This is a genomic window from Photobacterium satsumensis, from assembly GCF_050336935.1.
Classification (GTDB): Bacteria; Pseudomonadota; Gammaproteobacteria; order Enterobacterales; family Vibrionaceae; genus Photobacterium; species Photobacterium satsumensis.
This window is the reverse complement of the sequence record NZ_JAKJSK010000006.1, coordinates 2,535,960-2,593,630: the sequence shown is the minus strand read 5'-3', so window position 1 is coordinate 2,593,630 and position 57,671 is coordinate 2,535,960. Positions and strand designations below refer to the sequence as shown.

Sequence of the window (57,671 nt, the reverse complement as noted above, 5' to 3'; positions counted from 1 at the left end):
CCACTCCCCACTAGCTCGGTTACCGTATAAATATTCTTATATACAAACCCAGTGAGGCCTCGGGTTTTGTCTGGTGCTGAGCCACCCGACACCCCCATCGTGCGCCAGACAGATTGGTGCACCCCTTCAGCGATCCGTGTTGCACTTATTGTCGCTTGAGTCGCGAGTTGCCCGAGCCCTCTAAGATCGGAGGCATAAAAATGTTTAAATCGCTTTGTCGATGCTTGGGTAACCATTAAGAACTCCATTTCGCGTAGTTATAGGGGAGAGACGCGGGGGGATCAGCTCATGTGCACACAGCATAAGCCTCCAAGCTCATAGTGAGGGAATAATCTAGAAATGTGAACCTAGATAATTCAAATACCGCAATGTCCGGCCAAAAAGTTATTGTTCAGTCGTATTTGCCAACCTTTGTTTTGCTATCCCTTCTTTTGCTAACCCTTCTTTTGCTAACCAACGTAACGCTGTGTCAGTAAGCTGTTCAGTATAGGGGTTGATCTTCCAATGACCAGGACACCAGCCTTTCACAAAACGCTGGAAATCGGCCCAGGCTACGCAGTATAAAGGACGCCATTGGTGCTCAACGTCATCACCATCAATCTCAGGATGTAATTCAGATAACGTCTGCTTCAGCACTGAAAAATACTCATCAAGATAAATCTGTACCTTGGCCTTGGTATTGTCCTGACTCTCACTAAAATCCAGCACACTGCTAAGGAACAGGCTGACATCCTTCATGCCACAGCCACCACCGACATATTGGAAATCGACCGCGGCAACCGATATGGTCGATGCAGCCACATGACTCTCGGGTGTGAAACAGAAATTCGCCAGTTTGGCATCGCCATGGACCAAGGTTTGGTATTTACACCGAGCCAAGGTGACATCGATCTTCTCGGCGGCCGCTTTCAATCGCTGATCTTCAAGCCCAGACAGTTCATCCGGACGCGTTGCCAAGTGCCAGTATGTCCCTGTGGGCCATAATCCATGCGGGTTTATCATCTGGCCGTAAGACATGAACTGAGCATGGACCATATACTGGGCATGAAACTGGGCCAACCAGCGCAAGCAAGCCAAAATAGCCGGCTTCCCGACACATTTATGGACTTCGCTATATCCCAACGTGGTTAAATCTTCCAGCACCAACAAGATCTCATTTTGTTGCTGTTCTTCCATCAAGCACTTTGGCACCGGAGCCTGACATTGGTTGGCATAGTGTCGATACCAATTCACTTCAACTTGATAGGAATCCAACTTACGTTGGTGTGACCGCGACGTGTTCCAGCCCCTCGGATGAGCATGTGAAGAGGCTGTCGATTGAGGTAAAAGGATGTACTTAACGATAACTGAAGGGGTTTCACCTCCTTCAAGGTGCAACCGAACCAATTCACCATAGCCACTCCAAAGGCTTTGGATATGCTCAACGTTAGCGACACCTTCGACGCCAAGTGACTGAGCGACTTTATCAATGATATTTGATGGGATATTCATAATAAAAAACAGGTATATAGATCCTGGATACTAGTTCCTAGCTTTTGGGTTCTGGGTTCTGGGTTCTGGGTTCTGATTCTAGAGTACGTACAGCTTTTTTAAGCTCTTTAGCTCTTATTCTTTTCCCAGGAACTAGGGCCGGCTCTTCCTAGGACCTAGCATTTATTCCTACACTTTTTCCGTTCTTCAAAGTCGACAATGTTACCACGGCTGTCGACCTTCATCTCACAGCACTCATTAAACAGGCGATTAAGCTTCTCTCGGCTTTTCTGGACTTTTGATTTCAACGTTGAGTACTTCATTCCGTGCTTCTCAGCATAGTCTTTTTGCGATGTACCATTCAGTTCAATCGCACTGAGCAGTTGGGCATCTTCTTCAGGCAGTGCCTGGATGAACGGCATAATACAGTGAGAAAGCTGATGATGTATCGATTCTCCCCCCTCGGTATACCACAGCTCATCCTCCGTTACGCCCTTGCGGCGGGCACGTTTACGGTAGAAGTCGATAATGGTGTTATTAGCCAATTGAAACAGCCAAGACTTCAGCTTGTTCTTGTCTTTGACCGTGCTGATCTGCTGATAAGTCTTAATTAGAATATCCTGCAGCAAATCATCTACATCATCAGGGCATGAGACATTCGATTGCAAAAAGCGCCTCAGGCTTGTCTGGTATTGCTGCCATACATCTTCAATGCGGATCACGCTCTCTGGCAACGCATTCTCTGACATCGTTTTTCTCCAACACAACTTTTCTACATGGCAAAAAGGTTATGGGTATCCCCATAACCTTTAAAATTTTTAATTAAGATAATACTAAATTTTAGCCGCAACAACCGCTTGTGGCACACGCCGTACCGCTCTGCAACTCTAAACCTGTTTTCAAGTAGGTCTCAGATAGGTAAAAGTTGGTGAAGTGCAGCTCAAAGTCATCAGCTACGGAAGCTTCAACTAACCCAGACTCCATGATGGCCTGCTGCCACGCCTGTGTTTTCGGCAAAGCACACAAGAAATCATAGCCTGTATGCTGTTTAATAATATTTGCACGGTGAAGCAAAGGTAACCAAGCAATATCAACATTGCTGATCGCATCAGATTTAAAGTAGCGTGTATTACCCGACAACTGATTCTCTATTTTGGCGAAAGCCGTAACAAACTTTTCGTTACGCTGCTCGAAAGTTGCCTTATCTTTGCTGCTCATCGTGCCACACTGGCTCATGTAGTTCTTCGAACCCAAGTAACTCCAAGCTCGGTCAAGAGCACGCTGTTCGTTGCTCACTCCCTGCTCCAGAGCACCATATTGATCTTCAATGTACTCAATGATGGCATCAGACTCGAACAGTGGCGTACCTGACTCGGTAATTAGCAAAGGTACTTGACCATTTGGCGAAATATCCAAAAACCACTGAGGTTTATCCTTCAAGTTGATGTATTCGATCTCGTAGGGAATGTCACGGGCAGCCAAAGCTGCGGTAACACGCTGGACAAATGGACAGATCTTAAAACTGACAACTTTAAGCATTTCGAATTCTCTCTGATAGTTTGTATACCCGTAAGACGGACACCATCAGAAAAAGACGAAAAAAATTATAAAAATTTGGCAACCTCCTTTCCAAGCAGGCAAATCGCACAGTCTCAGCTTTACAGGCACCATTCAGCCGCTCTCAAGCTGCTCCAGCATAAAATCTCAGCATTATTAAATAATCTTTCAGCATATGAGCTCACTACCCGTTTGTCGCGCAGCCCTTAGCACTCCGTTTCTTAAATTCCTCGATGAACATGGGCGTGATCCTTCAGCTATGATGAAGCAATTGAGAATTAATAAACAGATGTTGGCTAACCCAGCCCTGTACCTCCCCTCACATCTCATCGCTCTGCTCATAGAATCTGTTGCTACGGCTACCTACCACAGCGATATTGGTTTCTACGCCGCCCAGTATATGGACGCAGGAATGCTTCACCCTGACTTACAGCGTCAATTAATTGAAGCCAATGATCTCACCAGCCTTCTTGATACCTTAATATCTCTTAGGCACCTACAAGGATCACATTTCCAAATATGGTTAGAACATGAAGGTAACGAGCTTCGCATTTGTCACTCAAGCGCATTAGCAATATCCAACCGAAGCTATGGCCATGCCAATGAGTTTACATCGTTCTTCATTATCAATCAGTTGAAACGATTACTGGGGAGCAATTGGCAACCAACCTACTTAGCTTTTCATCATAAGTGCCAACCCAAAGCAAAAATTGTAGGTCAAACGGAAGCCAAAAAAGTTATCTATGGAGCAAGGAAAAGCTATGTTCCAGTGTCCGTTGAGATTGGACAGCTCTCGCGAATCAAACACTATCGCAATGAGGTAAGGAATGGGGCCTTAACAAGAGTTACAGGGGTTATTGATACTTTCTGGGAACATGAAGACTTCAACATCGAATTTGTCGCCCATCTTTTCGGGGTTTCAGAAAGAACACTCCAACGTGTATTCTTGAATAACGACACTACATTTCGTGATTATATGAATAAAAAGAAAATCAATAAATCCATAAAGCTTCTAGAACAGGGATATAGTGTTCAACGTGTAGCAGAGTTGATGCAATATTCCGACTCTTCTAATTTTTCACGAGCAATGAAGAAATATATTAACGTGACACCGTCTAAATATGTTCAACAACTCGAACGTGGGATATTAATAAAAGGCCCTTACTAAAACAGTAAGGGCAAAGCCTAAGAGTACGATTTTGATTTTATAATTATTCAGATGAACTGATTTTTACAGGGGCAGTATGCAATGACTCATCAATGCTATCGTTCACCTCGAGCCACGTATCAATATCTGTATCAAAGATATGAGCATTCCCATTCACTGGGTTTTCGCCAGTCCAAAACTCAAGGGAGTTAAGGACTAAATAATCAGCCCCGACAGTAACAGCATACAAAGGTGACATTGCAATATTCAACCCGCCTCGAGCATAGCGGTTATCTACAGCTTTTACGTTATATTCCATTAACTTATTGGTTGCTACATTACTGCCTACACAGCCGCTTAACAGGACTGAAGTAAGACCTAGAACTACACATTGTTTCAATTTATTGATAGCCATATAACTTATAATAAAAAGTGAAATTTAGAAAAAAAGGATAATATTCACCTGAATTGTTTAGTCTAGGAAGAGTGGTAATAATTGTTATATAGACAGCAATCTTTATATTTATATAACATTTGTCGTGAAATGACCTGTACAACTAAAAAACCAGTTATCCTATGCTATATAAAGCTTGATAGTAGTTAGGGGTATAACTACTATCTACATGTTCTCACAATTTCATCTTGGTACGAAATAACTTGATATTACTACGGCTAACAGGGATCTCCGTGCTGCCTTGCTGCACATTAACAATATAAGTACTGTTCATTCCCGGTGTAATCTGAATGATTTTGCTGAGATTTAAACAATAGGAACGGTGGCAGCGGAAAAACAGATCTTCAGGTAATCGTAGCATCAACTCACTAATCGTATAGGGTGCAATATACTGGCTTTCTTTAGTGTAGACCTCTGTGATTTTTTCTTTCGCTACAGCATAATGAATATCATCAATATTGACAATGCAGATACGGTTTTGCTGCTGAAGAGGGATCGTTGCGGCTGACAACGTTGAAGGTACGCTTTGTACAGGGTCCTGTAGCAACACATGTCGTTCAAGCTTTTCCAATACTCGCTGCACACGATTGACATTGAGTGGCTTGAGCAAATAATCAACGGCTTCAATATCGAAGGCATCTAACGCGTGCTCTTTATACGCAGTGGTGAACACCATCTTGGGCGCTGTCTTCGTATTATGTAGGTTTTTAGCTAGCATCATGCCGTCAATAGATGGCACATTAATGTCTAAAAAAAGCACATCAACAATATGGCTTTGAAGGTATTTAAAGGCTTGTAGACCATCGTCAAATACCGCTACGACCTCGATATCACTATATTGAGAAATAAGATATTTAAGCTCTTCTTGAGCTAAATATTCGTCCTCAACAATTACCGCTTTCAACATACACTGCCCCTGTTTGACGGTTCATGACTTTAAAAGAGACTTCAACACCATCGCTTAAGTTTTGGATTTTGAGCCCCTGACCATAAATGAGCTTGATCCGCTGGTGGACATTGAGCAAACCAATCTTGTTTTTTTCCATAGCACCACTGTGCAGTTTCTCGATAATAGTTTGAGGGATTCCATCACCACTATCTTTAACACTGATCAAAACATGATCGCTTTGCTGTTTAACTCGTATTAAGACATGTCCTTGGCGGCTGAAAGGTTGAATTCCATGTTGTATCGCATTTTCGACTAATGGCTGAATCAGTAAGCAAGGAATTTGAATATGAACAGGGTCAATATCAAATTCTACCGAAAGCTTGTTACCAAAACGCGCTAACTCAATCGCTGTATAGTCTCGCACTTGTTGAAGCTCAGAATGCACATCAATGAAATCTTCATCACGTTCGAGATTGTAACGAAGAAAGTCCGCAAGGTTGGCTATCAACGAACGAGCTTTGTCAGGTTGAATACGAATCAACGTCGAGATGGCATTGAGCGCATTGAACAAAAAATGCGGGTTTATCTTACTTTGAAGCGCAGAGAACTCCGCTTTTTGCAGCATCATTTTTGTTTGTTCAGCACTAGAGGCTTCTATCTGAGTCGAGATCAGGACGGATAACCCCTGCGCCATCTCGATAAGCGGTTGTGATATCTGATTCTTTTTTCTAAAACAGATTTTGAGTGTACCGGTAATATAGTCACTTTCTTGTAGTGGAATAATCAAAGCTGAGCGAAAGTTCTCATATTCATAATCGTTGGCAACGATATTGGTCTTCTGAGTGAGGACTTTTTTTACCAGCGGGCCGCATGCAGTTTGGTGGCCATCATAGTGACCAAGAGTATCGCCATTAGCGTATGCAGAAATGAATTCCCGATCAGTAATAAAGACTGCATCAGCTTGCGTTTCGCGACGAATAATGTCGCAAATCTGAGCCAAACTGTCTGAGTTATTGCTTTTAAAAAAAGGTAAAGTTTGGTTGGCGATATCTAATGCCCGCTTTGCTTGTTGAGCGGCAAAGCGGTCTCGCTCGTTGTGTACATCTTGAATTCGTTTGATGATCAGACCGATGCTCGCTGCGCCTAACACCATAGGTAAACCAATATTCTTGACTATGGTAAGCGCTAACGTTTTGTCATCGGAAAGAAGATATATCAATGCCATCGTTAGCACTTCGCAAAACATCCCAGCGACAATCCCCCATCGAATGTAATGCTTTTTGTTGCCATAACGATATATCAGCGTGCCGCAGATCCCGGCAAAGGTACTGGTGATCAAGCAAGGTATGGAAGTTGGCCCATTAATATCAATCAAAAAACGATGAATACCAGAAATTATCCCAGCAGGTATACCGACCCAAGGGCCAAAGATAATGCCGCCAGAAATGATGGAGATGATGCGGACGTTGACCAAAGAGCCATCGACATTAACGCCGGTATAGGTGCTGAAAATCGCGAAGAAGATGAACAAGATCGAGACAAAAATGAGCTCGGTCGGTTTTCGCTCAGAGGCATCCTTATTCATGATGTCTTTGAATACACGCGCTTGTGTTAGCAGGAATAGTGCCGACAACATAAATGCGGCACGCTCTAACACATTGAATAACATCTGCAAGTGTTCAAGGAACAAGCTAGATACTCCCTTTAACCAAAAAGCCCCTATGATACTCATAAGGGCTAAATAATGAACTCAACTGTCAGTGAGTGACTAACACAACACAGGCTGAAGAGGTTGTGCTTTGCTCGGTAGTTTTACTGTGAGTGAGAACACGATGGAAATAACCACCAATGCCAGCATCACTGAGAAAGTTGCAGTAAAGCCACCAAATACAGAAGCGATAACTGAACCAACGAAGCTACCAATACCAAAGCCTAAATAAATGAAACCGTAGTTTTTGGTTAGGTTGTTTAAGCCAAAGAAATCACTAACCAAAGAAGGGTACACGGTAATTGTGCCACCAAAGCTAAAGGCAATACAGGCAATTGCCAAGTAAAAACTCGATTGTTCTAATGCAACTAAACGCAAACACACCACGCCGATTAAGCAAATAACAAGTGCAATGCTGATTACGCGAATACGAGCGATTTTATCTGACAGCACGCCAAGTACTAAACGACCAGAAAGATTACAAACCGCGATAATCGCCACAGAGGTGGCAGCTGCTGCTGAGTTAAGGTGAACAAAATTCTCGCCAATATCTTTCGCCACGCCGATAACGTAAAGACCTGACATACAAACAGTTAAAAAGATTACAGATAAGATCCAAAATTGTGATGTTTTGAATGCTTCTGCTAGAGTAAAATCGGTTGAAACTGGTGCTGTATTTGCTTGCGACTCATTTTGTTGAGATTCACTATGAATAGGCGCATCACGCATCATCAAACCACCGACCACTACGCAGCACATTGCAATGATTCCCCACACGCTAAACGTCATTTCGACACCAGAGTGAGTTAGGAAGTACATGTTAATGTACTTGAAACCTAAGCTACCTAAGCCGTAGGCACCGATAGCACACGCTGATGCAACACCTTTTCGCTCAGGAAAAAATTTCACACAGTTTGATAATGTCATCAGGTAACCCGTACCGTCAGCAAATCCCACCAAGAACCCAGCAACCACATATAGCACCATTAGGTTAGGTGCATAAGAAGTAATGATTAAGCTAAGTCCCAACATAATACCGGCACTGACCGTCACTTTACGAACACCGAAACGTTCTTGAAGTTTTCCTGATAGTGATGATGCGACTGCCAAAGAGAGGCTTAGAATACCAAAGGAGAAAGCAACTTGGCTTACTGGCGTATCCAGTTTACTTGCAAGAGGCGCATTAAAAAGGCTCCATGTATAGACTGAGCCCAGCGCAAATTGCGTAAGGATCGTACCCAACAACGTCCATAGACGGTTCGGCTGGTTGGCTGATGATTGCATGCTGCATTCTCCAAAGATCGTTCGTAATCAAAATTCAATGGAGTGTATTAATACGTGTAACTCATGAGTGAGCCAATAGCTTGCAGTAACTATAAAATGAGCTGCAATTTATCGGCGCGAGTTGCATTATTTCGGCATGAATGGCAGCAATAGGAAGTGAATAAACAGTCCGATTAAAACGCTACGCCAGATTGAAACGCTACGTATAGTCACTGGGTATCAATAGTAACTTGGCATAATTGGCCCCTAAAAAACTGACAACGCACCGCCTGTTAATACCTCAATAACCGAAAATTGGATCAGCAATACAGTCAAAGTCAACCTGCACAAATATCATACATTTGAAAATGATCACAAATTGAAACGTTTCAATTGATGAGAGTGAATTTGTGCTGTACAGTTCATACAAAATATAGCTCCTACGACATAAACTGTTGATTAAAGTTTACAAAAGCCATTTTCAACACCTAAAAAGAACAATAAAACAGCCACAAACAATAGAAACGTTACAACTAAAATTCAATAATCAGGGACATAACATCGCATACGCAAGGAATAAAAGATGATGTCATCCAAAATACGTAAACGGAAGTACTCTCCTCTTTGGCCTGTTGCAGCCTCTCTCGCAATAATGTCCCTGCCATGTACATCAGCAGATCATGTCGCAGTACCTGAACCCAAACAGCCAAACGTACTTCTCATCTTTGCCGACGACTTGGGGTATGCAGATACCGGTTTCCAAAACCGAAGCAAGGATGTCAAAACACCGAACCTCGACAGATTAGCCGAAGATGGCGTTATCTTCGACGCGGGTTATGTTACTGCTCCGGTATGCGGCCCTTCGCGGGCAGGAATGCTAACAGGACGCTACCAGCAACGTTTTGGGGCACATGACAATGTCGGCCCTTACATCTTAGAAGAAGGCATTGAGCAGGGAGTCCCTGTCAATATTCCAACCATTGGTCACTATTTCCAAGATGCTGGCTATAAAACAGCCATTATTGGTAAATGGCATGATGGTGACGCCAAACAGTTCTGGCCTCAAAATCGCGGTTTTGATGAGTTTGTTGGTTTCAATAATGGAGCGGCTGACTACTTCGTTGGGGCTCGCAATGAAGAAAACAGCAAAAATGCTCCCTTTTCCTCAATCTATCGTAACGATCAACTTATCGCACCTTTCGATCAGTATCTGACCGATAAGTTCGGTGATGAAGCTGTAAGCTTTATAGAGCGCAATCAAGATCAACCGTTTTTCCTTTACGTGCCTTTCAATGCAATCCATGGCCCACAGCAGGCATTGGAAGATGATCTACAACGCTTTAGCTATATCGAAAATCCGAAGCGACGTCTCGCAGTAGCAATGAACTACAACATGGATCATAACGTCGGACGTATCATTGCCAAGCTAGAGGAACATCAGTTGATGGAAGATACACTCATCATCTTCCTATCAGACAACGGTGGTAAATTTCTGGGTAAACATGGTAATGAATCCTACAACCTTCCATTAAGAAGCGAAAAAGGACAAGTGTGGGATGGCGGGATCAGAATCCCCTTTACGATAACTTGGAAAGGGACTATTCCGGCTGGCCGTACTATCAGTGATCCAATTATTTCTTTAGATATTCTCCCTACCGCTTTGGCGGCAATTGGCGTGAAGGCTCCTCAAGAAATGCAATTAGACGGCACAGATTTACTACCATTACTTAAAGGTGAAAAAGAACACCTTGATAATCGTTTCCTCTACTGGCATATGCCAAATCAAGCAGCCATCCGAGACAACAACTGGAAGCTGATTATGCCTAACCTTTCCGATGAAAACGCATCCTATGAGTTGTACCGTATCAGCGATGATATCAGTGAGAGTAACAACGTAGCCGATACTCATCCAGAACAAGTAACGAGGCTCATATCTGAGTTTGCATCCTGGAGCAATGACAATATGCCACAACTATGGGGCTGGGATAAGAACCGCTTAAAGTACACCAACGGCTGGCGTGGTAGGTACTAGAACCATAGGCATTTGTTCATAGTATTTCTGTTGAGAGCTACGAACCTTCCTTTAATATATAGGTAAGCGTCGAAAGACTCGCACATCCCGTAACCAATCATGGTGCGTCTTTTTAATAAAGACACACCATAAAGTTTAAGTTCGGCTAGAAAACTAACATTTAATTATAACTATATTACATACCAACATACTATTTAGAAGAGAAATCATGATAGGCAATCTAGAAGTCGTCGTTTTATCCAATTTGCTAGAAAAAGAGTCTACTGGCTATGAATTGACAAAAAAAATAAATAAATCCCCTTGGAAAACCTCTCATCAACAAATATACAGGACCTTATTGAAGCTAAAGAACAAAGGGTATCTTTCGTGCAAAAACGTATATCAAACAAACAAACCTAATAAAAAAGTCTATGCAATAACGCAAGAAGGAGAGATCATTGTTAGTAGCCCAAAATTACAAGAGGCCAAGATTAAGATCACACAGGACGAAGCTAACTCTAGGTTAGTATTAGGAGATCCTCAATATTTCATAAATATGCATAACGAAATATCAAAACAAGTGGCAGAGCTCACCATAATCAGGATTGATTCTGACCCTTTAACGCAATTAGATATAGATAGGAAGATAAGTTTACTTCATGCAGATTCCGAATGGTGTAAGTACGTTGTAAGGACGTTATCTAACAAAATAAAGGTCGCCGCATGAATTATATCGCTATATTCCTTGATGAGAAAGGAAGAGCATTATCCAATAACAATACGGGTGATTATATAAACATACAACTTGGTGATTTTGACAATATACATCAAGCAACAGAGTGTGCTAATAATCTTTTTGATGGTTATGAAGTGAAAGAGGGGGTTATTTGGTCTAAGTCCTGTTTTGGTGGAGTGTTAATTACGGCTAATGTTCACAAAAACAATTCATTTTATTAGATTACTTATATTTACTTACCTTTTCACTATAAATCATACCCGAGTATTATATGCATGCTTGGGTATTCCTTCATTTCAAAACGTTTCAGTAGTAACTTTAAAAATATAGTACCGCTGAAAATACGTTTTCAGCGATATGTAAATTTACAATACCAACACTAAATTCAACCTTCCTCTTTTGCGAATAACTCTTGCAGGGTCGGCTTACGCTCATGTATTAGCAGCATATCAACCCATTCCTCTCGCTGCTCTTTGGTAAGACGAGCCAGTAAGTGCAGCCAGATATCTTTACGCCACTCAGTGGTGGCATTAAGTTAGATGAGGAGCTTTTATTCAGCAGCACATGCACAGCCAAACGACGAACAAGACCCCATAGCAAATAGAGGTATTGCTTTCATTTTCACAACCCGTTTCCTTTATATTTCACATAAAATAAAAAATCCGGTACTACACACTTCCCCTAACGAAAAGTAGTACCGGCAACAATAAATTGATAATTTGTCGTCAAGTGTTGGTTGTATTATTTAACTCAAAGCGTTAACAACCAAACCTGTGGCTACTGCTCTTTGTGACATGTCTACATTTATGGGTTCATAACAAATTTCAGATCGCTAATACTAAACTTGAATCCCTTTGGCGAGTAAGATTTATCATCAACCTTTTCAGGAAAGAAAACAACTTTCTTTATATGCTTAAGAATATTAATATCAATATCACCGTCTGTGGTACTAAAAAATTCAGATAATGGAATTGAAAACTTCTGTATTGCCCCTTCACAATTGTCCATCTTACAAGACATGACCCATAATTTTGATGCCGGATAGCGGTAATCTGGAGAAGGACTCTCGGGATCATTTTTGGTCGGCGTATCTATCTTAACCATAATATTGTTTGTCGGATGAGCCATTTCACTATAAGACTCAACCCAGAGAGTGAACTCTAATGTGCCTTTCTCTAAATATTGGCTCACATCTTTAAGTTTTACGTCTTCTTTATTAAGAATAAAGCTTAAGTAAGTCTGCTTACCTGGTTCAGCTGTTGACTCAACGCCTGCCCACCCTATCTCTGAGTCTTCATTCTTAACTGGGTAAATCTTGGCGCCATTTGAAGTCAGGTGATAAGTCCAACCAGACTCAACAAATTCACCTTGGTCGTTTTTCTGGCGAGCATAAACAATGGACTCAGGCGTAGTTAATACCTCACTTTTTGAATTATCACACTCTATCACTAAGTTCATACCAGGCTTATCACCACCCGCTTCAGCCTGAACACGAACATTACTGATATCAAAATTGGCGTTGGCACTCATGTCCATAGAAAAAGACTGTGTCACTTTGCTGAAATCAACACCTTGATCAGCAAAACATTGCAAAGGAATTCGGACACTTTGAGTACTATTGACCACATCGCTGTTTTTAACACCCAAGTAAGCACTGAGTGAACTGGTGATATCAACCTTCCCTTCAGAACCATCATCGGATTTCAGTGTAACGGTAGCCGGAGTTACCTTCCCGCTAGGAAAATCTTTCATATGTACATCAAAGAGAAGCACACCAGCCTTATTAACCGTCGCCTTAGAGTAATCGACTGGGGAACTTGCAATAAACTGAATACCAGCCTTCGCATCTTGCGTCACACTTACATTCAAAGAGGCTTGAGATAAATAACCACCAATCACTTGAATGTTACTCAACGCGGTATTTTCTTGGCCATCAACATCAACCGTCATACCTCCCTTATCGACAGCCTGCATAATGAAAGCGCCATTAGAGCCTTCACCATATATCTGATTGACTTCACCGCCAGGAACAGGCCCTGTTCCATCTTTACCATCATTATAACTAAAGCCATCTTCAAGGCAGCCGGATAATGCCATAATGACAGATGTCACCACAGCTGCTCTTTTAAATTTAATATTCATAAGCATCTCGTAAAGCAAATAATTAAATTATAAATTTTGACAGTACGTTCACGTTGCTAAAATAGGTAGTAAATATATAGAGTATTTTTTAATATATCCAAACCCAATATATGATGTACGCCAATCACAAGTTAACTTTTTGATTCCATGTCAAAGTAATTGTTGTAAGTATTGAAGAACTCCATCCCTAAATTTTCTGGCATTGCGGCTAAACCAAATAAGAAGGTTGAGAAGTCTACACCTTCGACCCATCCCGCTTTCCATTCAGGCTGGTCATAACTGTAACGCCATAAAATCTCATGACCATCAGGAAGATCATATCGCGCATTGATTGATTTATCTCGGTAGGTCGAAATTAAGTCATCTCTAGCATGCTCAGAATAAGGCATGAAGCCAGCCATAATGTGTGGAGAGACAACAAGGTTATTATTAAACTGCCGATCTGCATCAAAATGGAATCGATCGACACAATACCCATCAGGACAAGCACCCGCACCCGTACCCCATTCGTAACTCTCTAAACCGTCAACATCCAAGTCATTCCACCAAGCATGGTCAACAATAGCGGCATTGACTGTCGCCGCCTGGTAAGCCGGTGAGTTGGAGTATTCATGGATTAGGTAGTTGTTGAATAAGAAATTAAATTGTGATGTAAAATATTTCTTACTTTCCGAAAGGATCGGAATGCCATTATACTCAGCAACAGGCAGAATATCTGGTTTGGCATACCATTTGTTCCAGAAAGCAACAGGGGCTGAATCTTCACCATAACCAAAGTCTAATGCTTGATGTTTGGCAAACGCGGCCACCAACATATACTCATTATAGGTTTTAGTTGCATATTCTTTAAAGGTACCATCACTGTTTTGGGCAAGGAATATTAAACCTTCCTCTACATTTGCAATATAAGCGGTTAAATCGGTGTTCCGATATAGCTCATTAGCAAGTTGTTCGATTTCCTTATTGCCACTAAAGTAATTTTTTGCAAACAATGCCCCACTCAGCATAATTGCACTATCAATTGGGCTCCAGTCATCCCCGACAGCATCACCTGTTTGGGTATTGTAAAAATGAATGAAAGTATTCGAGCGATTTTGAGGAATGTTAATATTGGGATCTTTACCTACTAGCATTCTCAAAGTCTGCAAAGCTAACTTTTCAGCATTAGGTTCCCAGCCATTCTTGTGGCCAATTGTAAGGGCAATCAACCCCATTCCTGAATTGGCAATTGAGCCAACATGGCTACGCTCACCATTAAGAAAGAGTTTATCCTCATAGGAACCATTTTCATTTCTAGCTTGTTGCCAATAGGCATAACCACCACGATATAAATCCTGGATGATATCTGCATCACTTTTCTGGTTTTCGACCGCTACAGCTTGAGGAGCTAGAAGCGCGGCCAATAGCACAGGTAACAGTTTTTGTTTCATTATCATTCCTTTCCAAGCGTTATCTCAAACAACAAAGACAAAGCTCTATTCGATTAGAAAGATAAATTGAAACCAAGTTTAGCACTCAATCCATTTTTATCTTTGTCTTTATCGATTCCCGCCTCGTGAAGCTTAACCATGGAGTAACCGACATTGGCAATAAGTTTCATATTTTTATTAATCGGGTAGTTATTGTTAAGGTTAATCTTAACTGTCTCAGATCCGCTTAGCTTTAAACCACCTTCATTGTAGTTGTATGGTGTGCTAATTTCTGTCACGATATTCTGCCAATGCTTGATACGTATTGACGGCTTCACAGCATATGCACGTCGACGAAATTCTGGATCAGAGTTATCTACATAGCCATTACGAGTAAGCTCTAGGCCAAAGTTTACTTTTGCCCCATAGCGGTAAATATAATTAGCTTTAATTTCAAAGGTATCAAATTTCTTATTAAGATTTTCATTTTCAGTTTCTTTTTCAACAAAACTGTAGGTGTAAACAGTGTTTAGACCATGTTTCCCTTTTGTAAACTGAAGACCAGGTCGAAGTTTGATCTCTGTGTTAGTGACACCAGCGTCAGGATCAGACTGATGGACATATACCGGTTCTGCGAAGAAACTAAACCACGGGTTTACCCACTGCTCATAACGAGGTGCAAGCGTGAAGTTCGTTTTTTTGTAGCTTGTTTCTTGTTCTATGCCTGACGTATTTTGGATCTGGCTTAATACATAGCGTATACGCCAATTCTCGTGTAATCGTGTCGACCCGTCAGCAACAACATACTTAATGTTCTCTGTTCTTGCTGAAAATTCAGAAACCGTTTCATTGTATTCCATCCCAGAGAAGAAAGAAGTACGCTTTGGCATCTTATATGATGAGTATTCCGGCGCTTTTCTAATGATATCGACATCATCCTCCATGATAAGAAACTTGCCGTCATCTGCTGCGTTGGCATATCCGGTAAAAGCCAGAGAACCAAGTAATATAGGTATTATTTTATTCATAATTATTCCGTCTATAGTGCGTATCTGTTCCGTATAAAAAACGCATTATCATCAAAGCTTGATTCTCTCATTCAGTACTTTTTAGCTGTATTAGTGCACTGATTGCATAAAGGGTACATTCCCCTTGTAATACACCACCACCTAGAAAGCCTGAACGAAACCACCTGCATCAAGCATTGTAAGAAACACAAAAAGGATAAACGTTTCGACACATTCACACAACCGGTCATTACAATATGTAAACTTATGTAAATCACCTCTACCTACCGTATTTACTGGCTTTGCAAGCAAAATACCCCTTACAGACAAGTTTCAGTTATATGAAGCAAATCACAATAATTTCCTTAAAAGCGGAATGATATGACATAAAAACTTTGAATATCATATCAAAATGACGCTGATCACCTATCTCAGTGATATTCCTGGCATCAGCATAAATCTTCAGTACAGAACCTGATTTGAGTCACACCGTGTAATAAAATGTGTTAGCTAGTCACTATTTTCAGCTTTGCGTTATTGAATCCCCTTACCAACTGAAGTATGTTTCACCTCAACAGCAATAGAAACGTTTCAATGGATGACATAATCATAGGACATGAATGTGAAAAGACTTCTTATAACTATTTTTGCCTTATTAAGCTTCATCACGACCTCCTCTAGTTTTGCGGCTGAACTTACGGAAGCAGACATAAAACGTATTGAGAACGAGGTTGGCTCTATGGCTGATTTCATGAAACTCAGTCCAGCAGAGGAGAAAACAATCACCGAATTGAAGAAAGAACTCACCCTCAGTAACAGAGACGCCGTGGCGTTATATGGCCGTGGAAGCAGCGAATTCAAACAAGCCAGAAAAAAAGCTATGAAAAGCTATCAGGGCGAGCTCTATCAAATTATCACTAAAAAAGAATTACAAGAGTGGCGCCAAGCAAAGGCTGGCAAATAACAAAACCCATATTGGTTTAACAGGAGTTAGAAAAAATGGACATTAAAAAGAAGCACTTGGCGCTTTTAATTACAGCCTTCCTCACCTTATCAGGCTGTGTTGAAGACGCAAAAAACAATAACGGTAGTGGTAATAATGGTGATGTTACCAACCCAGGCGATGGTGATAACGGCGGTGGTGATAACGGCGGTGGTGATAACGGCGGTGGTGATAACGGCGGTGGCGATAACGGCGGCGACGGTGATGACTTAAAACTACCTAGGGAAGTGACTCTTTACTATCAAGATGCTGATAAGGAAGATACCAGCCCGTATGTTATGTATGTTTATAACAAAGACGGCACAGCTCTAGCAATCAGCGGTGACAACAACATTGAACACGGTAATATCACTTTAGTAGGAGAAACCTCTGTTAAAGATCCACTAACCGTTTCTATTTCCGAAGACAAAGCATCGATTGTTTTTTCTTCTGATGATAAAGCCTATGACCTCAATGCGGCCAACGGTAATGACAGCAAAAACGGTACATTACAATTTAAAGTTATTACAAACAGTTTTGATGTACTTAACGATATTGGTGAAGAAAATAAGGTCACACTCAGTATGGCATCCGGTGATAATAAAGCTAACATCGATGTGACTAGCGCCGTCTCAGCCTCTATCAGTGCCGGTCAACCACAGTTAATTCGTGTTCCTTTAAGTTGCTTCCAAAACCAAGAGAATGGCATAGACATTAGTAAAGTCGACGTTGCTATGAACCTAGAGTCAACAGGTGCGATTGAATACCAGTTTAGCGATGCCCGTATTATTGCCAACTCTGTAACGGACAAGCCAGGTGCCAATAACGTCCAAGGTTGTTTGAATAATGGGGAATCTATTGTTCTTACTGAAGAAACGTCTGTTCTAGCTCAAAGTGTTCGCCGCGCAGAAGCATGGGTACAAGAAGGGCAAGCTCGAACAATCAGTACAACCCGAGGTAATGGCATTCAGTTAAATCCAGGTAACTCAACCGAAGAAGGTACCATTCGTTATAACGGTATTCATTACACTGTTGATAAGAATTGGGATGAGAACAACCGCAGTATTTTGACCTTCGCCATTGATCTAGCCAAAAACCTCAAAGATATGACCATATCTCGTTTGGATATGAGCCGCTACATGGATGGCACATTACAAATGAAATACCTCATGCCTTCTAATACCATTGAGTTGCCAGCGGGGACTGATACTTATCTAGTCATTAAGATGGAAACTCCTGTAGCAAGTGCAACAGGAGAAATCACTGGTGGCTACCCTAGCTCAGAATCAGTCTACTACAACCTTACCAAAGAAGGGGTTGCTAAAGGTACCGTTCATGAAATCGAGCTGCCACTAAAAACATTCTTCACCAATGCTGACGGTGTAGTCAGTTTGAATGCTTTACAATATGTGGAAAAACTAGTCACACATATTCAGCAGGGTGGCCCTGATGAAGAGCCCCTTTATTCCAATCTTGCTGAGTTCAAATATGGCCTAGCTGACATCAAACTTGTAATGCCAACTGATGTACCAGAAGTTCCAGAAGTTCCAGAAGTTCCAGAAGTTCCAGAAGAATAAACTTTAATACTTACGCTGATTAAAGCCAACTCAACACCCGGGTTGGCTTTATACCCAAGTGACTTCAATGAACTTGGTTCATCAAAAAAGACTTTTGAGCACATATATAATTCCATTCCCGCGTCAAACACACGCAAAATAAAGTCATGATTCAATTCATTGATTATCAATAAATTAAATACACTGAAAGTGTGCTGGTTTCTATAACTGAGGTCACTTGGGTATATACATTCTAATGTGAATTAAAGGATTAATATGTCTCTTCCACCGCTAAAAAAATGTGCCCTTGCTAGCGCACTCAGCACCGCTCTGTGTCTGAGCCAACCCGCCTTAGCCGACTCTAACCCAATACCTATGGTTGACGGCCATCGAGCGCCCAATGTGGTTCTGCTGTTCGCGGATGACCTAGGCTATGCCGATACAGGCTTCCAAAATAGTAGTAAAGATGTCGTCACTCCAAATTTGGATAAACTGGCGCATGCTGGTGCCATTCTCACTACCGGTTATGTGACAGCACCGGTGTGTGGCCCGTCGCGTGCAGGAATGCTTTCGGGGAGGTACCAGGAAAGCTTTGGCTACCACGACAACACTGCTCCTTATGTTCGAGAAGAAGGTATTATCCAAGGCTTACCACTTGATATTCCAACCATAGGTAACCGCTTCCAGGACATTGGCTACACCACAGCAATGATTGGTAAATACCACGATGGTGACCCTAAAGAGTACTGGCCTCACAACCGCGGGTTTGACGAATTCTTTGGTTTTAACAATGGTGCTGCTAATTACTTTGTCGGACCAATCAATGAGAAGAACGCCGAGGAAAAACCTAACTCTTCAATCTACCATAATGATCAGTTAGTTCCCCCTTTTGACGACTACCTTACAGATCGTTTTGGCAATGAGGCCGTCAATTTTATTGAAAACCACAAAGAAGAACCGTTTTTTCTTTATGTCCCATTCAATGCGATCCATGGCCCGCTACAAGCCTTAGAAGAAGATATCGCACGCTTTAAGCACATCAAAGATCCTAAACGTCGTTTGTCGGTGGCGATGAACTACAATATGGATAAGAATGTCGGTAACATTATCAACAAGCTCAAAGAACATGATTTAATGGAAGATACTATTATTATCTTCCTATCTGACAACGGTGGTAAGCCCAAAGGCAATGCGTCATATAATCACCCATTACGTGGTGAGAAAAATACCCTTTGGGAAGGTGGGATCCGCGTTCCATTCACTGTGACTTGGGAAGGAAAAATCCCTGCCGGACAAACAATTGACGATCCTGTAATTTCACTCGATATCCTACCAACAGTACTAAAAGCAGTTGGGGCAGACACGTCGGAATGGGATATTAATGGCGTCGACATCATGCCGCGCCTGATGGGTCAATCAAAGAAACTAGATAACCGCTTCCTATATTGGGATCGAGTAATTAAAGCCGCTATCCGTGATGATGAATGGAAGCTAGTGATGCCAAATATCACCCCAAAGAAAACACAAATTCAGTTATTTAACATCAGTAACGATATTAGTGAGTCCAACAACCTAGCTGACAAACATCCAGAACAAGTTGAGCGCTTAATGAAAGAGTTCAAACAATGGCAGTCCAAAAATGAACCCGCTAAATGGGGATGGAACAAGAAAAAGTTCCCACATAAAACAGTCTTCCGTGGTAAGCAGTACTAACTACAGTGACTAAACCAAGCCAGAGTAAAAAAACTCTGGCTTTTTCTACCATAACCGATGAAACCAAACTAAGGGAGAACCAATATATCGGTGGAGACATACAGTAACTGCCTGTCTTCCTGCGCATGCTTGAAAGAATAACAATTGTTAGCTATTTCTTATTTTAGATATAAAGAGGACAATATGTGTGAGATATGCGGTTCACAACTAGTACGGCAAAAAAGAAAATGGTGGCAAAAAATGATTTATAGCTCAATTTGGAAGTGTTCAAACTGTCAGTATCAAATTACACTATAGACATCAGCTCTGAAATTATTACGAACAAGAAGCACTTTTATATATAACATCAATGTATTATCTCACAGGCTTCATTAAGGGTGATATTACTTTACCAAAGCATTCACGATTCGGGAGAGGAATTGACACTCTATCCTATTCTCAGGAAAAGTTATTATCGACAATCACTCTATAAACAGCCAAAGCTCAACTACCCGCTTTAGTGCGAGAGCTCATGTTTTATGAAAACCACCATCCGCATAATTCACCATATCGCTTTAAACTTCTGTTTTGGTTTTCAAGTATTGACTAGCGTTATTCATTTTGTTCTTACTAATCGAGGGCTTAATTATGCACCCAGAAATGAAAATAGACGTTAACACGGATTGCAATTTCTTGTTTTAATAATAGTTACTATTTAATTAGGCTTGAAATAAAAAATAGCAGCAGTTATTCACTGCTGCTCTGGTTACCACTGCTTTTATTCTAAATTTATAACTTTACTTACCACCACTTAGCTGGCGATGGATTTTCTTCTTCTGTCTTGCTTCCTGCTGCATTTCTGCAGTACGGCTCACTAAATAATCATTGTCATCACGCTTAAGGAACAGGTCTAGCATAGGGTCATTATATTGCTCCATATGCTGACGCATTAGCTCCGCCATTTTCATTTGATGTTCTTTAAACTCTTTTTTACCAGCAAGGTTAGTTTTCGCATCCGGATCCGTGCGCAAGTCGTAAATTTCAGTCACTGTACGGTTAAGGAAAAAGTCGACTCTTTCTTTTATTTCCGGATCTTCCGATGCCAACTTCTTCATCGCTTTAAATGTACTGCTGTTATTCGCTGATGTTTTGTAAACCCGCCCCCCAACAGCCCAAGGGTTGAAAATATACAGCCAGTCAGCGTTTTGCACTGCAGCCATTGGGAAAATTCGACTACCGGCGTTTTCATGATATTGGGTAAAGACATAATCACGCTCAGCTTGTGAATCTCCTTCTAACAACGGCAAGAAGCTTTGTCCATCCAGTGAATCAGGCACCTTGATGCCTGCCGCATCAAGCAAAGTTGGCATCAGATCGACCATAGAAATGAAGTGCTCTTCGTCAACAGAAACAGCGACTTTCTCCGGCCAGCGGACAAAGAATGGCGTATGGTTACTGTTTCGATATACATTCGATTTCGCGAACGGGGCTGCAATACCATTATCGGACAAGAATAGAACAATAGTGTTATCACTCACCCCTTTCTCATCAAGCACGTCCATCATTTCACCAACAGTATCATCCAAGCGCTTCACTGAGCTAAAATACTGGGCCAGTTCAACCCGAGCCTGGGGAATATCAGGAAGGAAGCTCGGCACTTGAATTTCTTCAGGCTTATAGATCCTGGACGGCCGTTGTCTACCATTCCTTTCATAGTTAGGACTATCGACAAAATATGGACGATGCGGGTCGTGGGAGTTTGCCATCATAAAGAAAGGCTTGTTGTTTTCCTGGGCAGCGTCAATAAATGCCGATAGGTGTTTACGATAGAGTTTCGGCCCGCGTCCGCTACCAATATCTGCCTTATCTTTGCTGTAGTCCCAAACATAATCATCCACATATTTCGGGGTAGAATGATTCACCTTACCCAAAATACCGACACTATAGCCGTTGTCTTTCAGCTCTTCGGCCAACGTGGGAATTTCTTGCGTCGTAGGATAAAATCCAACGATGCCACTATTCTGGGTATACCGACCTGTTGCAATCACTCCTCTTGAAGGCTCACAGACCGAAACCGTCACGAATGCATGATTGAAACGCATCCCTTGATTGGCCAAACGATCTAAGTTTGGAGAAATTTCAGGCACGGTCGAACCTGTAATGCCCAATGAGCCATAATCCATATCATCAGCGGTAATCAGCAAAATATTTGGTGCGGTCTGCTCACTCTGCGCTGGTTGAGCTGACAATGACGGCGCAGAAGCTGTCGAGAACAGCATCAACATAGCGGTGGTTAACACATTCTTTTTCATGGAGATCATTCATTTTATCCTTTGAGTTTTGCTATCCATAAATAACTGCTCACAGTTATTCGGATAACCTCCTGCTTTCTCTTCACCAAGTTTTATCAATTCCAACTGAAATTGATGATTAGCAACCCAGTCAAACCATGCTTCGTATCAACAACACCACAGTATAAACGTTTCTACATATTACCATGTGACAAAGTTAACATTTACTTGTAAAGCTCTTTGAGTGAGCTCAAAGCTGCTAATAAATTGAATATTCAGCACATAAAAAACTTAAAAAAGGCGAAACCATAGAAATAACGATGAAAAAAGTCGACTTAGATCGTGTAAATGAAATAAATATCGCATCTAAATGCATGCACAATTGATCCTTTATTTCGAAACGTTTATATTTCGTTACAACTCCAAGATGAACTAGTAAGCAATCTCTCCTCAACGCTCTCTAAGTATTAACAATTTTTAGTTGAGACACTCATCTTTGATGAAGCAAATATGGCCGAGTTCATGTTCACTAATGTCTTTTACATCAACTATTTGTCTTCTTAAAACGGATATGTAATCAAGGATCTTATGAAAATTTCACGTTCAACTCTCGCAACGGGGATCGGGCTCTTGCTATCAGCAAGTTCAGTCACAGCCCATGCCAGTCAAGCGAGTGAGCAACCCAATATTTTATTCATCTTCTCTGATGATCACTCAAATAACGCTATCAGCGCTTACAGTGGTGATCTTGTACAAACCCCGAATATTGACCGTATTGCCAATGAAGGGGCTATTTTCGACAATGCGTTTGTCGGTAACTCAATCTGTCAGCCCAGCCGCGCCTCGATCATCACCGGCAAGCATTCGCACCTCAATGGGGTAATTGATAACTCTTCAAGCTGGAACCCAAACCAAACCATTTATCCTAAACTGATGGAAAATGCAGGTTATCAAACCGCTTTAATTGGTAAATGGCACATGCACCCAACGCCGGTTAAAGAGTTTGGCTACTCCAACGTCCTCAGTGGTGCTGGCGGGCAAGGCACTTACTACCAACCTGAATTTATTGATAATTACGGCAAAGTGACAACGGTTGAAGGCTATTCGACCGATATCATTACCGATCAGTCAATCAAATGGCTTGAAACAAACCGCAATGCCGACAAACCCTTCCTGCTACAAGTTCAGTTCAAGTCGCCTCACACTCCTCGCAGACCACCATTGCGTAATTTGGAGTTGTTCAAAGACACGAAATTCCCTATTCCTGCAACGCTGCATGACGACTACAAAACACGTGGTAAGCATGCCAGTGAAGCTTGGATGGAGCTTTACGGTATGACAGCTGAAGGGATCAATGCCTTCCCACCAGCGCCAACAACCGCAGAGAAAAAGAAAATCCGCGAAGCCTGGCTTGCAAGTATGAGTAAACCGGAACGTGACGCTTTTGATAGCTGGATGGATCGCCTTACTGAAGAACAACGCATTGCTTTCCATGCCGCTTACGACGACATTAATGTTGATTACTGGAAGAAAATCCAAACCCCAGAATATAAAATGCGTTACGGCTACGTGCCACCAGCAGAAAAGAAAGCGCGTACCGAATATAACTATCAACGCTTCATGAAAGAGTACGCGGCAGCCACCGTTACCGTTGATGAAAACATTGGTCGGCTACTTGAATGGCTTGATGACAATGACCTTGCTGAAAACACCATTGTTATATACAGCTCAGACCAAAGCTTCTACATCGGTGAGCATGGCTGGGCTGAAAAGCGCTACATGTACGAAGAAGGGATGAAAATGCCATTCATCATTCGTTGGCCGGGCCATATTGCGCCTAACCAGCGTCCTCAAGCGATGATCCAGAACATCGACTTTGCTCCGACCTTCCTCGATGCTGTAGGCCTGGATGCACCAGAAGAAATGCAGGGCAAGTCTTTCCTTAATGTATTGACTGGTAAACAAAATGACGCTCAATGGCAAGCTGAACGCCCCTATGTCTACTACCACTACTACATGGAAGGTGCGCACAATGTGCCCCGTCATGACGGCGTACGTAGCGAACGCTACAAGCTGATCAATTTCTATTCGGAAGACAATGGCAAGGGCGAATTTGAACTATACGACCTCAAAGCTGACCCGAATGAATTGAATAATGTATTCAAGGATCCTAAATACTCTAAAACCCGTGAAACCATGATGACAGAGCTTCACAAGGCACGTAAGGACTATGACGTTCCTGATGATGTCTATGAAGCGCCATTCCCCTTCATGACGGCCCAAGAGCGAAAAGCACTCGGTTACTAGTTGCCACTATCCTCGGCATCTTATTTTGATGCCGAGGTACTGACAATTTTCTGATTTATCAAAAAACCTGAAAACCGCTGACTGGAAAAGCAATTTACTATAAACAATATTAAGCAGGATAATATGAAAATTAAGCGCTCGGCTTTATCCAAAGGAATAGGTGTGCTGATAGCCGCTGGCACCATTTCTACACAGAGTGTTGCAGCAAGTTACGAACAACCCAACATTCTGTTTATTTTCTCCGATGACCACTCGAATCAAGCAATAAGTGCCTACAATGATCGATTTGTAAACACCCCCAATATTGATCGCATCGCCAATGAAGGAGCCATTTTCGAGAATACCTTTGTCGGAAACTCCATTTGCCAACCTAGCCGAGCGTCAATCCTGACCGGTAAGCACTCGCATCAAAATGGTGTTATCGACAATACCTCTCGTTGGAATCCAGATCAGACTATCTACACTCACCTTCTCGAAGACGTGGGCTACCAAACGGCTCTGATTGGTAAGTGGCACATGCACCCAGCGCCTGTTAATGAATTTGGCTATTCTAATGTCCTCAACGGACATGGTCGTCAAGGCACGTACTATCAGCCCGAGTTCATTGATAACAAAGGCAAGATTACGACAGTCCAAGGTTATTCAACCGATGTCATTACCGATCAGTCTATTGAATGGCTTGAACATCAGCGAGATGCAGAAAACCCCTTCCTGCTGAAAGTACAATTCAAAGCGCCACACACCCCTCGCCGCCCCCCGCTGCGCCACTTGGAATTATTCAAAGACAAGACATTCCCACTACCAGAAACACTGCATGACGACTACAAAACCCGTGGCGAGCATGCAAACAAGGCGTGGATGAAACTGTACGGAATGTCCGGCGAAGGCATTAATGCCTTCCCGCCTGCACCAACAACACCTGAGCGTGCTGAAATCCGTGAAGAGTGGATTAAAAGCCTAACCAAGCAAAAGCGTAAAGCGTTTGAAGGCTGGATGGCCCGCATGACCGATGAACAACGTGATGCTTGGCACAAAGCCTACGACGATATCAATGTTGATTACTGGAAGAAGATCCAATCTCCTCCTTATAAAATTCGATACGGTAATGTGCCTGAAAACGAGAAGAAAATCCGTGCTGAATATATTTATCAACGCTTCATGCGAGACTACATGGCTTCAGTCACTGCTGTTGATGAGAACGTAGGGCGTATACTGGACTGGCTGGATGAGAATGATCTCGCCAAGAATACCATTGTGGTTTACAGCTCCGATCAGAGCTTCTTCATTGGCGAACACGGTTGGGCAGAAAAACGCTACATGTATGAGCCGGGCATGAAGATGCCATTTGTGATCCGCTGGCCAGAAAAGATCCCTGCCCATTCAAAACCAGAGGCAATGATCCAAAATATTGATTTTGCGCCGACTTTCCTTTCAGCAGCCGGTGCGCAAGTACCGGGTGAAATGCAGGGTAAATCATTCCTTGATGTACTCACAGGAAAAGAAAGTGATGCCGAGTGGCACAAAGAGCGTCCGATTGTGTACTACCACTACTACATGGAAGGTGGACACAACGTACCTCGTCACGATGGTGTTAGAAGTGAGCGCTACAAGCTTATTGACTTCTATTCTCAGAATGGCGGTAAAGGTTGGTTTGAGCTTTACGATTTAAAAGCCGATCCAAATGAGATTAATAATGTCTATGAAGACCCTCAATACAAAGACATCCGTGGCAGCATGATGGAAGAGCTGAAAAAAGCACGCGCCGATTACCAGGTTCCCAGCGATGTGTTCGAAGCGCCTTACCCTTACATGAATAGGAAAGAGAAAAAAGCGTTAGGGTTCTGATGTGCAATTCAAATTAACACTTATCTCCAGAGTGTCTTACCCCATTGCAGGCCGAGCTTTCAATGGGGTCTTTTTTTCCTTCCAAGTTAGTTTCCAATATTGGCAAGAACACGTCAGCCAACAGAGTCGATAGTACAAACGTGGAAATGGACAAAACTTTGTTCCGAACTTCAAATTACAGAGTGAACAAGTATAACCTCAGCTACTGCCCCCCTAGCTAGAAGCTCAACCGTTCGAATCAAAAGCAAAATGAAAGACCTGACCGTATTCGTTTCATTACCTCTATTTTGCGCGCATTGACGTTAGTTCACTTTTGATACTGCGTGCTGCTCTACCATGAACGCGATCACTTCATCATTTAAGCAAGATTTACTGACATATTGGCGCTGTTTACCCATATGAAGGATAAAACCTAAATCGCTTTGTTGAAGTTGGTCGATTTCACTCCAGGCGATGTTACGGGTGTTTTTACCGCTTTTATAACTCACACCGTTAGAGTCAACATGGAATACCACTTTGCTGCCAGAGCTCGTGCTAAATGTTTGTCGCCATAACCACCAGGTTCTCTTAAAATAAACACTAAGCGCCTCAATAATACTCAAAACAATAAAGAACCAACCAACGTAACCGCTAGATAGTAGCTCAAATTTTACTAAAACCACCCCAAAAAGAAGAAAAAGTATGCCTTTTAAATAGGCTTTTGGAAATTCAGCAGGACGGCTAGTTTGATCATAACACTCTGCAAAAAAAGTCTTATCGAGGGTGTATTCTGTGGTGAAATCAAAATCTTTAGACATATGTGGCTACTTTGAGGTTTTCTGTGAATGAGTATCTCATGCTGCGACCTCGCAACTCGAGTATTGTATAGCTTCTCGGTACTTTTCTTTAGCTGTTTTGATCCTCTTTTGTAAATCCATAATACCGACAGGGCCTACTCTCACCATAGCCTGTTTGCTATCCAAATTGGTATTAAATGATGCATCAACCAGATAAAAACCTAAGCGATCTGTAATGCAATATAAAGCTGATAACTGGTTTCGCTTGGTGATCACAATGTCAGCAGCAACTAAGCTGACTCGCAGTTGGACAAAAACGTGTTTCAAGTTGGCCTAGTGAATGTCTGGAAATGGCACAGAATTACCGCCTTTAGCAACTAAATCTCTACTCCGTTCTCCCCTGATAGTGATAAAATCTCTGCATCAGAATTACCGAGAAACTCTATGTTTATCCATCATGTTAACGGCATCGACTGGCTGGTGATAACAGCTTTTGAAGAACTGAAAACTATATTTATCGAAGAAGCCGGTGCGATCCCCTCCTGCTTCTCTACCGCCAGCGAATTGAACCTGATTGATCAAGCCAAGCGCACTTATGGATATTTGCCTACACTCAGCGGCGTAATCACCGATACCGGCACTTTTCAAAGTCAGGATAACGAAGATGATTTGAACCCACAGCTTGCCTGCCTAGTTGAGGGGCGTGGTCGGGTGTTTATCTATCACGGCGGCTTTGTGGCTTTTGTGGATGACGAGCAAACCTTTATTACCCGAATGGACTGAAAGTTATTCAGTAAGTTGAAATCGGCGAATTGGCATCTCTAGCCGTTCATCAGCAAGCGTTTCGTTTATTAACAGGGTGCGAATTGAAAGGAGCCGGATCCTAGCTTCAATAAGAAAAGCAATGCTGCGGTTAACTGGCGAGCTGTATCCCGAGCAAGGAATGGGGCGAACAGACTTACAAAGTCAGTTAAGTGATAAAAAAGCTAACTATTAAGCACAGGTTGAATTCAAGGAAAAGCCCCAACAATCGGGGCTTTCCCCCCGATTAGATCAGAAAATCATCTAGTGATTTTCCTTCATTCTCGATCGCTTCCTTCAGAGGCGCAGGCATACGACCTTGACCTGTCCAAGTGCGCTCTTCACCATCAACGGTGAATTTATACTTAGCTGGACGAGGTGCACGCTTAACTTTTTTAGGTGTGTCGGCCAATGTGGCTAACAACTCTTCTGGATCAATACCATCTGCTATCAGCATAGCGCGGTACGCCTGTAATTTTTCTTCTTTTTCTTTCTCTGCTTGGCGAGACTCTGCTTCAGCTTCTTCACGCTCAGAAACCACAGTTTGCAGTTTCTCAAGGGCTTCTTGAAGTTGTTCTAACGTAAATTCTTCTCGTGCAGTAGTGCGCAAAGAACGTAGGTTTAATAGTGTCTTAAAAACGTCACTCATAATTTAAATGTTCATCGTAAATAAAGCAGATACATTACATTAATTTTGGTAATTAGACTATTCACAATTAAAGACAATAACACTTGCAACGCTTTGGGGCACAGGCTTTTCAGTGTATTAAAAGCCTGAGCTGCTATCTCTAGCAGCCGGTTTGCTCTGAAAGCCTCATCAGTGCATCTTCCAACTCAACGCCAAGGTAACGGATTGTGTTCTCTAATTTAGAATGACCCAACAGAAGTTGCACAGCCCTGATATTCTTTGTTCTAGCGTAGATTAAAGTGGCTTTAGTGCGACGCATGGAATGCGTTCCATAATAATCTGCATGCACCCCAGTTTGCTCGCCCAATTCCTGATTATTGTACGATAAAAAGAGTAGCTTATAGGTTGCCCCTTTCGTAGATCACTCCTTGGGATGATACATCGTATACGTGGAGTTGAAGTAAATCGCTGGCTCTCAATTCACTATCAATTGCCAGATTAAGCAGTGCAAGCTGCATCAAATCGTTTTCAAGCTCTAATCGAGTTATGATTCGCCAGATTTCTTCAAGCTTGAATGGCCTTTTTATGCCGCTACATGCCCTTGATGATTGCGTCCTCATGTTGACCTCCTTCGAATGTTATTGGCCAACTAGGATTTTAGGAAAGCTAGCGGGACATTCTAGCTAGGAAATTCATGGACATAAATAGTTTAGAGCTGTCACCCTAAACTGTTAGATTTTGATAAACTGCGTTTGGGCAATATGTATTTAACGATACGGCGTTGAATGGGGTAGTTGCTGTGTCAGTCCTCATTTTATCTTGAATGTGAAGCTCAACGTGTATTTCCCGCACGCTTACTTATTAAATAACATCTATTGATCACAAAATAAGATAAAAATAACGCGCACTATACAAATAGAGAGTCTAACCATAGATCATGCTGTCATTTATCATGACAAGGAGTTGATATGAAAAAGGTTATTTTTACCCTCATCGCCATAATAATGATTATTTTATTCACTGAGCATTTTTATTCATTTGTTATCGGGTTTAGTTTAGCCATGATAGCTGTGACAACAGGTTACTGCATTGCTTATCAAGCGATTCTAAAACCGCAGTACACTATGAGTTTCCTCGTGCTCGCCGTTGTTAGTAAGCTAGCTATTACAGTCGTTGGTATTATCGGAGTCTTTGCAAGTAATATCATCCACTCCCCTATTACCTTTCTCATTGCCTATGTCTTATTCTCGGTGTTAATGACATATCTAGCTTCAACATATCGCTCTTTCCAACGAGAGAAGAAAGATAATGAACAGCAAGAATTTTTACATACTGGGCTATATAAGGCAGTCTAGTTAAAAATTGATTCGGTCGCAAAGTCAGAAAGAGGCGGGATTCAGTTTTCTCTGGGCACACTTATTCTGTCAACCAAAAAAAATGCTCCCAGACAGACAAGCATGCCTCCCGACTCTTCCATCTGGCCTTCCTGTGCCATAGCTCCACACCGGCTATCATGGCTTGGGCAAAGGTGTGTTACGCACCTTCATCAGCATACCTCTGGACAAAAATGAGTTTGGGTTTTCAGTAATTAGTAACGCCTCGAATACCACAGTTAAGCAACATAGCTTTGTCTTCCAAAATCTTTCTTAACCATGACCAAACGAAACATAGTTCATGGAAAAATAGGCGAGTCATATCCGATGACCAAAATAGACAAACATGACATGAAGAAAATAGAATATCCAAATAGCATGAAAAAAATAAACCTCGTTTTTACAGCTCTCACCCTTACTTTACTTGCTGGCTGTTCGTCAAATGGAGCAATCAATAATGAAAAAACAAGGAGTTACGCCAAGTCACACGAGCTTGTTGGTCAAGCTTCGTGGTATGGTAATAAATACCATGGAAGGCTCACTGCAAGTGGTGAGCGGTATGACATGAGAGCCTATACAGCGGCTCATAAAACCTTACCTTTTGGGGCTATAGTGAGGGTTACTAATACAACCAATAACAAAACAGTTGATGTGAAAATCAATGACCGTGGTCCTTTTGCGAAAGGCCGAGTCATTGACCTTTCTCATAAGTCATTTGAACAAATAGGTAACACCAAAAAAGGCTTAGCACCGGTCAAAATTGAAATTATTGATGATAGTAATACCTTTAGGTATAAGCACTAATCCCCGACTCAACTCAGTACCGCGTAAACTGCGAAACAAACTATTTGGTAAATTGGCAACAAGCCCGCAACTAAGCGGGCTTCTGCTATTTGAAGTGATCTAGCTTCTTTAGGTACTCGATCTCTTCTATATGCTTATTGAACTGTTTTTGAGCACAAAAACTATAGCAAGTAAGGATTGGTGCCATATTTGCCATCTTTTAATTATTAGGCGTAAACGACTTATACATATCAACTACGTCCTGATAGCCACCTTTTCGCTTCAGGTATGTTTCGACTTGCTGGTTAATACTCGAAGCCAAGAAGGCACATACGAACATCCCTTGATCAAGTGAGATAAGCTTTGTCGAAATATTCCCATCGGTATCAACAGCATCAAACCAACCATATGGCGACTCAATACTTGGATGTTGTCGCTTGATCGATTGAAGACATGCGATAGCGTTAGTGGGATCGACCAGAAATGACAAGGCTGTCGCATGAGGTGTCCCAGTATGTCCACCCGCAATTTGAATCTCAAAACGCACTGATGCTTCAGAAAGCTCAGGCACGCCGAAAGCGGCATAGCTGTCATCCGTTGTCGCTGCCGAAGAAACAAAAGGGATCTTATTGATCTCAGAATGGGCTTGCTGGATCTTCGTCATATCTTCGATAATCGAATAATCCGGTATCAGCTGCCTTTCATTAAGCCAAATGGCAGGTAGCATGCCTTGAAAATACGCCCCATCCCAAGTCAACATAGGGTGTAGGCTTTGCTGTTTAACATTAATAGAGCCCGTATATAACTCCATATTATTAAACGCGGATTTAGGTACAGGGGAACTTGTGTCTTTGGTAATCAAGTGGGCCCAAATCGGTGCCAACCGGCTTTCATTTGCTTTGCGGTCAATGAAGTACCTCAGAGCAGCACCGTCTTTGGTCGACCAACCTGCGCGGAGGAGATCTTTGCTTGGATCATAAAGCTGCTGCCAGCCGGGGATTTGTCTCTGCAAAATGTCGTCAATTTTTTTAACGGCACTTATCGCCAGAGCATCATCAGAATCAATATAAGCCCCTGATACAGCAGTCAATGCAAAGGCCAAATTTGCATTATCGACCGCAGGTACAATCCCCTCTTGCTGCGGCTGCAATTTGCCATCAACAATATCGTATGGCCAAAAATACAAGCCATTCCAGGTTGGTGCGCCAAGTAAAACATCAAGCGTTTCGTTGATCCTAACGAGTACATCTTGGTGACCATGTTGATGAGCTTCGGTCAGGATATTAAGGTACAACCCAATCTCAGTGGTGTTGACGTAATATTGGGGATCTATATCAGCGCCCGTCACAAACAAGGTATCGTAAGGTACCTTCGCTTGCTCATCGACACCCACTCCATCGAGGAAGAAGTCTAAGTTGGTTTGTAGCTCTTGTTCAAAACCTGCGGGATAAAAGTGCTGGCGCAAAGCCAACTCGTTAACTTTAGCGCCGTTCGAACAGATAGAGTTTGATGATGCAGGATCTTGGGTGTTATGAGACATAGTCAAAGAATGCTTTACAAGGGCAGATAAGGTATTTGCCCGAACATACCACAAGCTTCCCTGTACTTGCCTAACCCGATTTCCGATTTGTGCCTGCACCAACAGACCTTAAAAAAAAGCCCCCCATACATAGCGTATGAAGGGCAATTTCTATTAAACTAATCGTCTTTTGCGTTCAATTTAAAGCTGTTAATTAAAAGCCCAGCTTTTTACGCTCCTCGCGATTCATGAACGGGTATGGTGCTTCGAAGTAATCTTCAGGTACATCATAACGCTCACGAGCATTCTCAAGCTCAGTCGTCATCATTGCACGGACCTCAGCATACTCAGGATCTTCGTATACATTGTTCACTTCGTTTGGATCAGTCACCAAGTCGTACAATTCGAAGAAGCCTTTGCCGTCATGCTGTGAGTAGAAATCAATTAGCTTATAACGGTCGCTACGTACACCATCATGACGAGGCACATTGTGCGCACCTTCCATGTAGTAGTGGTAGTAAACAACTGGGCGCTCTTCTTGCCACTGGGCATCAGACGTCTGGCCTTTCAGTACTTTCAAGAATGACTTGCCCTGCATTTCGTCTGGTGTTGGCAAACCAGCCGCTTCAAGGAACGTTGGACCAAAGTCCATGTTCTGAATCATTGCTTGTGGACGCTGGTTAGGCGCAATTTCGCCTGGCCAACGAATCATGAATGGCATCTTGAAACCTTCTTCGTACATGTAGCGCTTCTCAGCCCAGCCATGCTCACCAATGAAGAAGCTCTGATCTGAGCTATAAACGACAATGGTATTTTCTGCCAAACCACTCTCATCGAGGTAATCAAGAATACGGCCTACATTTTCATCGATAGTCATTACCGTACCCATGTAGTCACGCATGAAACGCTGGTACATGTATTCAGTACGGGCAACTTTCAGATCACGTGGCACATTACCCCAGCGACGTTTATACATAGGATCTTTCATCTTTTCCCAGTAATCAACGTTCGCATCATCATAGGCTTCGTGGAATGCTGCTTTCTGCTCATCGGTTAAACGGTTCATCCACTGGTCAAAGTGCCAACGCTGATCACCATCCATGCTCTTGATCCACTCTTCACGTACACGCGCTTTTTCTGGTGTAGTCGGTGCAGGTGGGAAAGCATTAATACCAACCGGCGTCATACCGTAAAGCTGCATCCAGGCATTCTCGGCGTGCTCACCACGGGTTTTGTAATCATCAAACAGCGTATCAGGGATCGGGAAATTATGATCCATGAAGGTCGCCATATGGCGCGGTGGCGGACGTCGTGGTGTATGTGGTGCTTTATACTGAACTTTCAGCAGGAAAGGCTTATCTTCATCCCAAGACTCTTCAAGCCACTCCAAAGACATATCTGTGATCAGATCCGTCGAGTAGCCCTCAATAACTTGCGTCTTACCTTCTTGGTCGATGAATTCTGGGTTGTAGTAAGTTCCCTGTCCACCAGCACCGTTAAGTACCAGAGAGTAACCAAACTCATTGACCGGCGTTGGGTGCATATGCCACTTACCAATCAGAGCCGTCTCGTAGCCACTCTCTTCAAGAAGCTTCGGGAAGATAACCTGATTTGGGTTCCAACGAGAAGTATTGTCAAGTACACCATTCTTGTGAGAGTGCTTGCCAGACATTACCGATGCTCGGCTTGGCTGACAAATCGAGTTGGTTACATAAGCGCGCTCAAAGATTGCACCTTCATTGGCAATACGATCAATATTCGGCGTTTGACCTAGAGTAGGGTTATAAGCACTGATAGCCTGGTTGGCATGGTCATCAGAGAAAATAAATAGAATGTTTGGTCTTTCTTGCTCCGCCGCAACACTGGTCATTGCAGATGAAGCCAATAATAAGCCAATCCCCTTAGAAAGGGTTGAGCGTTTAATATTCATATTGTCCTTGCCTAATATAAGATTAAACAACTTGATATCACCAAGCTATTTTTTACTTTTACGCATAGCGATAAAACAACGATATGTGCCTTTCCGTGCACAGACGACTCAGTAAAATAACAGGCCAAACTGACAAGTTAATCGCATTGAGTGAATCACATCCTTATTCACCACTAAAATATAAACGTTTCGACTGATATCGTCAATTAAACAGACTTAAAGTGTGATCAGGGTTAAGTACTATAAATAACATCGCACCACACCTGTAATGAATTGTTTATAGGTGTTAACCATCAATAAATACAACTGTCGAAATTTATATTGTTAAAACTAAAAAAGCTCCCAGCCATTAAGCTGGGAGCAAACGACAACGATGAAAATTGTACAATTACCCTAAGGAACAAATAAATACACTAACGACTAAAAGTAGTTGTTGTATTTATTGAAAAAGTCCATACCTAAATGTTCAGGCATGGCTGCAATTCCGAACAAAAATGTTGAAAAATCAACACCTTCGATAAACTCAGCTTTCCATTCCGGTTGGTCATGACTGTAACGCCATAAGATTTCATAGCCACCATCCAACTCATGCTTTGCATTAATGGAGTTATCACGGTAAGTCGCGATCAAATCATCTTTCGCTCTGTCATGAAACGGAATATAACCGGCTAGAATATGTGGTGACACCATCAAGTTATGGTTAAACTGGCGATCACCCTCAAAGTGAAAACGGTCTACACAATATCCATTCGGACAAGAACCCGCGCCACTTCCCCATTCATAATCTTTTAATTCTACCCCTTCAACATCGACATCACGCCAGAAAGAAAAATCTGCTTTTGCTGAATTTTCAAGTGCCGTAACAAACTCAGGATTATTTGAGAAGTCATGCATCAGGTAATTATTAAACAAGAAATTAAACTGCGAGGTAAACCATGTTTTACCTTCTGAAAGTACAGGGATACCATTATATTCAGCTACAGGAAGGTATTTAGTTGAGGCATACCAAACATCCCAGAACTTCTTAGCATTACTCGCGTTAATCGCATTATCTAAATCTTTTGCCTGCTGATTTGCAATACCAGCAACAAGCATATATTCATTGAACGCTTTCGTTCGATGTGGCTTAAACGTGCCATCGGTATGCTGGGCTAGATAAATACGGCCAGTACGAACATCAGCAATGTACTGGGTTAAATCTGTATTGCGGTACAAGAAGTCTGCAAGCTCGGCAATTTCTTTGTTTTCACTGAAGTAGTTCTTAACGAACAAAGCACCATAAATCATGATGGCACTGTCAACTGGACTCCAGTCATCACCTACCGCTTCACCCGTTTGTGTATTGTAGAAATGAATAAAGGTATTCGTCGCATTCTGCGGTACTTCAAAGTTCGGATCTTGGCCTGCCAGCTTGCGAAGAGTAACTAAAGCAAGTTGCTCAGCTTCTGGTTCCCAGCCATTTGCATGGCCAATCGTTAAAGCAATTAACCCCATGCCTGAGTTTGCAATAGAACCAACGTAGCTACGGTCGCCATTGAGGAAAAGCTTGTCTTCATAGGTGCCATTCTCGTTCCGTAGTTGTTGCCAGTAGGCATAGCCACCACGGTAAAGGCTATCAATGATCTCTTGATCGCTTTTCACTGTTTCACTAATGACTGTCTCATTCACTGCCGTTTCTGCGAATGCCATACCAGGCAGAAGCATTGTACCAATCAGCAGCGCAGCTAACTTCTTTTTCATTTCTATTCCTTCAACTTCAAAAGGGATACGCTAAAGTATTATCTGAGTTCAAATATAAACGTTTCGACTAAGTATTCAATTCGATCCAAGGCATAGTGTGCGATCGGTCACGCGAATTAATTGTTGCCGTTTGTAAATGAAAAAGGCTTGCCACGATGCATCTGGCAAGCCTCAAATAAAACTAGTTAAAACATAGCATTAGTTATTAATCAAACCCAACTCTCGACGCTCTTTACGGTTCATATAGACATATGGAACTTCAAACACATCGTCAGGAACCTCATATTTATTTCGAGCTTCTTTCAACTGACTATGCATCATTTCGCGAACGTCTGCATACTTAGGATCAGCGTATACATTATTGACTTCATACGGGTCGACCTCCAAATCGTATAGCTCGAACTCCCCTTTACCACGATTTTGCGAATAGAAGTCAATTAGCTTATAACGCTCGGTTCTTACTCCATCATGTCTTGGGACGTTATGGGCACCGTGCATGTAGTAATGGTAATACACGGCGGGACGTGCTTCCTGCCACTGATCATCAGACACATTCCCCTCAAGCAAGGCTTTGAATGACTTCCCTTGCATCTCTTTTGGAATTTCAACACCCGCAGAGTCAAGGAATGTAGGTGCAAAGTCGATGTTTTGAATCATCGCATCCGGTCTTAGCCCTGCTTCAATATGACCAGGCCAACGGATCAAGAACGGCATTTTCATCCCTTCTTCATACATGTAGCGTTTCTCGGCCCAACCGTGCTCACCGATGAAGAAACTTTGATCCGAGCTGTAAACCACAATAGTGTTATCGGCAATGCCTGCTTCATCTATGTAATCCAGTACGCGGCCAACGTTTTCATCAATGCCCAACACTGTCGCTGCGTAATCACGCATGAAGCGCTGGTACATGTAACTTAGGCGATCCGCTTTTTGCTCAGTAGTAAGGCTCCCTCTCTGTCTTGCGTACTTAGGATCCTTTTGCATCTCCCAGTATTCGACATTGATGTCATCGTAAGCAGCATGCCATGTATCACGCTGTTCCTGATTCATCCGGTTCATCCACTCTTCATGCTTTTCACGCTCACGAGGATTCATGCTAGCCAACCACTCTTCACGTACTTTCGTCCGCTCAGGCGTTGTCGCAGCCGGTGGGAAAGCATTTATGCCAACAGGTCCCATGCCATATAATTGCATCCAAGCACGCTGGGCATGATCGCCTCGGGTACTATAGTCGTCATGCAAGGTTGCCGGCTCAGGGAAAACATGATCTTTAAACGTTGTTAGGTGTCTCAACGCTGGACGGCGGGGTGTATGTGGAGCCTTATACTGGATCTTCAATAGAAATGGTTTTTCAGAATCAGCATGTTGCTTCATCCAATCAAGGGACATGTCAGTGATAACATCTGCCGAATAGCCTTCAACCACTGTTTTTTTGCCTTTCTGATCAACAAACTCTGGTTGATAGTAAGTCCCTTGTCGACCAGCTCCGCTAAGTACCGTGGAATAGCCGAACTCATTTACAGGTGTTGGCCTCATGTGCCATTTCCCGATCAGCGCAGTCTCGTAACCCGCGTGTTCTAACAGCTTGGGAAACGCAATTTGATTGGGATTCCAACGGGCCGTGTTATCCGTTACGCCATTTATATGTGAATGCGTACCTGTCATCACCGATGCGCGACTAGGTTGGCAAATAGAGTTGCCTACGAAGGTATTTTCGAAGATAGCGCCTTCGTTAGCGATGCGATCAATATTCGGCGTTTTAACCAGATCAGAGCCATAGGCACTGATTGCCCGGTTGGCATGATCGTCTGAAAAAATGAAAACAATGTTAGGTTGCTCTGTCGAAACAGGAGCAGCTTCGACAGCTTCAGGCATGGCAACATTAGCAGCCATCAGCACAGCCATCCCCTTGACTAATTTAGAGTATTTAAAATCCATAGCTAAATGCAAAAACCTTATATTTATCATAAACTAGCATAAAACATTGAACGTCCAGCAAAGATTTCCCGGTCAAACATTAGCTGAGGACTACAAGCAATTTATGCGTGATGAGTGAACAAACCCAATATAAACGTTTCAACAACTTCATTCAAACCATGATTTCATTTTTGTGAAGCACGTAAAACTATGTAATCAAAACAAAAAAGGAAACAAGCAGTTATAAAGAGAGAAATACTAAAAAAGTAAGGTAGGAGATAATAAGCACCAGCGGCCTGAAACAATTAGAAATGTATTTTACGAGCAGAGATCAACTTGCAACAAAACTGTAAAGTTTTATTGTAAGTTGATCAATATTGGAGATGAGGCTGTAATTAATACAATAGTTTTATTTATAAGTGAGTTAGCTTCACTCATAAATTATAAATAAAAAGGAGGTCACCCTCCTTTTTATTTGTTAACTATTAAATGGTAACGTTAAGTCCAACACGAACCTGCATTTCTTGCTTATCACCACCACTGTAGTCTGGGGCATAAGATGGTGATTGGCGCTTATTATCACCATACTGGAAGTTTGCCACTACACGTAAGTTATTATTTATACGCTTGTTATTATTGAAATTGAATCTAACATAATCGTATCCATTCCAATATTTACCGCTTTCTTCACGGCCAACGACGGTGTTAAGTTCAGTTGTAATACCATAGAGATGGTTGAAGCGTACAAACGGCTTCACATTGTAGTTTTTACGACGGAATTCATAGTCTGAGTTGTCTACGGTACCATTGTAAGAAACGCTCGCACCATAGTTGATTTGACGGCTATGACGGAATACATAGTTCACATCGGCCGAATATCCCTGCCAGTTATCATTGTCTCGACTTTCGGTTCTGTCATAGCGCTCACGCCACTTGAACTGGTAATCAGCCGTTGTAGAAATGAAGTGTTGGCCGTACGTCAACTGCACACCAGGTTTAAGCTTTAACTCTTGAGTTGCAGTACCCTGAGCTTCGACTTGGCGAATATAAACAGGCTCGGCAAACCAACTTAGGCTAGGGCTTACCCATTGCTCGTAACGTGGTGCCAGTGTAAAGCTAACACGCCCATCATTGCTGTACCCTTTATCACCCTTAACGTCTACCCAAGATTCAGATAATACGTGGCGGAACCTAAAATTCTCATTAATTCGAGTAGATCCATCTAAATAAACCAATCGATACGAGGAACGCTTAGGTGCATTATCAAATACTGTTTCATTGTAAACTAAACCGGTAAAAAAGTTTGTTCTTCGCTGATTTGGACTTGAATCAGAACGAACTTGAATTGTGTCGATATCACCATCCATATCAATCTGAAAAGAACTGGTATCAACTTGAGAGGCTAACGCTCCACCAGATAGCAATAATGTTCCAATGCTTAACATCAATTTCTTATTCATTTTAACCCTGCTCTCACGTATCGGATAAATTATAACTCGCTTTGATTTTTAATTGATGACTGAGGATTGGAAATGAGTAACAAAAAATATCGTATTCATGCAGCCATCGATTTGATAGGCACAAAGATAAACGTTTCGACTGAGATGTCAAACGAAGCAAAAAATTGCTAAAAATATATCTAAACCCTTGGTTTGATTGTAATATTCATCAAATTCATTAATTTTGATAACGAATCTAAATTTACACAATATGAACCAAATCACATGCACAAATTTACCACCACCATAATAACACCATAAAATCAATGGCTTACATGTCTGCAATTTTGGGTCAAATTGTACGCAAACATATTCTTATATTCTGAGAGCCAAAAAAGAAAACTAATTCACAATGAGTAATAGTCACCTCTTTAACTGGCAAAAATAAGGCTTTAACAAGAGTTACATCACAAAATTAATTAAAAACCATTAAAAAATTTTCTTGTTGAGGAGCCAGTGATTGAACCGTTTAAATAACTTCTGTATGTTTCACCCAACATCTTATTGAAACGTTTATATGACATAGGGCTTCTTGGAGATTCAGCCATGAAAAAAATGATTGCTACCTGTTCTACTGCACTACTAATGCTTATATCTAGTCAGGCTCTTGCTTACAATGAACTATCTCCAAGAGATCAAAAACGTATCTCAACTGAAGTACATGAAATGCAAGTATTCTTGGAGCTGAGTCAAGATGATGCTGACAAAATCAAACAGCTAAAAGCTGACATGGCGAAGGCAAATGCCAAGTTAATTCAAGAACATGGTCGTGGTACTGATGGTTTCCGAGAAGCTCGAAAGCCATATTGGAGAACTTACCAGTCAGGCTTACACAGTGTAGTTAGCCGTGAAGAGCTGCGTCGCTTTAATGCCTCTAAAAAAAGCTGATAGAAGTATTCCAACAAATTAATGATAAAGGCTCCCTACAATGACTTTTAAAAAATCCTCTTTAGCTTTATTAATCACTGCATCTGTTGCTCTCACTGGCTGCTTGAGTGATAACTATGATTACAGCGGCGATGGTGACGGTAACACCGGTGGTGGTGGCGGTGGCGGGGCTTCAACCGAGCTTGGCACTCAAGTACCTCTATATTACAAATATCGTGACGATCAGAACTCTGACTGGGATGCTCCATATGTGATGTATGCTGTCGACTCTGATGGTACAGAAACAGCAGTAGACGGCAATGCACTACCCTCATCAAGTAATATTAACGTTGAAGGCGAATTTGCTTCGGCTGAACCACTCACTGTTACAGTTAGTGACGACAAAGCCTCACTGATCTTTTCCGCAGATAAAGCCTACGACATTACAAAAGCCAACTTATTCGCGGAAGGAAAAAACCTTGGTGGTTCAATTCAGTTTTATGTCAATACGTTAAGCTATGATCTGGGGGATGACCCTGAGAATCCGAACCCAGTTCTACTAACAATGTTTAATGGTGACAAAACTGTTTCAACGGACATTACCAGTTCAGTTATTGCTTCGGCTACAGGTAAAGCCCAATTTATCCGCGTCCCTCTAAACTGCTTTATCGATGATGGCTTAGACCTATCAAAAGTTGACATTGCAATGGCAATTGAGACTGAAGGGGCCATTCAATACGAATTTAGCCAGGCACGCCTTGCAAATAACTCTGTATCCTTAACCCCTGCAGGCGCCAACATCCAAGGTTGTTATAATAACAATAACAGCAAGGTGCTGGCAGATGAAGAAGTAATACTTAATCGCGATACTCGAGTATTGGATGAAGACGATAAACTAATTTGGGAGGTCCAGGGGGAAACGGATAATATTCGTATTACCCGAGGTACTTTAATCCAACATAAACCTAGCGACTGGGGCGGAGCTGGTGAGGGTGCGATTCGATTCCGCGGCATCGACTACGATAGCAAATTCAATCCAGACCAGAGAAGTATCCTGGCTTTTGCCATTGAGGCAGGTTCGGAGCTGAAAGACATGGCGATACCTCGCCTTGATATGAGCCATTACATGGCCAACGGCGAGCTGCAAATGGCTTTCTTACTCCATGAAAGTGCTCTCCCGACAGGTGACGACACCTACCTGGTCATGACGATGGATCCACCGGCCAATAACACGGAAGGTATCCCTGACGGTGGCTACCCTAGCTCAGAAACAGTTTCTTATAAGCTGAACGATAAAGTGGTTGAAGGTGAAGTACACCATGTCAGTATCCCGCTGAGAGACTTCTTTACTAAAACTAACGGCTCAATTAGCTTAAACACCCTGCAATACGCCGAAAAGTTAACCACCCATATTGAGCAAAGGGATAGCGACGGAACTGCTGACTTCTCGCAGTTGGCTGGCTTCAAGTACGCCCTGGCCGACATCAAACTGGTCATGAATCCAACGGATGAAGAGCCAGCACCAACCGCGCAATAAAAACAAATAACTATCAATAACGGCCATATTCGTGGCCGTTTTTCTCATTTCACCTTGGAAAACAATAACATGAACTCAGCTCTGAAAAAGCATGGGATCACACTCGCAGTGGCAACTGCACTCAGTGGTCCGGCTTTAGCACAAGAAGCACCCACTACCCCGCAACAACCTAACGTACTCTTTATCTTTGTCGATGATATCGGCTATGCCGATATGGGCTTTCAAAACCAAAGCCAGGATATCGTTACACCGCACATGGATAAAATCGCCGCAGAAGGTGCGATTTTTTCCGCAGGCTATGTAACGGCATCGGTTTGTGGCCCTTCCCGCGCCGGTCTGATGACTGGCCGTTACCAGCAGCGCTACGGCTACCACGACAACACGGCACCTTTCATTAAAGAACCCGGCATCGTTCAGGGCCTTGACCTCAATGCCAAGACCATTGGTAACTATTTCCAAGATGCGGGCTATGTCACCGGCTTTATCGGTAAGTCTCACGACGGTGACGCCAAGGAATACTGGCCGCACAACCGTGGCTGGGATGAATTCTACGGTTTCAACAATGGTGCTGCCGATTATTTTGTCAGTGGCTTTAATACCATGAATGCCGAAGAGAAAGCCTATTCGTCAATCCATCGAAATGATGAGCTGGTCGAAGATTTTGACGGCTACCTCACTGATATCTTTGGCAACGAAGCGGTTGAATTTATCGACCGTCACCATGACAAACCGTTCTTCCTTTATGTTCCTTTCAATGCCTCCCATGGGCCGATGCAAGCCAAAGATGAAGATCTGGAGAAGTTTTCGTATATCGAGGACGAGCTTCGCCGCAAGATGGTTGCCATGACATATAACATGGACCTCAATATCGGCAAGATGGTGGAAAAACTCGAAGAGCATGACCTGATGGACAATACCATGATCATCTTCATGTCTGACAACGGCGGCAAGCCTAACGGTAACGGTTCTTTCAATACCCCGCTAAATGGCGCAAAGAACACCTACTGGGAGGGTGGCATCCGGGTACCGACGACCATCACTTGGCGAGGCACTATCCCAGCGAAACAGGTAATTGATACGCCAATGATCTCTTTGGATATCCTTCCAACCACTCTCGCAATGGCCGGTGTTGAACAAAAAGAGGAGTGGCAACTAGAGGGCGAAAACTTACTGCCGCTACTTAAAGGGGAAATCGCAGACATCGATGAGCGCTTCCTGTACTGGAAGACCATCAACAAGAGTGCCATTCGCGATAACGACTGGAAGCTTGTGATCCATAACAGCCTTGTTAAACACCCTAAGCCTGAGCTTTACAAGATTTCTGAAGACATCAGTGAAACAAACGACCTTGCAGCCCAACACCCTGAGCAAGTTAAGCGCCTGCTTGCTGCCTTCGAACGTTGGGATGCCGATAACCAGGAAGCCAAGTGGGGTTGGAACCGCAACCTGTTTCCACACGCCAACGGCTGGCGTGGTCGCAACTAACTTTTAAACCTGAATAACAAATTAAATAACGTGGATATTCACTATGAAACACATAATGAAAAAAACAGCCGTTAGCATGACTGTGCTTGCTGCGCTTGGTAGCAGTGCGGTTGTCCATGCTGAAACGCCTTCCCAACCCAATGTGGTGATCCTTTTTGCTGATGATTTGGGTTATGCCGATGTTGGCTATCACAACTCAAGCCAAGATGTCGAAACACCGAATATGGATCGTCTTGCTGCCAGTGGCGCTGCGCTAACAGCGGGCTATGTTACGGCACCAGTTTGTGGCCCCTCTCGTGCAGGTTTAACATCAGGACGTTACCAGCAGCGCTTTGGTTTCCACAACAATACCGGTCCGTTTGTCCGTGAAGAAGGTATTGTCCAGGGTACGCCGGATGAGATGCTGAACAACAACTTCGGTTACTACTTCCAGCAAGCAGGCTATGTCACAGGCATGGTTGGTAAACACCATGACGGTAAGCAGCGCAAGTTCTGGCCTCACCACCGCGGTTTTGATGAGTTCTACGGTTTTAACAATGGTGCCGCTAACTACTTTGTTGGCCCGCAAAACCAAGAAACGGCTGCCCGCAAGCCATTCTCGGTCATGTACCGTAATGACAAAGTCGACGACAACTTCGATGAATATCTAACCGACCGTTTCGGCTCTGAAGCCATCAGTTTCATCGAGCGCCATAAAGACTCACCATTCTTCCTGTATGTCCCGTTCAATGGCGTACACGGACCGCTGCAAGCGACCGAAGAAGACCTCAAGCGCTACGCGCATATAGAGGACGAAAAACGCCGCAAGTTGTTGGCAATGAACTATAACGTTGACCAGAACATCGGCCGTATTCTAGACGCTCTGGACGAGAACGAGCTAACCGAAAACACCATTGTCTTCTTCCTGTCAGACAACGGCGGTAAGCCTAAGGGGAATGCGTCTTACAACCTGCCACTACGAGCTCAAAAGGGTACTCTTTGGGATGGCGGGATCCGTATACCGTTTGCAGTCTCTTGGCCGGGTACAATCCCTGCTGGACAAACGATTGATGATCCAATCATTTCACTGGATATCCTACCGACAATGGCTGCAGCTGCTAACGTTGATGTCCAAGCAGATTGGAACCTAGACGGCGTTAATTTACTGCCGTTGCTTACCGGTGAAGAGAAGTCTTTAGAAAACCGATTCCTATACTGGAACACCAGCATGGCAGGCGCAATTCGCGATCAAGACTGGAAACTCGTGATGCCAAATATCCGTAATAAGCGCCCACGTGTACAGCTATTCAATATCAGCAATGATATCTCTGAGTCCAAAGATCTGGCCAAAGAGCACCCAGAGCAAGTGAAGCGCCTACAAGAGGCATGGAATGCATGGGATGCCCAAAACGAAGATGCTATGTGGGGCTGGAACCGTAACATGTTCCCAGTTGAAACCAACTGGCGTAACCTAAACAGCCTATAAATCTAATACTAGGAACTAACCAGACAGCGCCTCGGCGCTGTCTTTTTTCACCTGACTTTATCATTTCGACTACATTCTAGATTCAGCTCACATTCCCACACAAACAAACCACGCAAAAATTGTGGCATGACGGGCTTTGCGGTAACCTCAGATCAATTCGAAACGTTTATACAGATTAAACATAAACGGTTTCAACTGATAGTCATTCATAGGTTGATGTGTCGTATGAGCTTCCTGTTAAGGTGCGACGGCAAGTAACGAGATTAACTCTCAGCCTATGCTCATAACGATATAAAGGTAAGCAATGTCGACGTTTAAGCAATGCCATGTCATGGCAAAACCAAGCAGCTCAGTATGCAACCTTGACTGCACGTACTGTTTTTACCTTGAGAAAGAAAACCTTTACCCTGAACGAAAAAGCCGCTGGCAGATGTCAGAAGAAACGCTAGAGGCTTACGTAAAGCAATATATTGATGCCAACAGCAGTAGCGAAAGCATTGAATTTTCTTGGCAAGGCGGCGAGCCAACCATGATGGGGTTGGACTTCTTCCGCAAAGCGGTCGAACTCCAGCAGAAATACAAAATGAACCACCGCATTACCAATGCCTTCCAAACCAACGGCTTACTGATTGATGACGAGTGGTGTCAGTTTTTCAAACAAAATAATTTCCTGATTGGCGTTTCTATCGACGGCCCAGCCCACCTTCACGATCACTTCCGTGTTACCCGCGCCGGTAAAGCAAGCCATGAAAAAGTCATGGCGGCAATCACCAAGATGAAAAAGCACGGTGTCGATTTCAATACCTTGACCGTGTTAAACAGTGAAAACGTGAAATATCCTGAAGAGGTTTACGACTTCTTGGTGGGTATTGGCTCAACCTTCTTGCAGTTTATCCCAATCGTTGAGCGCGAAGCGAAACAAGAGACAGAAGAAGGGCTGTTCCTCGTTAGCCCTGAATACCAGGCAGAAGCCGATGTAACCGAGTGGTCGGTACCATCACTGGCCTATGGCCAATTCCTTAACCGAGTCTTCGACCGCTGGGTCAAAAAAGACGTTGGCCGTATTTTCGTCAACACCTTTGATTCAACGCTCGCAACGTGGTGTAACGAGCCGTCGGGCATTTGTGTCCAGTCAGAAACCTGTGGCCATGCCTTTATCCTAGAATCTAACGGCGACATGTATAACTGTGACCACTTTGTTTACCCAGAGCACAAGCTGGGCAATATTCACAGCGATCCAATCCAAGACTTGAACCAAACTGACAAGGCCGTTCAATTTGGTTTGGACAAAAAGGATAAACTCACGCTGCAATGCCGCCGTTGTCCTTACCGCATGCAATGTCATGGTGGTTGCCCTAAACATAGATTCGCCCGTTCTAAAGCTGGACAAGAAGGCCACAGTTACTTTTGTGCTGGCTATGAAGCATTCTTCTCCCATACCGAGGCGAAAATGAAACAGATGCGCGATCTGCTAATGCGCGGCCGCCCAGCATCAGACATTATTTACCTCGACTTACAGCAGAAAATGGTGGCAAACCAATTTACTGGTGGCCGTAATTCACCTTGTCCTTGTGGTAGCGGCAAGAAAGTTAAGCGCTGCTGCCAGATTGTTTAAGTCGATTATCACTCAGTAATTAACGAGCCTGTATTCAATGAAGTTAAACATGTATGGAAACAAGAAAAGGACCTCATTAGCTTTTGCGATTGCAGGCTTGATTTACTCGGGCAATAGCCTGGCAGCCCAACAAATCGAGCCGCCTCGCGATAACCTTAGCAGCCAGCCAAACGTCATTGTGATTTACACCGATGATCAGGGTTGGGGTGATGTCGGTTATCACGGCTTCAATGACATCCACACCCCCAATATTGATGCGCTAGCAGCCGGAGGCGTCCATTTTCCCCAAGCTTATGTTAGCGCTTCAGTGTGTGGCCCATCGCGCGCAGGGTTGTTAACTGGCGTCTACCAACAGCGTTTCGGGGTTTATGGCAACTTTGCCCAAAACCATGTTCCTAGAAGCCAGCCTTTAATGATGGAGATGATGCAAGATCTGGGTTACACCACCGGTGTCATCGGCAAGTGGCATATGGGTGAACCCACCGGCAGACCTAATGAGCGCGGGGCTGACTTCTTTTATGGTTTCCATGGCGGTTCGCACAACTACATGTTGTCTGATACCGAAGAAGGGGGCAAGCCGTGGCTGTCCCCTCTTTACCGCAACACGGAAACAGAGCCGCCCATCCAAGAAAGTAATGGCTATCTGACCGAGCTATTTACCGACGAAGCGGTTAGCTTCATTGAAAACAACGCTGACAAGCCTTTCTTCCTTCATGTTGCCCATTTTGCTGTTCACCACCCATGGCAAGTTCCTGACGGATATATCGAGCGATTAGACCACCTCGATGTCCATCATGAAGAGCGACGCTTCTTTGCCGCGCAAACATTAGTATTGGATGATGGCATTGGCGCCATTATGGATACACTGAAATCCCACCAGCTTGATAAAGACACGCTGGTCTTTTTCATGAGTGATAACGGCACGCCTTCTGGACAAGGTTTTGAAGAACCGAGAAAGAAAAAGCGGGGGGAAACAACCATGTCTAGCCCTGGACCATTTAATGGTTTTAAAGGGGACACTTATGAAGGTGGAATTAGGGTTCCATTTATTATTCATTACCCCGCTCAAATAAAACCGGGAATGAAATATGACCCTATGGTTAGTTCGCTAGATATATTCCCGACCATTGCAGCCCGTTTTGGCATAAATGAAATAGAAGCAACTACCCACACTGAAGCAATCCCCTTTGATGGCGTTGATCTTTTCCCTTATTTATTGGGAGAAAAAGGCGGTGAGCCTCATCAAACCCTTTATTGGCGTAGGGATAATGACTATGCCATCCGGGACGGTCACTGGAAGCTTGCAGTCAATGATGACAATGGACCGCGCACCATCCGCCTGTTTGATATGGAAAACGACCCGGGTGAATGGCATGACCTTGCAACCGCTAAGCCCGACATTGCCCAAGCGCTAAAAGATAAGTTCGATGCCTGGGAAGCGACACTGCCCGTGAATAAGCTCAGTAATAAGCCAACAAACCGGAATATTGATTTTAACCAAGGTGTCCGAATAAACGTCAAAGAGTTTAATCAACAATTAAATAACTAAAAAACCTCCTGCCGCTTTATGCAAATGAAGCGGCATCCATATATTTATATTTCTTAGCCACCCGATAAGGTTTGTGGGAGCCTGCTCATGCCTTCAAGTTCGCGCGCGACTCTATTTCTCCGCGCTTCTGTAATTACGTTGTTCCTCAACGGCTGTGTCCAAACGCCGCAGGAGCACACTGATATTGCGCCCGTTGTTTCACCATCATTTAGCATTTCCGGAGATACGCAAGCTGATGAATTCTGGTGGCGGGAGTTTAACGACCCGCAACTCAATCAACTAGTCAGCACTGCCCTGAAGTCAAATTTCAGCCTGCAATCGAGTATCGCCCGTGTGCAGCGTGCAGCAGCAACAGCTGATGTGCGAGACGCAAGTAAGTACCCAACCGTCACTGGTGTGGTTGGCAGCAATGTCCGCCGCGAACGCGACTCAATCGGCGGCGAAATTACTCAGGAATCAACAGATAACCTCAGGCTCAACGCAAGCTGGGAGCTTGATTTATGGGGCAAAAACAAGGCTAGGGCCTCTGCAGCTTATTTCAGCTACCTAGCCAGCGAAGAGCAAATGCAGGCAGCCGCCCAAACCCTTGCTGGTGATATAGCTAGACGCTGGTATCAATTGATTGAGCAGCATCAGTCTTTGGCCATACTCGAAAAGCAGATTAGCAATACCAAAATAATCGCCGAAATCACAGGCCACCGTTATCGAACCGGACAGGGCAGTATCAGTGCCTTATGGCGACAAGAACAGCTATTGGAGAGCTTGGAAGCACAGGAGAGGCAGGCCCGCAAAAGCTTGCTGATCCTTGAAAGGCAAATGAATGTCCTGCTCGGACGCTCCCCTACCACAGTCGTTGATTGGGCCTACTCCGCTTTTCCTGTCCTACCAACATTACCGGAAACCGGTTTACCTGCCGCACTGTTGGATAGAAGACCCGATGTACGGGCGCTCTGGTATCAATATGAGTCCAGTCAGCAAGATGTGTCTGCAGCGGCTGCGGCCCGACTGCCAAACATCTCTATCAGCAGCTCGGCAGCGAGCAGTGACTGGTCAAATGCCTTTGATATCTGGCGACTAGATCTTGGTGCCCAGCTAAACGTTCCGATATTTAATGCCGGAAAGCTCGAAGCGGAACAAAAAGTGGCCGAAGCAACATCTGATCTGGCCTTCTTTAACTACACCCAAGGTGTACTCAGTGCCATAGAGGAAGTTGAAACCAATGTTCTCTCTGAACTAAGCCAGCAAGAACAGCTCGACTCGCTGCGCCGCCAAACCCGGCAAGCCGAGAAAATCCTCGAAGTCGAATCTATTCGCTACAGCCGTGGCATGCAAGGCTACCTTGATGTTCTCAATGCCCAGGAAAAACTTTTTACATTACAAAAACAATCGCTTAATGCCCAGCGGCAGCTATTCCTACGTCGCATTGCCACTTACCAATCACTGGGCGGACAACTTATATCTCTATCAGCAGACGGTGCAGTTGAGCTGCAACCTAGAATGGAATCCTGAGCATGACCAGCCAAACCCAAAAGCCTACTCACCGAAAACATCTGGCAACAGCGCTCAAACTGTTACTTCCCTGTCTGATCTTGGCTGGCGGAATCTACGCCAGTCACCAGTTTATGCAGGGTAAACCCCACCGCCCAGCGCGCCCCGGCCAGCCACCAAGCCGAACGGTTGATGTTGAACCTATCATGCTTAGCCGTGACATCCCGCAAATAGTGGTACAAGGCGCAGTCGAGCCTAAGCGAACAATCAGCCTCCGCTCGCAGCTGCGCGGCTTAGTCACCAACATGGCAGAAGATCTCGTACCTGGCGGCTTTGTAAAAGCAGGAGAAACCCTCCTTAGCATTGACCTTCGTGACCATGCGCTTGCAGTAAAAGAAGCGCAGGCAACATTAGCACGTCATCAGGCACTGTATCAGGCCGAATATGGCCGCCGTCGTGCTGCCGTGCTGGAATATGAACTTTCAGGACAATCATTGGCAGCGGACGACCTTGATTTGGTGTTACGCGGCCCACAGTTGGCACAAATCGAAGCTGATATAGCCCGAAGTCAAGCCGCCTTACAGCGTGCAGAATTGAATTATGAACGTACCCGCATCACCGTACCGTTTGATGCGCAAATTGTCTCGTTAGATGTCGCGAAGGGCAGTTTACTGCGTGATAACTCATCAATTGCCGAGCTTGTCGCAACCGATACTTTTTGGCTGCGGGTCAGTGTTCCCGCCCATCAGCTGCAATGGATCACCGTGCCCGACAATGGCCGTGCAACTGGCCCGCAAGGACAATGCCTCGGCTCTGCCGTTACCATCCGCAATCCTCATGAGTGGGGGCCGCGAGCTAACCGGCAAGGCTGCGTGGTCAGCCTGCTGCCGACCCTCGACAATAAGGTCAAGCTGGCCCACCTACTGGTAGAAATCCAAGATCCACTGGCAATGCAGCCAAAAAACAGCGGCAAGCCTAAGGTTTTGCTTAATGCCTTTTTGCAAGCAGAAATCGACACCAACCCGTTCAACAATGTCGCGCGGATCGCCCGCCGCCATCTTCAACAAGAAAAATTTGTTTGGCTAATGGCAGAAGATGGCACCCTTGTCGCCCAACCAGTATCAGTGACCTTTCGTGCCCAAGACTATGTTTTGATTGATGACGGGCTTGATAACGGCGATCAACTAATCACAACCCCACTCCCCGGTGCTGTTGAGGGGATCCATTTGGAGGTTCGGCAAGTCCCGCTCGAATTTGACCTTCCAACCGCAGATAGCACATCGACTACCCCACAGGTAAGCAAGCAGGGAGAGCCTAGCTGATGAAAGATCGTCGCGGTGCTATCGCGTGGATGGCAAAAAATGGAGTGACCCCCAACCTGCTAATGCTGTTCTTTATTATTGGCGGCCTGCTAATGGCATGGCAGATCAAAAAAGAGGTCTACCCCAACTATCAGCACAACTCGATTCGGATCTGGGTTCATTATCCCGGTTCTACCCCGGCAGAGATGGAACAGGGGGTGACCCTACCCATTGAAAACGCCATCAATGGGATCGAGGGCATTAAAGAGATCCACGGCTGGGCCAACTCAGCCGGGACCAACCTGACCGCAGAACTCATGAACGGTGTGGATGCCGACCGGGTACTGCGTGAGGTTGAAAGCGCCGTCAACCGTGCCCCCTTACCTGCAGGGGCCGAGAAGCCGCGAATATTTCGCAATGAAACCCGTGATCAATCCTTTGAGCTGGTGCTATATGGCGATGTCGACCTCATTGCCCTCAAAGAGAACAGCACCGAGATCCGCAACATATTATTGAGCTCGCCTGGGTTAACCCAAGTCGAGATAGGCGGTTTTTCCAAATACGAGGTGCAGATCCAAGTCGATAGCCTGACCCTACAACAGTATGGCTTAGGGCTCGATGATATTGCTAACAGTATCAGCCGGCACGCCATTAATCAGTCGGGAGGGAGATTAGAAACCGCTGGCGGCGATATTTTATTGCAGATTGACGAAAGCCGTGGCTGGGCAGAAGATTTCAGCGATATTGTCGTGATGCAAACCCCGGCGGGTAGCAAACGTTACTTAGAAGATATCGCCACCATTCGCGATGGTTTTGCCAACCGCCACAACCGTAACTTCTACAATGGCTACCCTTCTGCCAGCATCCGTATCTACCGCATTGCGGATCAGACACCCGTTTCTATTTCCGAATCGGTATACGCCCTGATGCCGGAACTCGAAGCCAGCCTACAGCCCGGTATATCTTTGGAAGTCGTCGATGACGATGCGATTATTTACCAGCAACGCATGTCACTATTGTTGAAGAATGCCTTTAGCGGCTTACTGCTAGTTTTGCTGGTACTGGCTCTGTTTCTCGATGTACGGCTGGCATTCTGGGTTACGGTGGGGATCCCGACCGCCTTCTTAGGTGCCGTGTTATTCCTGCCGAGCATGGATGTATCAATCAATATGATCTCGATGTTCGCCTTTATTATTGCGCTTGGAATCGTGGTCGATGACGCCATCATTGCCGGGGAGAACATCCATGAAAAAATGAGCCAGGGAATGCGCTTTACCGACGCTGCGATTGAAGGTGCTAAGGATATCGCCACTCCCCTCACCTTCAGTATTCTGACCAATATCGTCGCCTTTATTCCCATCTGGTTTTTACCCGGCACTCTGGGACTGACCTTTAAAGTCGTCCCCCTTGTGGTGGCAGCGGTGTTCATCATCTCATGGGTAGAAGCACTGTTCATTCTCCCTGCCCACGTCGCCCATATTGACTATCGTCAGCCGCCACGCTGGACACGCCCATTTAATGCAGTACAACACAAGGTAAACAATGGGCTACAGTGGTTTATCCGGTGTATCTACAAGCCGGCTCTGAAGCGTTTACTCACAGCTCGCTATATTGTTGTCGCAACGGGATTAGCGATGCTGATCAGTTCTATTGCCTATATCTCAGGCGGGCACATGGGCTTTACTACCATGCCAAGGGTGGAAGCCGAATATTCTGTTGCCCGGGCCTTTATGCCCGTCGGTAGCTCAGCCGAAGAAGCCGAAATGGTAAGGGAACAACTCGAAAGTGCAGCAAAAGAGGTCATCGCGGATAACGGTGGCAAAGCACTGGCAAAAGGGGTCTCAAGCCGGATCTGGAGTCGGGATGGTGAATATGTGGTAATGACGCGGATCTTCTTACAACCAGGTGAAAATCGCGCCCTAAGCACTCGTCAGGTATCGGCCCAGTGGCGAGGACTAACAGGCGAAGTTCCCGCTGCAAATGCAGTACGTTTCTCGGCAACAGGCAATGGCCCTGGCGCTGATGTCGCCGGGGTCACCTTGGAGCTCACCCACCGAAATAACCTTGCGCTGCGTGCTGCCAGTGAAGAGCTCAGTGAGCTCCTCAGCAACTACGCGGGCATCGTTGATATCGAAAACAGCTTTATGTCAGGCAGCCAGCAAATCCGCCTTGCCCTTCGTCCAGAAGGAAAGAGTATGGGACTGACAGAACAAAGCTTGATCCGTCAGATCCGCCATGCGTTTAGCGGGGTGAGAGCGATTCGCCAACAACGCGGCAGCGATGAGGTCGACGTCAAGGTACAGCTACCCGACTGGCAACGTGCCAGTGTTTATCACCTTGAACAACTGCCGATAAAAGTTGGCGACCAGTTTATCCCATTATCACAAATCGCAAACGTATACCGCGAATACTCGGCCTCGGCGATCCACCGTCGAGATGGACAGCGGCGGATCAGCGTCAGTGCAGATATTACCCCCTCATCGGAGGCCATGAACCTAACCCAGACACTACGCCGTGAGGTGTTACCGACACTAGAAGAAAAATACCCCGGTCTGGATATCGGTTTTCGGGGCGATCAGGCCGAGCAAAAAGAGAGCCTTGAAAGCCTGGCAATCAATGGGGCGCTGGTGATGCTAGCACTTTACTGCCTACTGGCAATTCCATTTAAGAGCTATACCCAGCCTCTGATCATCATGACCATTATCCCATTTGGTTTGATTGGTGCAGTACTTGGTCACGTTCTGCTTGGCTATGTACTGAGTGTAGTTAGCCTGCTCGGCATTCTTGCCCTCAGCGGGGTGGTGATCAACGACAGCTTGATTCTGGTAACGGAGGTCAACCGTAACCGCGAGGCTGGTAAACCGCTCGTTGAAGCCATCATCAACGGCAGTGCACGACGTTTTAGACCCATCATACTAACGACCTTAACCACCTTTGGCGGCCTTGCCCCGATGATCTTGGAAACCTCCAATCAGGCACAGCTAATGATCCCAATGGCGATTTCGCTGGGGTTCGGCATCCTGTTCGCCACCCTAATCACACTGGTACTGCTGCCCTGCTTATACCATGCGCTTGAGGATATAAAAGCCCTTTTTCAATTTGGCGCCAAGCCACAACTCGCAGAGCCACAAATTGATCAGGACAATACCGCGATGGAGAATATTTCCCATGCAGCCTAAGCAAAACCTGATCCGAAGGCTATCCCGAACCTATCCAGTATTGGCCCTTACCGGTTTATCCATCATGGCCATGCCCTCTCATGCTCAGGACGGACTAAGTGACGAGGTGGTCACCCTGAATCAGGTTACGACATTGTCCGAACAGCCAGTGGTCGCTAGCCTCTCTTCGCAGGAGAGTAGCAACAGCTATCACACTCCTGTGTCCCGTAATGACGGCATAGCGACTGCCGATCTGCACAGTACAAAGCTTGGTACCCAGCTAATCAACCAACTGCGCCAAGATATCGCCGCCGGTAAATACGGCCAAATTAATAGCATGCTTATCCATCACAACGGAAAGCTGATCGTCGAAGACTACTGGCACAATGGTGATATCGATACCCCGCACTTTATGTTTTCTATCACCAAAAACATGCTGTCCAATGCTATCGGTAAAGCGATTGAACTTGGCTATATCAACAGTGTGAATGATCCGGCTATCAAATACTTGCCCAACCTAGAGGCCAAGTCATTAGTCAGCGGAAGTGCCGATATCACTTTGCATGACTTGCTCAGTATGCAATCAGGCATTTCTGTTCCCCAACATACCACCGACTATTCACCAATCACCGTCGATAACCATGCCGAGTTATATCTCACGTTATCTGACGATGTTGTACCGGGAACGCAGTTTAAATACCAAGGCGCAGATACCGATATCCTCAACCATGTGCTGTTCAACGCAACAAGAAAAGATCTCGCCACCTTTACTGAAGAACACTTTTTCACCCCAATGGGGATCAACAACGCCTATTGGGAAAATTCAGCCTGCGGCCTCACCAAAGCCAGTTCGGGGCTTCATATGACATCACGCGATATGATCAAATTCGGCATGCTCGTGCTGGGCGGAGGCCAATTTGAAGGTAAGCAGTTACTTACCAAAGAGTGGTTACATAGTGCGACAACTCCCAAGACCCAAAACGGCAACTATGGCTACTACTGGTGGACGCAGAACTTCCGCTTGGATGGACAAGAGATAAATACCATTTCAGCGAGGGGTGCCCGTGGCCAGTTTATTTTCGTGAATCCCGACTTGGATCTTATCGTTGCCGTCACTAGCAATAATACCGGTCAACAACGGCGCGTACCCCTGCAATTTGTACCTGACTACATTTTGCCAGCAATCCCACCAGCAGAATAATCGAGAGGCAGTGATGAGTATTTCTCGGCTGAGCTTTTTTACGGCACTTCTCGCTGTACTGTTGAACTCACCGTACCTACATGCAAGTAAATACCCACCAACTATCAATGGTGCAACCCAAGTTACCTATAAGCAGGTTGATGGTATAGACCTTTACAGCTGGATTTTCACCGTAAAAGGCGAAACACCCTCCCCTGCCTTGGTGTTTTATTTTGGCGGGGGATGGGCAGGAGGTAACCCCGCTCAATTTGTTCGTTATGCCAAGCAACTACAAGCAAATGGAATTGCCTCAATGCTGGTTGATTACCGTGTCCGTAACCGCCATCACACAAAAGTGGCCCATGCGGTTTCTGATGCGAAAAGTGCAATGAACTGGCTATATCAAAATGCCGAACGTTATCAGATTGATAAAAACAAAATAGGCGCAGCCGGGGCATCCGCAGGTGGACAGCTGGCTGCCGCTACGGTGTTATTGCCCGAGCACGGTGACATGGACTTTATTCCATCGGTATTAGTCCTGTTCAACCCGGTCACCATCATGGCTCCAGAGCCGAACCTGTACCAGCCAACCCATTGGACTGAAGATTGGGCAGGAAGCCCGCTGCGTTCGCTCTCCCCATACCACCACCTATCAGAGTCATTACCACCCACCGTGATTTACCACGGTACTGACGATACAACAGTCGCCTTCTCTACCGCGGAAGCATTCTGCCAGAAAGCGGCTTTACTCCAACGGGAATGCCGAGTGTTGCCTTTCCAAGGCAAAGGGCATGGCTTTTTTAATGGCCGTCAATATAGGGAATCGATCATCGCCGATCTCCTGCCGTTTCTCGGAGCTCAAGGTTGGTTATAAAAACAAGAAATGACAACGTTCATTCAAAACAATATAGGTATTTAAAGTGAAACTGCGCTTATTAACATTAGCTACGCTCCTTACGCTAGGTACGATGTCCTCACAAGCAACTGAACCAGAGAGACAGTGGCTTGCCGGTGAGCACCATGCCCATACACATTGGAGTGTAAAATGGGATAAATCCACCACACCTTGGTCCCCCATAAAAGGCGGTGATAGCGAACATACTTATCTCGATAACGCCCAAGCTGCCAAGAAATACGGCCTAAGCTGGTTAGTGAATACTGACCACGGCGGCCCAGAGCACTCAAAATTACTCGACAAAAAAGCCTATCCAGAATTATTGGCCGCCCGCGAGTCCGTGCCGGATGTCCATCAGTTCTTCGGTATCGAACTTGACGTGCCTGCCGGAGAGCACGCCACCGTCATGATGCCTATCAATAGCGATGAGCGTGATGTACTGGTCAAATTCCAGCGGGATTACTCTATTCGCGAATACCGTAAAGAAACCCGTAACCGTAACAATGTCGAGCACATGCAAAAGGGGATTGCTTATCTGGCTAGCCAAGCTGAAAAGCCGATCATCATTAAGAACCACCCTAGCCGTCAGGCGACTGGTCTCAACGAATGGGCAAGGGTGACACCTGAAAAACTGATGACCTGGCACCAGACCGACCCCGATGTCTTTATCGGTATGGTCGGTACGCCGGGACACCAAGCCGCTATCGGCAATCGCGGCAGCTATTACAAATTCGGCAGCTTTAACGGAGCTGACCAAATGACCGCCGTTGTTGGCGGGGTATGGGATCATATCCTTGGTAACGGCAATCGCTTTTGGATCACCTCTTCGGCTGATTCACATAAACATGTGGGTGTAGGAGGCCGCGACTTCTGGCCGGGTGAATACAATAAAACCTACGTTTATGCCCGTAACGAACCAGCAGATATCATGGATGGACTTCGCCATGGCCGAAGCTTCATCGTCTTTGGCGATCTGATCAGTGGACTTAATGCCGACTTGAGCGCAGGTTCGACCAATAACGAAGCAAGCGCTCAAGAAAAAAACCAAGCACAAAACCACGCAAACAGCAGCGCTTCTCTCGGTGAGACGTTGTTGGTAAGTACTAACGAAGACAAGCTGTCTCTGAAGCTGGAGATAAACCTCAGCGAGGGTAAGAATGCCAACGGTGATATTACGGTATTAAACCGTATCGATGTGATTACCGGCGCCGTTGATCCAGCCATCGCCAATGAACCCAACGCCAATAGCACCACTCAAGTCATTCAGCAAATTGACCAGTCTCAGTGGCAGGTCAAAGACAACACCATAGCCTTGACTATCGATATCCCGCGGGAACATCAGAATGGTTACCTACGACTACGGGGCACCAACACCGATATCTTAGAGCCGAAAAAACAACAAGGTAATCAAGATCCTTGGCAAGATTTGTGGTTCTACTCCAACCCTATTTTCTGGCAACAACAATAAATTAGAGAGTACCCTCCATGAAATTATTCACCAAAACGGCTCTTAGCCTCGCCTTGCTGCCCGGTCTGTCGGTGGCTGGTCAGCCTAGTGCTGAGCTATTACCAGCAGAGCCAGCACAAACCGATACGAACTTCATTGTGGTATTAGTCGACGACCTCGGCTATGACGAATCAGGCTTCATGGGCGCCGATGATATGTTCACGCCCAATCTTGATAAAATTGCTGCTGGCG

43 protein-coding genes and 2 pseudogenes (2 of these 45 cut by a window edge) are annotated in these 57,671 nt (G+C 44.3%); 25 read left to right on the top strand and 20 right to left on the bottom strand.

What is annotated here, in order from left to right; all coding sequences use genetic code 11:
* From L4D79_RS11555 to L4D79_RS11540, 4 genes are all read right to left on the bottom strand, one after another.
* On the bottom strand, positions 1-236 hold the start of the coding sequence (locus tag L4D79_RS11555; protein WP_428651561.1) for a PGAP1-like alpha/beta domain-containing protein. 1,036 nt of this gene lie to the left of the window's left edge; the window shows 236 of its 1,272 coding nt (coding positions 1-236); the start codon lies at positions 234-236; the stop codon falls past the left edge of the window.
* Between the two features lie 148 nt (positions 237-384).
* The gene (locus L4D79_RS11550) at positions 385-1,491 is read right to left on the bottom strand and encodes a protein kinase family protein (protein ID WP_428651559.1); all 1,107 of its coding nucleotides are present in this window, start codon (positions 1,489-1,491) and stop codon (positions 385-387) included.
* Between the two features lie 155 nt (positions 1,492-1,646).
* A complete protein-coding gene (gene sigZ / locus L4D79_RS11545) occupies positions 1,647-2,219 on the bottom strand; it encodes an RNA polymerase sigma factor SigZ (RefSeq protein ID WP_428651556.1) in 573 nt (190 codons plus the stop codon).
* Positions 2,220-2,310: 91 nt separating this feature from the next.
* Positions 2,311-3,009, bottom strand: coding sequence for a glutathione S-transferase family protein (locus tag L4D79_RS11540; RefSeq protein WP_428651554.1), 699 nt, complete (start codon positions 3,007-3,009; stop codon positions 2,311-2,313).
* A 193-nt stretch (positions 3,010-3,202) separates the two neighbouring features.
* Here L4D79_RS11540 and L4D79_RS11535 point away from each other — a divergent pair, with 193 nt between their 5' ends.
* Positions 3,203-4,195, top strand: coding sequence for an AraC family transcriptional regulator (locus tag L4D79_RS11535; protein ID WP_428651551.1), 993 nt, complete (start codon positions 3,203-3,205; stop codon positions 4,193-4,195).
* A 64-nt stretch (positions 4,196-4,259) separates the two neighbouring features.
* Here the strand turns inward: L4D79_RS11535 and L4D79_RS11530 are convergent.
* The 4 genes and pseudogenes from L4D79_RS11530 to L4D79_RS11515 form a co-directional block, all read right to left on the bottom strand.
* A pseudogene (locus tag L4D79_RS11530) lies at positions 4,260-4,589 on the bottom strand (DUF3332 family protein); the annotation flags it as partial.
* A gap of 214 nt (positions 4,590-4,803) precedes the next feature.
* Complete coding sequence (locus L4D79_RS11525; RefSeq protein WP_428651548.1) at positions 4,804-5,535, bottom strand: LytR/AlgR family response regulator transcription factor; 732 nt, start codon at positions 5,533-5,535, stop codon at positions 4,804-4,806.
* Positions 5,513-7,153 (bottom strand): LytS/YhcK type 5TM receptor domain-containing protein, encoded by a 1,641-nt coding sequence (locus L4D79_RS11520; protein ID WP_428651764.1) that lies wholly within the window; start codon positions 7,151-7,153, stop codon positions 5,513-5,515. The genes L4D79_RS11525 and L4D79_RS11520 overlap by 23 nt, the downstream gene beginning before the upstream one ends.
* A gap of 132 nt (positions 7,154-7,285) precedes the next feature.
* Positions 7,286-8,509 (bottom strand): L-lactate MFS transporter, encoded by a 1,224-nt coding sequence (locus L4D79_RS11515; RefSeq protein ID WP_428651545.1) that lies wholly within the window; start codon positions 8,507-8,509, stop codon positions 7,286-7,288.
* A gap of 562 nt (positions 8,510-9,071) precedes the next feature.
* Here L4D79_RS11515 and L4D79_RS11510 point away from each other — a divergent pair.
* From L4D79_RS11510 to L4D79_RS11500, 3 genes are all read left to right on the top strand, one after another.
* The gene (locus L4D79_RS11510; RefSeq protein WP_428651542.1) at positions 9,072-10,520 is read left to right on the top strand and encodes a sulfatase; all 1,449 of its coding nucleotides are present in this window, start codon (positions 9,072-9,074) and stop codon (positions 10,518-10,520) included.
* 208 nt (positions 10,521-10,728) lie between these two features.
* Positions 10,729-11,226 carry a PadR family transcriptional regulator gene (locus tag L4D79_RS11505; protein ID WP_428651540.1) on the top strand — a complete coding sequence of 166 codons (498 nt, stop codon included), beginning with the start codon at positions 10,729-10,731 and terminating at the stop codon, positions 11,224-11,226.
* Positions 11,223-11,456, top strand: a complete 234-nt coding sequence (locus L4D79_RS11500) for a hypothetical protein (RefSeq protein ID WP_428651538.1) — start codon at positions 11,223-11,225, stop codon at positions 11,454-11,456. Before L4D79_RS11505 ends, L4D79_RS11500 begins: the two co-directional genes overlap by 4 nt.
* A gap of 583 nt (positions 11,457-12,039) precedes the next feature.
* Here the strand turns inward: L4D79_RS11500 and L4D79_RS11495 are convergent.
* From L4D79_RS11495 to L4D79_RS11485, 3 genes are all read right to left on the bottom strand, one after another.
* Positions 12,040-13,377: a putative glycoside hydrolase gene (locus L4D79_RS11495; protein WP_428651535.1), complete on the bottom strand. Its 1,338-nt coding sequence runs from the start codon at positions 13,375-13,377 to the stop codon at positions 12,040-12,042.
* A gap of 131 nt (positions 13,378-13,508) precedes the next feature.
* Positions 13,509-14,807 (bottom strand): hypothetical protein, encoded by a 1,299-nt coding sequence (locus L4D79_RS11490; RefSeq protein ID WP_428651532.1) that lies wholly within the window; start codon positions 14,805-14,807, stop codon positions 13,509-13,511.
* 53 nt (positions 14,808-14,860) lie between these two features.
* Entirely contained in the window at positions 14,861-15,814 is a 954-nt protein-coding gene (locus L4D79_RS11485) for a hypothetical protein (protein ID WP_428651529.1), read from the bottom strand.
* 601 nt (positions 15,815-16,415) lie between these two features.
* On the opposite strand from L4D79_RS11485, the gene L4D79_RS11480 reads away from it, so the two are divergent.
* From L4D79_RS11480 to L4D79_RS11470, 3 genes are all read left to right on the top strand, one after another.
* Positions 16,416-16,757: a hypothetical protein gene (locus L4D79_RS11480; protein ID WP_428651526.1), complete on the top strand. Its 342-nt coding sequence runs from the start codon at positions 16,416-16,418 to the stop codon at positions 16,755-16,757.
* Positions 16,758-16,792: 35 nt separating this feature from the next.
* Entirely contained in the window at positions 16,793-18,352 is a 1,560-nt protein-coding gene (locus L4D79_RS11475) for a putative glycoside hydrolase (protein ID WP_428651523.1), read from the top strand.
* Between the two features lie 255 nt (positions 18,353-18,607).
* Positions 18,608-20,044: a sulfatase-like hydrolase/transferase gene (locus L4D79_RS11470; RefSeq protein ID WP_428651520.1), complete on the top strand. Its 1,437-nt coding sequence runs from the start codon at positions 18,608-18,610 to the stop codon at positions 20,042-20,044.
* Between the two features lie 776 nt (positions 20,045-20,820).
* Here L4D79_RS11470 and L4D79_RS11465 read toward each other — a convergent pair.
* Positions 20,821-22,344, bottom strand: coding sequence for a sulfatase family protein (locus tag L4D79_RS11465; RefSeq protein WP_428651517.1), 1,524 nt, complete (start codon positions 22,342-22,344; stop codon positions 20,821-20,823).
* A gap of 558 nt (positions 22,345-22,902) precedes the next feature.
* On the opposite strand from L4D79_RS11465, the gene L4D79_RS11460 reads away from it, so the two are divergent.
* A complete protein-coding gene (locus L4D79_RS11460) occupies positions 22,903-24,621 on the top strand; it encodes a sulfatase family protein (protein ID WP_428651514.1) in 1,719 nt (572 codons plus the stop codon).
* Positions 24,622-24,744: 123 nt separating this feature from the next.
* Complete coding sequence (locus tag L4D79_RS11455; RefSeq protein WP_428651511.1) at positions 24,745-26,466, top strand: sulfatase family protein; 1,722 nt, start codon at positions 24,745-24,747, stop codon at positions 26,464-26,466.
* Positions 26,467-26,768: 302 nt separating this feature from the next.
* Here the strand turns inward: L4D79_RS11455 and L4D79_RS11450 are convergent, their stop codons facing one another.
* Positions 26,769-27,263, bottom strand: a complete 495-nt coding sequence (locus L4D79_RS11450; RefSeq protein WP_428651508.1) for a YcxB family protein — start codon at positions 27,261-27,263, stop codon at positions 26,769-26,771.
* A gap of 423 nt (positions 27,264-27,686) precedes the next feature.
* On the opposite strand from L4D79_RS11450, the gene L4D79_RS11445 reads away from it, so the two are divergent.
* Positions 27,687-28,025 carry a cytosolic protein gene (locus L4D79_RS11445; protein WP_428651505.1) on the top strand — a complete coding sequence of 113 codons (339 nt, stop codon included), beginning with the start codon at positions 27,687-27,689 and terminating at the stop codon, positions 28,023-28,025.
* A gap of 265 nt (positions 28,026-28,290) precedes the next feature.
* On the opposite strand, the gene L4D79_RS11440 is transcribed toward L4D79_RS11445, so the two are convergent.
* Both L4D79_RS11440 and L4D79_RS11435 read right to left on the bottom strand, forming a co-directional pair.
* On the bottom strand, positions 28,291-28,692 hold the full coding sequence (locus L4D79_RS11440; RefSeq protein ID WP_428651502.1) for an H-NS family histone-like protein: 402 nt from the start codon (positions 28,690-28,692) through the stop codon (positions 28,291-28,293).
* A 139-nt stretch (positions 28,693-28,831) separates the two neighbouring features.
* Positions 28,832-29,291: pseudogene (locus tag L4D79_RS11435) on the bottom strand (tyrosine-type recombinase/integrase).
* 348 nt (positions 29,292-29,639) lie between these two features.
* On the opposite strand from L4D79_RS11435, the gene L4D79_RS11430 reads away from it, so the two are divergent.
* Positions 29,640-30,026, top strand: a complete 387-nt coding sequence (locus tag L4D79_RS11430) for a hypothetical protein (protein ID WP_428651499.1) — start codon at positions 29,640-29,642, stop codon at positions 30,024-30,026.
* Positions 30,027-30,422: 396 nt separating this feature from the next.
* A complete protein-coding gene (locus L4D79_RS11425) occupies positions 30,423-30,848 on the top strand; it encodes a septal ring lytic transglycosylase RlpA family protein (protein ID WP_428651763.1) in 426 nt (141 codons plus the stop codon).
* 199 nt (positions 30,849-31,047) lie between these two features.
* Here L4D79_RS11425 and L4D79_RS11420 read toward each other — a convergent pair whose 3' ends face one another.
* The 5 genes from L4D79_RS11420 to L4D79_RS11400 all read right to left on the bottom strand — a co-directional run bounded on the left by L4D79_RS11420 (position 31,048) and on the right by L4D79_RS11400 (position 39,393).
* Positions 31,048-32,367 (bottom strand): hypothetical protein, encoded by a 1,320-nt coding sequence (locus tag L4D79_RS11420; protein WP_428651496.1) that lies wholly within the window; start codon positions 32,365-32,367, stop codon positions 31,048-31,050.
* Positions 32,368-32,560: 193 nt separating this feature from the next.
* On the bottom strand, positions 32,561-34,276 hold the full coding sequence (locus tag L4D79_RS11415) for a sulfatase family protein (RefSeq protein WP_428651493.1): 1,716 nt from the start codon (positions 34,274-34,276) through the stop codon (positions 32,561-32,563).
* Positions 34,277-34,696: 420 nt separating this feature from the next.
* Positions 34,697-36,016, bottom strand: coding sequence for a hypothetical protein (locus L4D79_RS11410; protein WP_428651491.1), 1,320 nt, complete (start codon positions 36,014-36,016; stop codon positions 34,697-34,699).
* Positions 36,017-36,214: 198 nt separating this feature from the next.
* Positions 36,215-37,954, bottom strand: a complete 1,740-nt coding sequence (locus tag L4D79_RS11405; RefSeq protein ID WP_428651488.1) for a sulfatase family protein — start codon at positions 37,952-37,954, stop codon at positions 36,215-36,217.
* 464 nt (positions 37,955-38,418) lie between these two features.
* On the bottom strand, positions 38,419-39,393 hold the full coding sequence (locus L4D79_RS11400) for a hypothetical protein (protein WP_428651485.1): 975 nt from the start codon (positions 39,391-39,393) through the stop codon (positions 38,419-38,421).
* Positions 39,394-39,978: 585 nt separating this feature from the next.
* Between L4D79_RS11400 and L4D79_RS11395 the strand changes: the two genes are divergently transcribed.
* From L4D79_RS11395 to L4D79_RS11335, 13 genes are all read left to right on the top strand, one after another.
* Positions 39,979-40,320, top strand: a complete 342-nt coding sequence (locus L4D79_RS11395) for a hypothetical protein (protein WP_428651483.1) — start codon at positions 39,979-39,981, stop codon at positions 40,318-40,320.
* Positions 40,321-40,360: 40 nt separating this feature from the next.
* On the top strand, positions 40,361-41,836 hold the full coding sequence (locus L4D79_RS11390) for a putative glycoside hydrolase (protein ID WP_428651480.1): 1,476 nt from the start codon (positions 40,361-40,363) through the stop codon (positions 41,834-41,836).
* Positions 41,837-41,905: 69 nt separating this feature from the next.
* Positions 41,906-43,321, top strand: coding sequence for a sulfatase-like hydrolase/transferase (locus tag L4D79_RS11385; RefSeq protein ID WP_428651477.1), 1,416 nt, complete (start codon positions 41,906-41,908; stop codon positions 43,319-43,321).
* A 55-nt stretch (positions 43,322-43,376) separates the two neighbouring features.
* Positions 43,377-44,786 carry a sulfatase gene (locus L4D79_RS11380; protein ID WP_428651474.1) on the top strand — a complete coding sequence of 470 codons (1,410 nt, stop codon included), beginning with the start codon at positions 43,377-43,379 and terminating at the stop codon, positions 44,784-44,786.
* Between the two features lie 304 nt (positions 44,787-45,090).
* Complete coding sequence (locus L4D79_RS11375) at positions 45,091-46,401, top strand: anaerobic sulfatase maturase (RefSeq protein WP_428651471.1); 1,311 nt, start codon at positions 45,091-45,093, stop codon at positions 46,399-46,401.
* Positions 46,402-46,438: 37 nt separating this feature from the next.
* On the top strand, positions 46,439-47,950 hold the full coding sequence (locus L4D79_RS11370; protein WP_428651469.1) for a sulfatase family protein: 1,512 nt from the start codon (positions 46,439-46,441) through the stop codon (positions 47,948-47,950).
* 87 nt (positions 47,951-48,037) lie between these two features.
* The gene (locus L4D79_RS11365) at positions 48,038-49,459 is read left to right on the top strand and encodes an efflux transporter outer membrane subunit (protein WP_428651466.1); all 1,422 of its coding nucleotides are present in this window, start codon (positions 48,038-48,040) and stop codon (positions 49,457-49,459) included.
* Positions 49,460-49,461: 2 nt separating this feature from the next.
* Entirely contained in the window at positions 49,462-50,760 is a 1,299-nt protein-coding gene (locus L4D79_RS11360) for an efflux RND transporter periplasmic adaptor subunit (protein ID WP_428651463.1), read from the top strand.
* The gene (locus tag L4D79_RS11355) at positions 50,760-53,918 is read left to right on the top strand and encodes an efflux RND transporter permease subunit (RefSeq protein WP_428651461.1); all 3,159 of its coding nucleotides are present in this window, start codon (positions 50,760-50,762) and stop codon (positions 53,916-53,918) included. The genes L4D79_RS11360 and L4D79_RS11355 overlap by 1 nt, the downstream gene beginning before the upstream one ends.
* The gene (locus L4D79_RS11350) at positions 53,908-55,098 is read left to right on the top strand and encodes a serine hydrolase domain-containing protein (RefSeq protein ID WP_428651458.1); all 1,191 of its coding nucleotides are present in this window, start codon (positions 53,908-53,910) and stop codon (positions 55,096-55,098) included. Before L4D79_RS11355 ends, L4D79_RS11350 begins: the two co-directional genes overlap by 11 nt.
* Before the next feature lie 13 nt (positions 55,099-55,111).
* Positions 55,112-55,951, top strand: a complete 840-nt coding sequence (locus L4D79_RS11345) for an alpha/beta hydrolase (protein WP_428651455.1) — start codon at positions 55,112-55,114, stop codon at positions 55,949-55,951.
* Positions 55,952-56,045: 94 nt separating this feature from the next.
* The gene (locus tag L4D79_RS11340; RefSeq protein WP_428651453.1) at positions 56,046-57,440 is read left to right on the top strand and encodes a CehA/McbA family metallohydrolase domain-containing protein; all 1,395 of its coding nucleotides are present in this window, start codon (positions 56,046-56,048) and stop codon (positions 57,438-57,440) included.
* 17 nt (positions 57,441-57,457) lie between these two features.
* On the top strand, positions 57,458-57,671 hold the start of the coding sequence (locus tag L4D79_RS11335) for a sulfatase-like hydrolase/transferase (RefSeq protein WP_428651450.1). Its footprint extends 1,262 nt past the window's final position; only the first 214 of its 1,476 coding nucleotides appear in the window; its start codon is at positions 57,458-57,460; its stop codon lies beyond the right edge, outside the window.

Coding starts and splice junctions, on each gene's coding strand:
- L4D79_RS11550 (WP_428651559.1), bottom strand. CDS start 1,491: ATGAATATCCCATCAAATATCATTGATAAAGTCGCTCAGTCACTTGGC.
- sigZ (WP_428651556.1), bottom strand. CDS start 2,219: ATGTCAGAGAATGCGTTGCCAGAGAGCGTGATCCGCATTGAAGATGTA.
- L4D79_RS11540 (WP_428651554.1), bottom strand. CDS start 3,009: ATGCTTAAAGTTGTCAGTTTTAAGATCTGTCCATTTGTCCAGCGTGTT.
- L4D79_RS11535 (WP_428651551.1), top strand. CDS start 3,203: ATGAGCTCACTACCCGTTTGTCGCGCAGCCCTTAGCACTCCGTTTCTT.
- L4D79_RS11525 (WP_428651548.1), bottom strand. CDS start 5,535: ATGTTGAAAGCGGTAATTGTTGAGGACGAATATTTAGCTCAAGAAGAG.
- L4D79_RS11520 (WP_428651764.1), bottom strand. CDS start 7,153: ATGTTGTCGGCACTATTCCTGCTAACACAAGCGCGTGTATTCAAAGAC.
- L4D79_RS11515 (WP_428651545.1), bottom strand. CDS start 8,509: ATGCAATCATCAGCCAACCAGCCGAACCGTCTATGGACGTTGTTGGGT.
- L4D79_RS11510 (WP_428651542.1), top strand. CDS start 9,072: ATGATGTCATCCAAAATACGTAAACGGAAGTACTCTCCTCTTTGGCCT.
- L4D79_RS11505 (WP_428651540.1), top strand. CDS start 10,729: ATGATAGGCAATCTAGAAGTCGTCGTTTTATCCAATTTGCTAGAAAAA.
- L4D79_RS11500 (WP_428651538.1), top strand. CDS start 11,223: ATGAATTATATCGCTATATTCCTTGATGAGAAAGGAAGAGCATTATCC.
- L4D79_RS11495 (WP_428651535.1), bottom strand. CDS start 13,377: ATGAATATTAAATTTAAAAGAGCAGCTGTGGTGACATCTGTCATTATG.
- L4D79_RS11490 (WP_428651532.1), bottom strand. CDS start 14,807: ATGAAACAAAAACTGTTACCTGTGCTATTGGCCGCGCTTCTAGCTCCT.
- L4D79_RS11485 (WP_428651529.1), bottom strand. CDS start 15,814: ATGAATAAAATAATACCTATATTACTTGGTTCTCTGGCTTTTACCGGA.
- L4D79_RS11475 (WP_428651523.1), top strand. CDS start 16,793: ATGGACATTAAAAAGAAGCACTTGGCGCTTTTAATTACAGCCTTCCTC.
- L4D79_RS11470 (WP_428651520.1), top strand. CDS start 18,608: ATGTCTCTTCCACCGCTAAAAAAATGTGCCCTTGCTAGCGCACTCAGC.
- L4D79_RS11465 (WP_428651517.1), bottom strand. CDS start 22,344: ATGATCTCCATGAAAAAGAATGTGTTAACCACCGCTATGTTGATGCTG.
- L4D79_RS11460 (WP_428651514.1), top strand. CDS start 22,903: ATGAAAATTTCACGTTCAACTCTCGCAACGGGGATCGGGCTCTTGCTA.
- L4D79_RS11455 (WP_428651511.1), top strand. CDS start 24,745: ATGAAAATTAAGCGCTCGGCTTTATCCAAAGGAATAGGTGTGCTGATA.
- L4D79_RS11450 (WP_428651508.1), bottom strand. CDS start 27,263: ATGTCTAAAGATTTTGATTTCACCACAGAATACACCCTCGATAAGACT.
- L4D79_RS11445 (WP_428651505.1), top strand. CDS start 27,687: ATGTTTATCCATCATGTTAACGGCATCGACTGGCTGGTGATAACAGCT.
- L4D79_RS11440 (WP_428651502.1), bottom strand. CDS start 28,692: ATGAGTGACGTTTTTAAGACACTATTAAACCTACGTTCTTTGCGCACT.
- L4D79_RS11430 (WP_428651499.1), top strand. CDS start 29,640: ATGAAAAAGGTTATTTTTACCCTCATCGCCATAATAATGATTATTTTA.
- L4D79_RS11425 (WP_428651763.1), top strand. CDS start 30,423: ATGAAAAAAATAAACCTCGTTTTTACAGCTCTCACCCTTACTTTACTT.
- L4D79_RS11420 (WP_428651496.1), bottom strand. CDS start 32,367: ATGTCTCATAACACCCAAGATCCTGCATCATCAAACTCTATCTGTTCG.
- L4D79_RS11415 (WP_428651493.1), bottom strand. CDS start 34,276: ATGAATATTAAACGCTCAACCCTTTCTAAGGGGATTGGCTTATTATTG.
- L4D79_RS11410 (WP_428651491.1), bottom strand. CDS start 36,016: ATGAAAAAGAAGTTAGCTGCGCTGCTGATTGGTACAATGCTTCTGCCT.
- L4D79_RS11405 (WP_428651488.1), bottom strand. CDS start 37,954: ATGGATTTTAAATACTCTAAATTAGTCAAGGGGATGGCTGTGCTGATG.
- L4D79_RS11400 (WP_428651485.1), bottom strand. CDS start 39,393: ATGAATAAGAAATTGATGTTAAGCATTGGAACATTATTGCTATCTGGT.
- L4D79_RS11395 (WP_428651483.1), top strand. CDS start 39,979: ATGAAAAAAATGATTGCTACCTGTTCTACTGCACTACTAATGCTTATA.
- L4D79_RS11390 (WP_428651480.1), top strand. CDS start 40,361: ATGACTTTTAAAAAATCCTCTTTAGCTTTATTAATCACTGCATCTGTT.
- L4D79_RS11385 (WP_428651477.1), top strand. CDS start 41,906: ATGAACTCAGCTCTGAAAAAGCATGGGATCACACTCGCAGTGGCAACT.
- L4D79_RS11380 (WP_428651474.1), top strand. CDS start 43,377: ATGAAAAAAACAGCCGTTAGCATGACTGTGCTTGCTGCGCTTGGTAGC.
- L4D79_RS11375 (WP_428651471.1), top strand. CDS start 45,091: ATGTCGACGTTTAAGCAATGCCATGTCATGGCAAAACCAAGCAGCTCA.
- L4D79_RS11370 (WP_428651469.1), top strand. CDS start 46,439: ATGAAGTTAAACATGTATGGAAACAAGAAAAGGACCTCATTAGCTTTT.
- L4D79_RS11365 (WP_428651466.1), top strand. CDS start 48,038: ATGCCTTCAAGTTCGCGCGCGACTCTATTTCTCCGCGCTTCTGTAATT.
- L4D79_RS11360 (WP_428651463.1), top strand. CDS start 49,462: ATGACCAGCCAAACCCAAAAGCCTACTCACCGAAAACATCTGGCAACA.
- L4D79_RS11355 (WP_428651461.1), top strand. CDS start 50,760: ATGAAAGATCGTCGCGGTGCTATCGCGTGGATGGCAAAAAATGGAGTG.
- L4D79_RS11350 (WP_428651458.1), top strand. CDS start 53,908: ATGCAGCCTAAGCAAAACCTGATCCGAAGGCTATCCCGAACCTATCCA.
- L4D79_RS11345 (WP_428651455.1), top strand. CDS start 55,112: ATGAGTATTTCTCGGCTGAGCTTTTTTACGGCACTTCTCGCTGTACTG.
- L4D79_RS11340 (WP_428651453.1), top strand. CDS start 56,046: ATGTCCTCACAAGCAACTGAACCAGAGAGACAGTGGCTTGCCGGTGAG.